The following is a 57190-nucleotide window of genomic DNA, read 5'->3' on the forward strand; positions in this document are numbered from 1 at the left end:
GAGCCGTGCGAAGGCCTCCTGCTCCGCCTTGTTCCGCTCATCCCTTGCATGCGTTGGATTGATCGCCGGATTGGCCGTTGCCGAGGCGATATCGCTGGGATTGACGACATACAGCAGCCGCACGGTGGCTTGAGGATGATAGTCCCGGGTCACCGCAAGCGCCCGCGCCGAGGCCGTGGTGAAATTAACGGGGACAAGAATTCGCTGGAGCATCTGACCTCAGCCTGAAAGGAAATGGGGCGTCATGTTAGCCGAATTTCAGGATGTCGGATAATGATGCCTGAGCTCGGATGACAAGACGCCCATCGACCCGCGCCAGGTTGCCGCGATGCAGCAAAGCAAGTAATTTGTGCAAGCTTCGCGTGGAGCATCAGGGATCCTGTTGCAGCACAGACGCCGAATGCAGCCTCCCGGCTTGAGCCCGACTGAATAATCCGCGCCAGCGGACAGGCAGGAAATGCAACCCGATACATTGAAGCGCTACGGTGCCGCGCTACACCGTTCCTGGTTTTTCAACTGGCGCGGTGACCTGATCGCCGGCATGGTGGTCGCCTTGGCGCTCATTCCCGAGGCCATCGCATTTTCCGTGATTGCCGGTGTGGATCCCGCCCTAGGGCTCTACGCCTCATTCTGCATGGCGGTGGTCATCGCGTTCACCGGCGGCCGTCCCGGCATGATCTCCGCCGCCACGGGCGCGATGGCCCTGGTGATGATCACGCTGGTTGCGGAACACGGGGTGGAGTATCTCTTCGCCGCCACCATCCTGACCGGCGTGCTGCAGATCGTATTCGGGTGGCTCCGGCTCGCGCGCTACATGATGTTCATCCCGCGCACCGTGATGCAGGGATTCGTCAACGCCCTGGCGATCCTCATCTTCCTCGCACAGATCCCCCACTTCGTCGGACACGGGATCCCCACCTACCTGATGGTGGCCGCCGGGCTCGCGATCCTTTATCTGTTCCCTTACATCAATCGCTCGATCCCCCCGGCGCTCGTCGCCATTGTGGCACTGACGGCCGCGGCCTATTTCCTTGGCAACCCCTTCAACTCAGTCGGTGACATGGGTGATCTGCCATCGGGCATGCCGATGTTCGGTCTGCCGACGGTGCCGTTCACGCTGGAGACCCTCCAGATCATCCTGCCGACGGCACTGGCCCTGACCATCGTCGGCCTGCTGGAATCGCTGCTCACCGCTTCCATCGTCGATGATCTGACCGACACGCCAAGCAAGAAAAACCGCGAGTGCAATGGCCAGGGGGTCGGTAATATCGTCTGCGGGCTGTTCGGCGGCATGGCCTCATGCGCCATGATCGGGCAGTCGATCATTAACGTGAAATCGGGTGGCCGGGGGCGGCTCTCCAGCCTCGCGGCAGGCATCTACCTGCTGTTTTTCATTCTGGTCCTCGGCGACCTGGTCTCCATGATCCCGATGCCCGCGCTGGTCTCGGTGATGATCATGGTGTCCATCGGCACGTTCGACTGGAGCACCTTCTCAATGCTGCGGAAAATGCCGCGCAGTGATGCCTTCGTCCTGATCGTGACGGTCGTCACCGTGGTGGTCACCCACGATCTTTCCAAGGGCGTATTCGCCGGTGTCCTGCTGAGCGCGGTCTTTTTCGTCCGCAAACTCGCCCGCCAGATCGAGGTCACCGCCCGGGACAGCGATGACGGAGGACATCGGACATACGACGTCCGCGGTGTGCTCTTTTTCGTGGCGGTCGATAATTTCCTCGCCGGCTTTGACTATGGCGCGGGCGTTCCCCGGGTCACCATCGACCTGACCCACGCCACGCTCTGGGACAGCTCGGCCGTCGGCGCCGTCGACCGTGTCGTCGGCAAGCTGCGTCGCAACGGCGTCGAAGTCGCGGTGCGGCATCCCGAAGGACAGGGCGCCCACCTGATGGACGAGTTATCCGCCTACGATGATCCCGGCGCGAGTTCGGTGGGACACTGACGCGGCCGGATAGACCCGGGGATCACATATGGCAATCGAAGTCTCGCTGCTCACGGTTTTTATTGCGGCCCTGATCACGGCCATCACCACGGGCCTGGGGGCATTCCCGCTGATGTTCGCCGATCGCGTCAGCACGCGCTGGCTGGCGGTTGGTGCGGCAATGGCCGGCGGGCTCATGTTTGCCGCCAGTTTCAGCCTGATCACCGAGGGCAACAGCATCAATGGATGGCGTACCCTGATCGGCATCGCCAGCGGGCTTGTCCTCGTGGTGCTCTCTGACCGCCTGATGGATCATCTCGATACGCCCGACATCGGTGAGTTGCGGGGCGCGAACGCCCGCAAGGCCATCATGATCGTCGGGGTGATGACCATCCATTCTTTCGCCGAGGGGGTCGGAGTCGGAGTCGCTTATGGCGGCGGGGAGCAGCTCGGTGTCTTCATTACGGCAGCGATCGCGATCCACAATATCCCGGAAGGCCTCGCGATCGCCCTGGTACTCGTCCCTCGTGGCGTTCCGGTCTGGCAGGCGGCCGGATGGTCGATTTTCTCCAGTCTCCCCCAGCCCCTCATGGCCATTCCCGCCTATCTCGCCGTGTCCGCCTTCGAACCGTTCCTGCCCATTGGTCTCGGCCTGGCTGCCGGCGCCATGATCTGGATGGTATTCGCCGAGATGATGCCCGATGCGAACAGGGACCTGTCAGCCTCGGCGGTGGGTATCGTCGTTGTCCTCGCCTTCATGGGCATGTCCGCCCTACAGATCATGCTGCCGCATTGATGGCGTTGCCGCTATCCCGTTAATTGGCCGGCACGGATGCCTTATAGCGCCTCGCTGCCGGCCTCCATCGCCTCGAAGGTGACGATTTGCTCGCGGCCCGATGCCTTGGCGCGGTAGACCGCCTGATCCGCATGCCGCAGGAGCTGATCACCCTGCAGCGGCATGTCGGCATCGAAGTGCGCGACGCCGATACTGCCGGACACATTGACGATGGCACCGACCCCACGCAGCGGGATCGGTTCGCTGATCGCAGCCAGAATACGGTCGAAGATCGCGCCATCATCCGCGCTCTCACGGATGACCAGGACGAATTCGTCCCCGCCGAGGCGGGCGATCGTATCCTCGGCGCGGAGGTGATTGCTGAGCCGTCGCGCGATAACGCAGAGCACCTCGTCACCGGCCTCATGCCCGTAGCGGTCGTTCACCGGCTTGAACCAGTCCAGATCGAGCATGCCCACCGAGAAATGCTCGCCAGTGCGGGTCGCGTGGGCAATCGCCTGATGTAGACGATCGGCAAGCAGCCGGCGATTGGGCAGTCCCGTCAGCGTGTCGTAACTCGCCAGACGTCTGAGTTCATCCTCGTAGCGCAGCCGCTCGCTGATGTCGTGGACGACGGCGATATGGCGCACCGTGCCGCGTTCCTGATTACGCACGGTGGAGACGAACGCCTCAGCGGCGTCACATCCATGCACCGCGCGCAGTCGATCCGAGACGAACGGAAAAGAGAAATTGCCCTCCGCATCCGATCGGAACTGATACAGAACGCCCGGGACGCTGTTGGCATGCATCCGGAACTGGCCGTACCAGGCGCGCTCCGCTTCCGTCAGTCGATGCCTGGCGGTGTCGTCCACATGCGTGCCGCGCACCCAGTGCGGCTTGCCATCCGAGGTGCGACTGATCACGCGCCCGCGGTCGTAAACCCAGACCCAGTGGCCGTCACGGTGGCGCATCCTCACCACCGCGGCGTAGTAGTCGCTTTCGCCCCGGAAATGACGTTCCAGCCGGCGCTGCCGGGAGTAAAGGAAGCCAAGCAGCGCGAAGAGGGAAAGCCCGACGAGACCCGCTACGGCAACATTCACAATCGGCAGGCGGTAGGCCGGGACACCGAGGCTGAGCGACTGGCCCCCGGGGCCCGCCGCGGTCGCCGTAGTCGAGCCGATGGCGAACAGCGTTAACAGCGAGACGATGTAGCGGCGGAGGCGCGCCTCCATGCCGGTCGAAACCAACTGGCGCATCAGAGTCAGAAAAACGTCATGCTTGGAAACCCGCCGGATAATAGCGCTTCAGCCGCCTGGCAGGGCGCGAATTATCCCCGAATCTCAGGCATTTCGAGCCAGCGGTCAGTTTCGATATAGGCGTCTCACTGCCCGGGTATGCGGTAGGTTGAGGAGCAGTGCATCGACGCACGAGCCATCCAGCCGACCGACCTCCACCAGGCGCTGCAGCTCCTGGATCGCCTCGTCCTCGCTCCAGGCGGGCTTGTAGATCCGTTCGGAAATGAGGGCGTCGAATACATCCGCGACGGCGGTAATGCGCCCTTCCATCGAGATCTCATCGCCGGAGAGCCCGAGGGGATAGCCACTTCCGTCAAGCCGTTCGTGATGCTCGCCGACAATACGTGACAGGCACTCGAAGCGTTGCGGGGAAAACGCACATAGCGCATTGAGGTCGTCGACCAAGGAGAGCCCGACCTCCACATGCTTTTGCATCACGCGGCGCTCATCCTCATTCAAGACATCAGGTTTCAGAAGAACCGCATCAGGAATGGCGATTTTGCCGATGTCATGCAGGGGCGCGAGCAGATAGATATCCTGCACGCGCTCATCCTCGAGGCGCCTCTTCCGCCCCAGCTCGGACGCGATGAGGCGGCAGTAAGCCCCCATGCGCGAGAGGTGGTCGGCCGTCTCAGAGTCCCGCAGGCGGGTGATCCGCTCCAGAATCCTGACAGGTAGCTCACTGCTGACGATCGCATCGGCAATGAGCGCGGCATAGGCTTCCAGATCCTCGCGCACTGAGGCCGGAAACGCCTCCGGCAGGAAACTGTTGTAGAAAGTGAAACCGAGGAATTGCCCACGCTTGTACATGGGCACGGTGACGGAGGCCTGGTAGTTCTCGTCCAGCAGCCAGCGGGAGTGCCGACGGTCCCGGTCCAGGGACTCCTGTAGAAACGGCAGATATCGCGTCTGCCCCGTCTGCGCAATACGGGAGAGAGAAGCACTATCGGATAAATGGAATTGGTAGCCTTTCAGCGGCCTCCCCTGCAAAGTGCTGTCCACATAGGTCGTGAGCTCGTCACTTTCCGCATCGTAAAGCGCACAGGCGATCCGATTGACTTCCGGAATGGCCGCAATGACCCGCGAATGAATGCGCGCGAGCTGCTCGCTGATGCTGGAGAGCTGGTCCAAGGATCCCCCATTTCACCCGGTTGTCCGGGTCCTGCTGGTCCGACCCGCCGATAGCTGATTATATTACCAGCTCATTATTTCGCTGCATTCGGTGGACCTTTCACCCAAACGGCGCATTGTCGCTCTCTCCCTCTGCTCCTACCGTCTCGTTGCACTCACCGCAACAAGCCCACGGAGCGACCCGAACCCATGCATTTCAGCAGCGAGCGGCCAGGATCGAATCTCGTCGTCATCGGCGATGATCAACTCGATGGACTGATCATCACGGGACTGACGGGAGAGGCCTTGCTGGAGGCCGCGCGCGCCCAGCGTGGCGATCCCCGCCATGCCTATTATCCGTTGTTTGCGCTGCCGTCGGGCCCACCGCCGGACGGTACGCATGGCGCCGAGCTGGCGATGCTTCTGGACGGTATCGTCAATGACGAGGCCGAAGCCGCCTCCATGGCCGCCGAACACTGGCGCGAGGTCGATGGCCAGCATGCACTGCCGGCATCAACGCCGGAGGCACGGCTGATCAGCTACCTCGCGCTGCGGCCGTCCCGCCCTCTGGCACCATTGCGTGACTGGCGCAGCCCCACCGTCTACCGCTTCCCCCTCCTGGCCGCGCTGGGCGCCGGTGAAAGCGGCGAGAGCCTGTCGGTACTGGCCGCCCGAGGACTGCTGGTCCGACGCGAGCTCGTCGAGCGGCTGCGTCTTTGCCCGGGTTGCGGCGGCGCCCATCTGCTGTTCGTCGATACCTGCCCGAACTGCGCACGGATCGATATCGCCGCCGATGAATCCATCCATTGCTTCCGTTGCGGTCATGTCGAGAGCCAGGGGCGGTTCATGTCGGATGGCAGTCTGCAATGCCCCAACTGCCGAGCGCGTCTGCGCCATATCGGCACAGACTATGACCGGCCGCTTGAGCACTACCTGTGCCGCCGCTGCGGAGACCGCTTCACGGAGCCGGATGTCGTGGCCCGATGCAGCATCTGCAGCCATGAATGCCATCCGGAAATGCTGACGACGCGCGAGGCCGGCACGTACCAGCTCACCGAATACGGACGGATGAGCGCCCTGGACGGCAGCGCCGGTCGGGTGTTCGAGCGCTTCGATGCCGATCGCTATCTCAACCCCGAGCGCTTTGAGCATCTACTCGACTGGCAGATGGGAATCACCCGGGCGCACTCCGACTGCCGGTTTGCCCTGGTACTCATCCAACTGCGTTGGCCGGCACCGGCGCAGTCGGCGCAAGGCCGGGCGCAGGCCCGTGTCCTGGTCCGGGAGTTCGCGGAACGACTGCCGGAGTTCCTGCGCGAGGCCGATATCTGCGCGCGAACCCGGGAGCCCGATTTCTGGATCCTGATGCCGCAGGCGGATTCACGGGAGGCGAAAGTCATCCTCGATCGGCTGCAGAGTGCGATCCGCGACGAGGGAACACCACGCGAGGCCGGACTGAGCCTCTCAGCGCGTGTGCTGCGCTCGTCCGATCTGCGCGGCCTCGGTAAGGATGCGCGGTCCGTCATGGACCAGGTGCTTCGAGCATCCGAAGGCACAGCGAATGCTTGAAGCCTCTGTTCAAGCCGCCTTGATGATGGCGTCCCAGCAACCGGTCTTTCCCATGGTGCTGATCCTGGAGCTGCCGCTCTACGCACTGATCATCGCCGGCATCATTCGCTATCGTCTGATCCATCGGCGGGCCCATCGACAGCCGCGGCTGCATGCGCCGCCGGTGAGCTGCGTGATCACCTGCTACAGCGAGGGCCCGGCGGTCCAGAACACCATCCGCAGCCTCGCCAGCCAGATCTACCCCGGGTCCATCGAGATTCTCGCCGTTGTCGATGGAGCTTCGGCCAACCGCGAGACGTGGCAGGCGCTGCAGGCCATGAAGTCGGAGCTGGCCCGGTCGCCAAAACGTACGCTGAAGATCCTGCCCAAATGGCACCGCGGCGGACGAGTCTCTTCGATGAATGCCGGCCTGCAGCTCAGTCGCGGTGAGATCGTCATGGCGCTGGATGGTGATACCAGCTTCGACAATGACATGGTCGCCGAGGCGGTGTCGCGTATGGCCGACCCGGCCATGCTGGCGCTCACTGGCACGCTGCGGGTCCGCAATCGCAGAGCCAGTCTATGGACCCGATTCCAGGCGCTGGAGTATCTGGTGGGGCTGATCGCCACCCGAACCGGGCTCGGCTCATTCAATCTCCTCAACAACGTCTCGGGCGCATTCGGCGTCTTCCGCCGGGATGTCCTCACCCGCATGGGGGGCTGGGAGTGCGGCACCGCCGAGGATCTCGACATGACGATGCGCCTGAAACGCTATGGTCACCGCCGTCGCGATCGGCGTATCGGCTTTGAGCCCTACGCCATCGGTCATACCGATGCACCGTCCGGCTTCCGCGAGCTCCTCAAGCAACGCCTGCGCTGGGACGGTGATCTGTTCTATATCTACGCCCGCAAGCACCGTGGCGCCTTCGCACCCGGCATCATGGGCTGGCCGAATCTCATCGCCACCCTCTGGTATGGGCTGCTCCACCAGATCGTCCTGCCCTTTGTCATCGTGATCTATCTGATCTGGATTGTCATGACACGGCCTGCCGAGCAGGTAATGGCAGGGCTGATCCTCATCTATGGCCTGTATCTGCTGATTTCGCTGGTCATGACCGTTATCGCCATTGCCATGCTCTCGGAGCGGCGTGGCGAGGACCTGCCACTGCTCCTCCTGCTGCCACTGTTCCCGCTCTACCGAGGGGGAATGCGGTTGTGGTCAACCGTGGCCATCCTCGCCGAGATCGTCCTCGAGACCCACAAGGACTCCAGCATGGCGCCCTGGTGGATCCTGAAAAGGAGCCGATACTGATGCGTTTCGTCCTCTCTCTCACCCTCTCTCTAACCGTCGTGGCCCCGTCGCTCTCCAGCGTCTTCGCAATGGATGGAGAGCCGCCGCTCGAGCGCACGGCACTCGCCGCCTCCGTGCACACCTCGCCCCGGGTACAGGCCGCGCGCGCCGAAGCGGATGTCATCGAGCAGCAGCGCCGGCAACTAGCAGCCGAGGGCGGCTGGCGTGCCTTTGGCGCCCTGTCGGGCGCCGCCGTCAATGAGATCGAAGGCAATAACGGCAACCGACGATACGACCGTCTGCAGGGGAACATCGGCGTCAGTCGCCCCCTGCTCGGCAGCAGGACGGCGCAGCGGAAAGCCCTGCTCACGCTTGAAAGACAGCGTTTACGCGCGGAGGGAATAAGCGGTGAGGTCGCCGAGGACGTAGGTAACGAATTGCGCGAATCCTATGCGAAATACTGGATCAATGATCGCCGCTACCGGCTGGCATCAGCCTGGCAGCAGACACTGTCGGAGCGCCTTGAAGGGCTTCGATCCCAGGTTGGTACCACCCTTCGCGCCTCGGAGTTTGCCGAGGCGCGTTCGGCTCTGCGCATCGCGCGGGAAAACCGGCAACGGGCGCGCAATGATCGGCAAATGCAGCTGAATACACTGCAGGCCCTGCTGGGCGAGAGCGTCAGCGCCTTCGACCCTCGCTGGCCGGTGGAGAATGGGATCTGCCGGCGTGAGGGAGTACTCCTCGAGGCAGCGCTGGCCGCCGACCCGATCAGCGACAGCGCCCGCCAGGAACTGGCATTACTGCTGGAACGCGGCGCTAGCGGGCTCACCGATGAGGTCCAGTCGGACCTGGTGCTGACCCATACCCAGACTGTTGAGGACTGGGACGAAAACGGCGATGAGACGAGCGTAGGGCTCACGGCGGAAATCCCGCTCAGCCTGGGTCAGGCACGTGATGCGCGGCGAAATCTGCGCAACGCGGAAGTCCTTCAGGTCCAGCGTCGGATTGAGGCCAACCGGCAGGCACTGCGCGGGCGTATCGGGATGGCCATGGCGGCGCTGCGCAACACCACTCAGGCCCGGCAGGCCGCCGATGAGCGTCTGGACCAGGCCCGCGACGACTGGAATGAAGAGCGACGTCGACTGCAGTCCGGTCTGACACGCAGCCCGATGCCAGCTCTGCGCGCTGCGATCCGCTGGTATCAGATCGCCGAGGAGCGGCTCGATCGCGAGGCCGAATGGCTGCTCGCCCGCGCACCGCTGGAGCGATTCGAAACACCCGGCTGCCGCACACCGCGGCCGGGCGCAATGGACATGCCGCGCGAGGAGATCCCGACGTCATGAGAGTTCAGTTCACCGGCCAGGGCACGCGTCGAATCGGGAGCGGTATTCCCGTCCAGTACGGCGCTGCCCGGCGTCCGACACCGCGGGTGCGTTGGCTGCTCGTCATACTCGTCGTCTCGAGCCCACTGATTTATCTGGCATGGATGATCCTGCGGGGCGGCCTCATGGTGGACGCGAGCGGCGTGCTCTCCTACGAAACGACCCGCGCCGGCGCCATGGTGAGCGGCGTTGTCCGGGAGGTGCTTGTCGAAGAGAACGACAGCGTCAGGGCCGGACAGCCTCTGATCCGCATGGAGAATCCGGAAATCCAGGGGCGGATCCGCCATCTACGCCAGGAACTCGAGCGGATCCGGGCAGACAAGGCCCGGACGCGTAATCAGGCACAACGCAGCCTCACGATCGCACGCGACGAAATCGCCGCCCTGGAGACCTTGCTGGATGATCAGACGGAATGGTTGCAGCAGGTCAGGACCCTGTCCCGCGGGGGCGCCATCACGGGACGCGAACAGTACGAGGTGGCGGCCCGACTGCAGGAGACGCGTCGTCGTCTGATGGAGGCAAGGGAACGCGCGCTCGAGGCGGAGCGGGCCTTGCAGCAGGGGGACGCCAGCCTGCGCGAGCGGGAGCGGCAGCTGCGCCTGTCACTGGATATCGCACGGACTAATCAAACCTTTCTCGATATCCGTGCCGATGTGGACGGCGATGTTGTCGAAGTCGAGGTCAGACCCGGCGACACGGTGGGCCCTGGGACAACCCTGCTGACCATGACCCGACCCTCCGTTCCCGAGCTGACCGCCTACCTGCGCCCCGCCGATGGCGCCTTTGTGCAAGCCGGCGGCATCGTCCAGGTTCGCCTCCCGGACGGAAGCCGCCTACTGGGCGAGGTGATCGGCCGGCCGCGACTGACCGGCCGGGTGCCAGCGACCATGCGACAGCTCATCCAGGACGCGGAAGCCGCGCTGATGGTGCGCATCGGCCTGAACGAGACGGTGCCGGAGCCCATGGCGGTGCATGGCCTGCCGGTTTCCGTCGAGTTCGCAAGCGGCCTTGATGTGGCGCTCACGCGCCTCGATCTGATGCCGGCCATGGAGGGTGCGGTGACCGCCATCGCCCAGAGCCGCGAGACGCAATAATCCCGCTCAGGCGGTATCCCGATCCGGTTCACCCAGCGCATGGCGCTGCAGACGCTTGATCTCGTCTCGCAGCTTGCCGGCCTCCTCGAACTCAAGGTTGCGGGCGTGCTGGTGCATCTGCTGCTCGAGCGCCTTGATCCGCTTGACCGCCTGAGCAGTGGTAAGGTCGGCATAGGCGCGCGCGGCTTCCGCCACCTCGGCATAGTGCTCGGCGGTGTCGGGTGCGCTGGCACCGCCCCGCTCCATGACATCGGCGATCGCCTTGCGGATACCCTGCGGCGTGATGCCGTGGGCCTCGTTGTGGGCCATCTGTTTCTCCCGCCGGCGCTCGGTCTCGTCGATCGCCCGGCGCATGGAGTCGGTGATCTGATCAGCGTAGAGGATGGCCCGGCCGTTGACGTTGCGCGCTGCCCGGCCGATGGTCTGGATCAGTGAACGCTCGGCACGCAGGAAGCCCTCCTTGTCCGCGTCCAGAATAGCGACCAAAGAAACCTCTGGAATATCAAGCCCTTCTCGCAACAGATTAATGCCAACCAGCACATCGAACTCGCCCAACCGCAGGTCACGGATGATCTCGGTGCGCTCCACGGTATCGATATCGGAGTGCAGATAGCGCACCCGCACACCGTTTTCTGACAGATACTCGGTGAGGTCTTCCGCCATACGCTTGGTCAGCGTAGTGACCAGCACGCGCTCGCCTGCCTGACTGCGTTCGGTGATCTCGCCCAGCACGTCATCCACCTGCGTTCCGGCCGGGCGGACCTCCACAGCCGGATCCACCAGACCGGTGGGTCGCACGACCTGCTCCGCCACCGTGGCGGCGTGTTTCTGCTCGTACGGACCCGGCGTGGCCGAGACGTAAATGCGCTGCGGGGCGATTTCGTCGAATTCTTCGAATTTCAACGGCCGATTGTCCAGCGCCGAGGGCAGTCGGAAACCGTACTCCACCAGGGTCTCCTTACGCGCGCGGTCGCCGCGGTACATGCCGCCAACCTGCGAAACCGTCACATGCGACTCGTCGATGAACAGAATGGCGTCGTCCGGCACGTAATCGAAGAGACATGGTGGCGGCTCCCCCGGGCCACGCCCGGAGAGATAGCGCGAGTAGTTCTCGATCCCATTGCAGTAGCCCAGTTCCTGCATCATCTCCAGGTCAAAGCGGGTGCGCTGCTCCAGCCGCTGCGCCTCGAGCAACCGGCCGGCGCCCTGCAGCTGCTCGAGCCGTTCCTTGAGCTCGACCTTGATCTTTTCCACGGCGCTCAGCACCGTTTCACGCGGCGTAACGTAATGCGATTTCGGATAGACCGTCAGGCGTGGAACCCGACGCAGTACCTCCCCGGTGAGCGGGTCGAACCAGGCAAGGCTCTCGATCTCGTCATCGAAGAGCTCGACCCGCACCGCCTCATCCTCGGACTCCGCGGGGAAGATATCGATGACATCCCCGCGGGCACGGTAGGTCCCCCGGGAGAAATCATAGTCGTTGCGGGCGTACTGCAGCTGGGCGAGCCGGCGAAGGATGCGACGCTGATCGACCTGTTCGCCCTGCTGGAGATGCAGCACCATTTCCAGATAGGCGGTCGGATCGCCAAGGCCATAGATGGACGAGACCGAGGCGACGATGATCGTATCGCGCCGCTCGATGATGGCCTTGGTCGCCGACAGCCGCATCTGCTCGATATGCTCGTTGACCGAGGCATCCTTCTCGATGAAGGTGTCGGAGGATGGCACGTAGGCCTCGGGCTGATAGTAATCGTAGTAGGAGACGAAGTACTCCACGGCGTTGTTCGGGAAGAACGCCTTCATTTCCCCGTATAGCTGTGCCGCCAGCGTCTTGTTCGGCGCAAGAATCACCGCGGGCCGCTGCTCCCGGGCGATCAGGCTCGCCATGGTGAAGGTCTTGCCGGACCCGGTCACGCCGAGCAGGGTCTGGTGCGGGTGGCCCGCCTGCAGACTGGCCGCCAGCGACTCGATCGCGGCGGGCTGATCGCCCGCGGGCTCGAATTCGCTTTCGATCTGAAAACGCAGTGTCTGATCCGTCATGGCAATGCAGGTCCGATGGTGTTTCGCGTATCATTCACGCCAAACAACAGAAGTGGAGGCGATCCTTGGATATTCAACTTTCCGAGCGCGTGGAACGCGTCAAGCCCTCGCCCACGATGGCCGTCACCGCCCGCGCCGCGGAGATGCGCGCCGCCGGGCATGACATCATCGGCCTCGGGGCCGGCGAGCCCGATTTCGATACGCCCGAGCATATCAGCGAAGCGGCCATCCAGGCGATCCGCAACGGCCAGACCCGTTATACCCCGGTGGACGGCACCCCGGCGCTCAAGCAGGCCATTCAGGCCAAATTCGAGCGCGATAACGGCCTTGCCTACGAGGCCAACCAGATCCTGGTTTCCTCAGGCGCCAAGCAGAGCCTCTACAACCTGTTCACCGCCGTGCTGAATGCCGGTGACGAGGTGGTGATTCCCGCCCCCTACTGGGTGTCATATCCGGATATGGCCCTGCTGGCCGACGGCGTGCCCCGCATCGTCGAGGCGGACCAGTCGCAGCGTTTCAAGATCACGCCGGCGCAACTCGACGCGGCCATTACCGAGCGCACCCGCATCGTGGTGCTCAACAGCCCCTCCAACCCCACCGGCAGCGCCTATAGCCGGGCGGAATTCGAGGCTCTGGGCGAGGTCCTTCGCCGGCATCCGCAGGTGCTGATCGCAAGCGACGATATCTACGAGCATATCCTCTGGACCGACGAGCCGTTCAGCAACATCGCCATGGTCTGTCCGGATCTCGTCGACCGCACGGTGGTGGTCAACGGGGTTTCCAAGGCGTACGCCATGACCGGCTGGCGGATCGGCTATGCCGCGGGCCCCGCCCGCGTCATCGGCGCCATGAAGAAAATCCAGTCGCAGAGCACCTCCAACGCCAGCTCCATCTCGCAGGCCGCCTCGGTGGCGGCACTGGACGGCGATCAGGGCGTCATTGCGCCGATGGTCAAGGCCTTCCGCGAGCGCCATGACTATGTCGTCGAGCGCCTGAACGCCATGCGGGGTGTCTGCTGCATTGCCGGTGACGGGACCTTCTACGCCTATCCGGATGTCAGTGAGGCAATCGACAGCATCGAAGGCGTCAGCACGGATACAGAGCTCGCGGAGTACCTGATCGGCGAGGCCAACGTGGCACTCGTCCCCGGCACGGCCTTCGGCCTCCCCGGCCATGCCCGCATTTCCTATGCCACCAGCATGGACAACCTGCAGAAGGCCATGGACCGGCTCGAGGGCGTGTTCAGGCGCGACTGAACGGCCCTGCCATCACGCCGTGCCGGTTGACGGCACGGCGTGAGGCGCTAAACTACGCGCTTCGACAAAAAGGCGATTCCCCGGTAGCTCAGCGGTAGAGCGAGTGACTGTTAATCACTGGGTCGGCGGTTCGAATCCGTCCCGGGGAGCCACTCATCCGTCGATCCCCCACCTCAGCCCTACGGCACCACCCACCGACCGGCCCAACCATCCGATCGCTCGAATCTGGCGCGGCGATGATCGCGGCCCAGATGAAGAATGTCCATCTCTTGGAGCCTGATCTCAAGGACAGCAAATGCGTCCGGCTCAGGCCATTTCCGGTAGGCAAGCGCGTCATCAAGGACATTACCCGGCGCCGGATCGCGGCCATAGCAATCCCGGGCATGATCCGGGAGGCGCCCCCAGACCGCCCGGACAGACTCGCCCGAGAGGACCGATACATCCCCCTGTAGCCGAATCTGCAGATGGGCTGCGGAATCCCAGAAATGCACGCCGGCGACCGGGTTCGCCTGCACTTCCTTTACCTTGTCCGAGTGCCGGTCCGTGTAGATCCTCAGACAGGCGTCCGTGCGGTCCGCGGCGCGCAGCACGACGGTACGCGCCTGCGGCCTGCCGCTCGCGTCCACCGTAACGAGCGTGGGATGACGCCCCGCAGCGCGACGATCCGCCACCCCGCGCCCGAGGCGCTTCCAGGCCTGATCATGCAGCCCCGGCAGCGACGTCGCCCAGTTGTGCGATTCGGGGTTCACCGCTACCGCGACTCCACCTCACGCCAGACCTGCTGCAGGAACTGCAGGTCGTCTCCCTTCAGGCTCGGTATGAAGGTGAGCGATTCCATCTCGGCATCGGTCGGAGTGATCGGCGGCTGCTGCAGGACCTCGTCGAGCATGGGCAGAGCGGACGCGTTGGGGCTCGAGTAGTAGTTCCAGTTCGACAGCTGAGCACCTACCTCCGCACGCAGGATATAGTCGATGAATGCGTGCGCCAGGGCCGGATTGGGGGCCTCGGCGGGGATCATCATATTGTCCACCCAGACCTCGGCGCCCTCTTCCGGGATGACGTATTCGATGTTCTCGAACCCCTCGGGATCCTCCGACTTGAAGAACAGGTAATCACCGTTGAAGGTCATCCCCGCGGCCACGGAGCCCCGGACGAGCTGCTGGAGTACCGGTGTCCCCTGGATGAAACCGGCGAAGTTGTCCCGCTGTTTGGTCTCGAGCACCAGGCGTGCCGCCTCCTCCAGTGCGTCCCGACCGGTGCAGTCGTAGCCATGGCCCAGCCAGGCACAGGCCGCACCGAGGGTGACCTGGGCGTCCTCGGGCAGCGCAAACGGCGCATCCGGGTTGACTTCGGGGTCAAACAGGACCGACCAGCTGGCCGGCACATCGCCGAGCGCATCACGGTCATATACCAGCCCGGTCGTGCCCCACTGGTACGCCACGGAATACTGGTTGCCCGGATCGAAATCCGGATCGATGAACGTCCCCATGAGGTTATCGAGATTGTCGAGGCGCTCATGATCCAGCGGCTGGACCAGGCCGCTCTCCACGAGACGGGGCACATAGTAATTCGACGGCACGACGATGTCGTACTGGCTGACGCCACCGGCCTGCAGCTTGGCAAACATCTCGCCGTTGGAATTGAAGTAGTTCTCCACCACCTCAACGCCGTATTCGTCCTCGAAACCCTCGATGATCGCCGGGTCCATGTACTGCGACCAGTTGAAAAGCGACAGGGTCTCCCCCTCGAACTGGGCTGCGGCCTGCCCGGCCCCGACAGCGAGTGCGAGCGCGATTGCCGGTACCCCGATCCTGCGATGCGTCATGCCTTTGTTCCCCCTTTGGATTGTTTTCCCCCGGATGCCCCGTGCTGGGCCAGCAGGCTGAAAAGTGCCACCACGAAAACGCTGCCGATCATCAGCGTGGCGATGGCGTTCACCTCGGGGGTGACGCCCTTCTTGATGGCACTCCAGATATAGATGGGCAGTGTGGTGCTCTGCGGGCCCGCGGTAAAGAAGCTGATGACGAAATCATCGATGGACAGCGTCAGCGCCAGCAGAAAACTCGACAGGATCGCCGGACGCAGCACCGGCAGCAGAAAGAACCGGGCCCGCTGCCACGGCCCTGCGTAGAGATCGTGACAGGCCTCGAACAGCTGCGGATCCAGCGACAGCAGACGCGCATTGACCAGCAAAGCCACAAACGGCACCTGGAAAGTGACATGGGCGATCACCATGGTGCCCAGACCCGGCGAGAGAATGCCGAGTCGTTCATTGATGGCGACGAAAAAGGTCATCTCGGCAATGCCGAAGACGATATCCGGCATGATCACCGGCAGGTAGATGAGCCAGATCAGCCAGCTCAACCGACCGAGCCGGTAGCGATAGAATCCATATCCGAGCAGACCGCCAATCAGCACGGCGATGAGCGTCGAGACCAGCGCCAGCACCACCGTGTTCGTCAATGCCGAGACGATGGCCTCGTTGCGGAAAAGCCGCTCGTACCACTGCAGCGAGAAGCCGGCAAAGCGCGCCGACGAATTGATGCTGTTGAACGAGAAGAAGACCACCACCGCGAGCGGCGCATACAGGAACACCAGCAGCACGATCCAGAAGGCCCGCAGGGCATACTCGAGGCCACCCCGCCTCACAGCACGACCTCTCGATCACCGCCCAGGCGCCGGCCGAGATCCCGCAGGACCTTCAGGCCGATGAGCGTCACCGCGATCATGATGATGGCGCCGGCAGCCCCCAGCGGCCAGTTGCTCGCCTGGGCGAACTGCCGGGCCACGAGGTTGCCGATCATGGTTGCCTTGCCGCCACCGAGGAGTTCGGTGACGACATACATCCCGAATGCCGGGATCGCCACCAGCACGGTGCCGGCCATCAACCCGGGCAGCGTCTGCGGGAAGACCGCATGGCGAAACACCGCCACCGGGCTGGCGAACAGGTCCTTTGCCGCCTCCACCTGCTCGGTGTCCAGGCGCTCGAAGGCGGCATAGAGCGGCAGCACCATGAACGGGAGAAAATTGTAGACGAGCCCGACGATGACGGCGAACTGCGAGGGGAAGAGGCCCATCTGCGGCGCCGTGAGACCGAGCAGCGCGGCGAAATCGGACACCGGTGTTCCGGGTGCGAAGATATTCATCCAGCCCACCGAACGGATCACCTGATTGGTCCAGGACGGCACCACGATGACCAGCAACATCAACGGCCGCCAGCGGGCCGGTCGGGTGCTGATGTAGTAGGCCGCGGGATAGGCCAGGAGAATGACCAGTGCGGTGGCGAGCAGCGTCTGCCAGACGGACCGGATCAGCGTATAGAGATTACCCGGGCTCCAGCCCAGAAAACCGAATCCGGCAAGCTCGCGGAACGATTGCAGGCTGAGCGGCAGTGTCGGCAATCCATAGGGACCATTGGTGAGAAACGCCATGCCCACCAGATAGGCACTGGGCAGTACCAGAAACACCAGAATGCAAAGGGCGCCCGGGGCAATGGTGATGAGCATATGAGCGGTTTCGCGGCGCAAAGCGGACAATCTGACCAGCCTCAGCCCGCGAGGGTTGCCGTGCCGCGATCGGAGACGCCGACCTCGACCGTATCACCGACTTCATGGGCACGCTGGCCCCGATTTGCGCAGCTGGCCATGAGCTGGACCTCGCCACAGTCGAGTCGGTAATCCGTTGTCCCCCCTCGATAGAGCCGCTCACGGACCCGGGCGGTGAACCGATTCGGCGATTGTGCCGCCTCGCTATCCAGGCGGATGGCTTCCGGTCGCAGCAGCAGGTGGCTGCCCGCGCCAAAATCACCATCCAGGCGCCCGATGGCCGTATCGACGCCCGCGGCGTCGCGCTGACGGATGGGGACAAAGTTCTCATGGCCCATGAACCGGGCGACGAACAGATCCGCCGGCGCCTCGTAGACGCCCTGTGGCGTGTCCACCTGCGCGATGCGCCCGGCGTTGAGCACGGCAATGCGATCGCTCATGACCATGGCCTCCTCCTGGTCATGGGTCACAAAAACGAACGTCATGCCCAGTCGCCGTTGCAGGCGCTTGAGCTCGAGCTGCAGATGGGCACGGAGGCCTGCATCGAGGGCTGACAGCGGCTCATCGAGCAGCAGCACATCGGGTTCGTTGACGAGGGCCCGCGCAAGAGCGACGCGCTGACGCTGACCACCCGAGAGCTGGGCGACATCGCGCTCCAGGAGCGCCCCGATCCCCGTCAGCTCGGCGATCGCCTGCGAACGCTCGGCGATCTCTGCGCCGGGCACGCCCTGCATCTCCAGTCCGAACCCGATGTTCTGGCGCACATTCCGATGGGGAAACAGCGCGTACGACTGAAAAACGGTGTTGACGCTTCGACGATGGGGTGGGACGCCGGCCATCGACCAGCCACCAATCTCGATTCGACCGGTGTCCGGCTGCTCCAGGCCGGCGAGCACCCGCAACAGCGTCGTCTTCCCGCAGCCCGAGGGGCCGAGCAGCGTGAAGAACTCCCCCGCCTCGACGTCGAGGGTGACGGCATCCAGCGCCGGCACACCGCGCTCAAAGCTTTTGGTAACAGCCTCGATCCGAATGGAAGAGGCCGTCCGCGCCAATGCATGACCGGTCATGCGCATCGCCTCCCGGCGGTGGTGCATGTATTAGCCGGCCAGTATACCGAAAGACGGGAAGCATTGGCGTTCGCGGGACTTATCCGCCGAGATCCCCGCGAACCTCGGTCTGATAGCTCCACATATGCCGCATCAACCGCTGCATGAGCGCATCACGCTGCTCCAGATGCCGTAAGCGCTGGGCCTCGCTGAGGTTGGCAGCGGGCTCGGGCAGGTTATCCAGCCGGGTCATTGCCTGGTCAAGTTGCTGGCGATACCGATTGAGCAGGCGCTCCCGCTCGGCACTGTCCTCGGTCTGGTGCAGGCGGTCGCGCAGGCGATCCATGTCATGTAGACGATCCTGATCCATGAGTCGGTCGCGATCGCCCGTGCCGTCCGCCTGGTGCTCGCGCAGGCGGTCACGATCGGTATCTCCGGCTCCATCGCTACCGCTGCTACCGCCCTTCCCCTGCGCATTGGCTATGGCCGGGAGCCCGGCCTGACTGCCGAGCATGAGCATCGTAAGTCCGGCGAGGACCCGCCGGCGGCTTTGTCGCGTCGTCATGGGAACGCCCTCCTAAAGCGTGGAAAGAGGGCTTCAGCGTGCATCAGGCCAGGACAGCACTGGAATCGGAAGATAGCGCTTACGTCTGGGGGAGAAGGGACTGTTCATGCTGCAGCCGTTTGCGGGCACCGGAGCAGACGATATCGCAGAGCTCAAAGATAAAAGGCGCGGTGATGCCGAAATAGGCGCGATTACCCTCCTGCCGCCGCCCGACCAGGCCATTGGCGCGCAGGAGGCCGAGATGCTTGGAGACGTTGGAAGGGCTCGCACCCGTCAGTTCCGCGATTTCGCCGACGGTATGTTCGCCGGTCTGCAGGCAGTGCAGTATCCGCAGCCGCTGGGCATCGCTCAGCACACGGAAATACTGCGCGATGAGCTCCATCGATTCCGGTGTTTGATGCTCGCTGCCAGCCATGACCGCCCTCCTGCGCCTGCATAACGCTAACGTCAGGGTTGCAAGCATAAACGAAAAACGTACTGTTTACTATATGACTATATAGGAATATAGTGAAACGCTCACTTGGGTCAGGAGACGACATGGGTCGCCGTATCGCCAGTCTCGCCATGGATCACCCCCGGATCGTCTTCCTGGGGACATTGCTGCTCACCCTGCTGGGTACGGCCCTGATCCCCCTCATACAGATCGATACCGACCCGGAGAACATGCTGCCCGCGGATCAGGAAGACCGCGTGCGGCACAACGCCATCAAAGAGCAGTTCAATCTGCATGACATGATCGTCGTCGGTGTCGTCAACGAATCCGGGGACGAGGGTGTGTTCAACCCGCGCTCGCTTGGCGCGATTCATTCGCTGAGCAAGGAGATTGCCGAGATCGACGGCGTCATCCGGCGCGATCTGCTGTCCCTGGCGACGGTGGACAATATCGAACAGGCCGGCCCCGGCACCATCCGCTTTGAGTGGATGATGAACACGCCGCCGGAGACCGAGACCGAAGCCCGGGCGATCCGTGATGCCACCCTTGACCTACCCCTCTTCCGCGACACGCTGATCTCCGGAGATGGCGAAGCAACGGCGATCTACGTCCCCATTGAGGCGAAGGACCAGAGCCATCGCATCGCCGGCGAGATTGAAGATCTGATCGCCGGACTCGACACCAATGATGAATTCCATATCACCGGCTTGCCGGTGGCGGAAGACACCTTCGGCGTCGAGATGTTCATCCAGATGGCCATTTCCGCGCCCCTTGCGGCGCTGGTCATCTTTGCCCTGATGTGGTGGTTCTTCCGCTCGGTGACGCTGGTCGTGGCGCCCATGCTGATGGCCTTCGCGGTGGTGCTGACCACCATGGGAGCGCTCATCGGGATGGGCTTCACCGTCCATATCATGAGCTCAATGATCCCCATCTTTCTGATGCCCATCGCCGTGGTGGATTCGGTCCACATCATCTCGGAGTTCGCCGACCGCTACCGCCCGGAGCGTGGCGCGAGGGAGACCATGGCCGAGGTGATGGACCATCTGTTCACGCCCATGCTCTACACCTCGATCACCTCCGGCATCGGCTTCGCGTCGCTCGCCTTCACCCCGATTCCACCGGTACAGGTCTTCGGCCTGTTCGTCGGGGCCGGCATCGTGCTGGCGTTCATCCTCACGGTGATTTTCATCCCGGCCTACGCGGTGCGTCTCAAGCCAGAGCGGCTGGAGGCCCTGCGTGCCGCGGGCAGCCGCCGCCCCCCGGATGACACCCCCCTCGCCCGTGGGCTGACGCGCCTGGGAGGCTTTGCCGTCGGCCGGGCGAATCTGGTGGTCAGCATCTTCGCCATCGCACTGGTCATCGGCGGTTATGGCATCAGCCAGATCACGGTGAACGACAACCCCGTGCGCTGGTTCCAGTCGGACCATCGCATCCGGGTCGCCGATCGCGTGCTCAACGAGCATTTCGCCGGCACTTACAGCGCCTATCTCCGACTCGAATCGGCGCAGGCAGAGGACGCTCCGCAACGCTTTCGGACGCAGTCCCGGCAGATCATCGATCAGGCCCGCGCCGACGGCGCGCGGATAGGCGATACCTGGACGCAGCTGCGGGAACAGGCGGCACGCGATGCCGACGGCTTCCGTGCGCTGCTCGAGACGCTGAGCCTGGAGGTCGAGGATCAGCTGTTCACCGCGGACGATGCCGCCTATCCGTGGTGGGAGGAACTTCTCACGCTGATCGATGAGACCCGGGGCGAGCTCAACACCTTCCAGCGCCCCGAGATGCTGCGCTACATCGCCGATTTCCAGGCCGCCCTGGCGGAGAGCCCGGAAGTCGGCAAGGTCAATACCGTCTCGGACCTTGTCCGCACGGTCTATCGCGAGCTGCGCAGCGGCGACGCCGGGGACTATCGCATCCCGGATTCCCGGCAGGCGGTGGCGCAGACCATCCTCAGCTTCCAGGGCTCGCATCGCCCCCATGACCTCTGGCGAATGGTCACCCCGGATTATCAGGCGGCCAACCTCTGGCTTCAGCTCTCCAGCGGTGACAACCAGGACATGCAGGCAGTGATCGACCGAGCCAATACGTATGTCGAGCGTAACCCGCTGCCGGAGGGCGTGAGCATGAGCTGGGGCGGGCTCAACTACATCAACGTGGTCTGGCAGGACGCCATGGTCAAGGGCATGGCGCAGAGTCTGGCCATTGCCTGGGTGATGGTGGCGCTGATGATGCTGGTGCTGTTCCGCTCGGTCGTCTTCGGACTGCTGGCCATGGTGCCGCTCACCGTAAGCATCGCGCTGATCTACGGCGTGGTCGGCCTGATCGGCAAGTACTACGACATGCCCATCGCGGTGCTGTCCTCGCTCACCCTCGGCCTGTCCGTGGACTTTGCCATCCATTTCATCGAGCGCAGCCGCGAGAACTATCGGCGCACGGGGAACTTCGCCGAGAGCATGCGTCTGATGTTCAAGGAGCCGGCGCGGGCCATCAGCCGCAACGCCATCGTCATTGCGGTCGGCTTCCTGCCGCTGCTGGCCGCACCGCTGGTGCCCTACAACACGGTGGGGATTTTCCTGGCCAGCATCATGGCGGCGTCGGCCATCGCATCGGTGGTTCTGCTGCCCGCCATCATGAAACTCGGTCAACGCCGGATCATGCCCGACCGGACCACCGCATCCACGCAATCCACTGGAGAGGCGTCATGAAACATTTTCTGCCCCTGACCTGGCTGGTCGTCGCCGGCCTCGTGGCAGGCACGGCAAGTGCCCAGATGACTGACCCGGAACAGATCGTCGAGGAGGCGAACATCGCCTCCTACTACGCCGGCGACGATGGTCGTTCCGCCGCTCGCATGCTGATCGTCGATGGCAACGACAACCGGCAGCGCCGGCAATTCACCCTGCTCCGCAAGGACGTAGTCGAAGGCGGTGATCAACGCTATCTGGTGGTCTTCAGCCGACCGGCGGATATCCGAGGCACGGTCTTTCGGGTGGAGAAGCATGTTGGCGAGTCCGATGACCGCTGGCTCTACCTGCCGGCACTGGATCTGGTCAAGCGCATTGCCGCCGGCGACAAGCGGACGAGCTTCGTCGGCTCGCACTTCTTCTATGAGGATATCTCCGGCCGGGGTACCGAGGAGGATGAACACACCCTGATCGATACGACGGACGAGTATTACGTCATCGAGAGCACGCCGAAGGATCCGGATCAGGTGGAATTCGCCCGCTACCGGACCTGGATCGACCGGGAAACGATGCTGCCCATGCGCACGGAGTACCAGCGCGATGCCGGCGAGGTGTATCGCCGCATGGAGGTCACCGAGGTGGAAACCATCGACGGCTACCCGACCGGGACCGAGGTGCGCATGGAAGACCTGGATTCCGGCGGCTACACCGTCACCCAGTTCCGGTTCTCGGAATACGATGTCGGCCTGCCGGACCGCATCTTCAGCGAGCGCTCGCTGCGCAACCCGCCGCGGGACTGGCTGCGCCGGGACTGAGCCATGAAACCGCTCGATCGCATGACGAGGGACTGGAGCGGCGGGTGCTGGCGCAGCGTCCTGACGGCACTGCTCGTGATCGCCGTCCTCTCCCCGCTGAAGGCCCAGGAGAGCGCGGAGGCCGAGGATCCCTGGGGGGATGAAGCCTGGGGTGACGATCCATGGACCGGAGAGAAGGCAGGCTGGCAATGGTATGGCTTTATCGACGGCGCCACTGCCTCACGCATCCATGACGATCCCGCGGTGGGTGACGACTACACGCTGAACGAGACTCGACTGCAGCTGGAGGGTGAGCGTCCGATTGGTGATTACACAGCCACGGTCAAGGCGGATGTCTGGATCGACGGCGTCGAGGATGGTGTGCGTGGTGACCTGCGTGAGGCGGCTTTGGCGGGTCGGCTCACCGAACGGATGGATATCGACGTTGGCCGCCAGATTCTGACCTGGGGCACCGGAGACCTCGTATTCCTTAACGACCTCTTCCCCAAGGACTATGTCTCGTTTTTCAGCGGACGTGACGATGAATACCTGAAGGCGCCCGCGGACGCCCTCAGGCTCTCCTGGTTCGGCGACGTCAACGTGGACTTCGTCTGGATGCCGCGGGCCGCGCCCAATCGGTACATCACCGGTGAGCGGCTCTCCTACTTCAGCGTTGTGGAGGGCCGACGCGTCGCCGCGCCACCAGAAATCGACCCCCGCGAGCGCGACAGCCTCGGCCGGGACAGCGAAGTCGCACTGCGCGTTTACCAGACCATTGATAGCGTGGAGTATGCCGGATATGCCTATCACGGCTACGACAACCAGCCGAGTGCTGTCGACCCGTCGACGGGCGAGGCCTATTCCCCGCGTCTAACCTCGCTGGGCGCCAGTCTGCGCCGCCCCGTACTCGGTGGCATCGGCAACCTGGAGACGGCCTATTACTCTGGCGAGGACAGCAGCGGCGACGATCCCAATCTGCCCAACGACCAGTGGCGCTTCCTGGGTGGGTTCGAGAACGAGCCTTTTGCGGATTTCACCCTCGGCTGGCAGTACCTGCTGGAGTGGACCCGGGACCACGATGCACTGGTCGCCAATCTGCCGGCGGCTCAACGCCCCTATGCACCGGACGAGTACCGGCATCTGCTGACCAACCGGATCACCTGGCAGCTGCTGCGCCAGGATCTGACCCTGTCGCTGTTTACCTTCTATTCGCCGTCGGATGCCGACTACTACCTCCGTCCGAGAGCGATCTACCGCTTCAGCGACCAGCTGACCGGGACCGCGGGTGGAAACCTGTTCGGCGGGGCGGACGACTGGACGTTCCACACGCAGCTTGAAGACAACAGCAATCTTTATCTTCGACTTCGCTACAGCTTCTAGGAGGGCTGGTCATGACCGTGAACGAGGGACTTCGGGCAATGGCGGGATTCTTTGTGCTCCTCAGCCTCGCGCTGGGCACATGGGTCCATCCAGGATGGTATCTGTTCACCGCATTCGTGGGCTTCAACCTGCTGCAGTCGGCGTTCACGCGGTGGTGCCCTGCGATGGCCATTCTCAAGCGCATCGGGTTTCGCGAAGAGGCGCCTCGAGAGAAGGTCTCCGCCTGAGGCCCGACAGAGCACCTTCGCCGTCAGGGGTGGCCGCTTGGGCCCGCCCCTAGCCTGTGCGCTGGCGAAGGTACGCGGCGAAGGCCTCGCCGAAGTCCGGGTGCTTCACGCCGTATTCGACCGTGGCCTGGAGATAACCGAGCTTATCGCCGCAGTCGTAGCGCATGCCTTCGAACTCGTAGGCAAACACCGGTTCATCCCGCATCAGTGCGGCAATCGCATCCGTGAGCTGTATCTCACCACCCGCCCCTGGCCGGGTCTGGCGGAGCTTGTTGAAGATGCTGCCATTGAGGATGTAACGCCCGACGACGCCGAGGTTTGACGGAGCCTGCTCCGGCTTGGGTTTCTCGACAATGGCATTCAGCCGGCCAAGACGCTCACTCACCGGTTCCACGTCGACAACGCCGTAGCGATCAGTATGCGCCTCGGGTACGCGCTGCACGCCGAGGATGCTCGCCACCTGCTCGTCGTAGCGCCTGACCATCTGGGCGAGGCAGCCATCCCCGTCGCCGTCATCGATGAGATCGTCGGCGAGGATCACCGCGAAGGGTTCATCACCCACGGCCGGTTCGGCACAGAGCACCGCATGACCGAGTCCCAGTGCTTCCGACTGGCGGATGTAGATGCAGGCCACATGGGGCGGGATGATGTTGCGGACGGCCTCCAGCCGCTCAAGCTTGCCCGACTCCTCGAGTTCAGTCTCGAGCTCATAGGCCTTGTCAAAGTGATCCGGAATGCTTCGCTTGTTGCGTCCATTCACGAATATCAGCGTCTCGATCCCGGCCTTCACCGCCTCCTCGGCGGCATACTGTATCAGTGGCTTATCCACCACCGGCAACATTTCCTTTGGATTGGCTTTTGTTGCTGGCAGGAACCGAGTACCCAGTCCGGCGACCGGGAAGACGGCCTTGCGGATTCTTTTTGCCATCTGCCGTGATACTCCCTTAAGCGGTGCTCTCCTTGACGCTCAAGCGTAAAGCAAGGTGGGGGCCATGTCAGGCGCCCCACCCAAACCGCCTAGTCGAGCGTGACCTGCTCTCGCATGGCCTCGAGCGTCGCCTCACCGATGCCGTTGACGCGGGTCATCGTCTCGATGTTCTCGAACGGCCCATTGACCTCGCGATCCTCGACAATCGCCTGCGCCGTCGCCGGGCCGACACCCTTGATGCGTTGGAGCTGATCGATGTTCGCCTCGTTGACGTTCACGGTCTCTGCGCTTGCCATCGCCATGGTGGCGTAGAGACCCAGGCCGAGCAGCCCGCCAAAGGGGATGAGTGACTTCATGACATACTCCCTCATTGCTAGAAATGGCATGTGAGAGCGTAGTGCCGTGATCACTCCCCTGCTGTGACCCGCATCTCATCCAGAATCATCTCCACCGCACCGGCCGGATCCGCCGATCGGGTAATGGGCCGACCCACCACGAGATCCGTCGCGCCGGCGGCAATGGCGAAAGCCGGCGTCTTTATGCGTCGCTGGTCATCCAGCGCGGCACCGACGGGCCGAACCCCCGGCGTGATCCGACGGAATGATTCGCCGCAGTGGTCGCGGACGAGGGCGGCCTCCTGCGGCGAGCAGACCACACCGTCCAGGCCAGCACGCGTGGCCAGCGCCGCCAGCCGACCGACCGCCTCCGCCGGCGTGCCCTGCAGCCCGATCGCCTGCAGGGTTGTCTCATCATGGCTCGTCAGCACCGTCACCGCGGTCAGCAATGGCCTGCGTGCCGGTGTTTCATCGACGGCCGCGCGGGCTGCCGCCAGCATGGCCGGCCCTCCGAGTGCATGGACGTTAACCATCCAGACGCCAAGGTCCGCCGCTGCGCGGCAGGCCGACGCCACCGTGTTGGGGATGTCATGGAACTTGAGATCAAGAAAGACATCCCAGCCTGCATCCGCCCATTCCCGCACCAGCGAAGGCCCAGCACGGACGAATAGCTCCTTGCCCACCTTCAGTCGACAGCTCCCGGGCGCCAGACGGTTCACCAGCGATCGGGCCGAAACATCGCTATCGAAGTCCAGTGCCACGATCAGGCTCGGCGTTGCGTTCATTCCCCCTCCAGGCCGCGACGCGGCTTGATGCTGGCCCAAGCCCGACAGCCCGGACACTGCCAGTGGAGCTGCCGTGCCTCGAATCCACATTTAACACATCGATAAGGCAGCCGATCGCCGAGCAACGCCTGGAAAAGCTCCCGGAGCACCTTGAGATCCCGCTGGCGGCGGCGGTCCGGATCGTCGTCGCTGATATTGAGTTCGATGAGACGATCAAGCCCACGTATCGAGGGGCGCTCCCTGAGCTGCGCGGCGAGGAACTCGACCGCCGCCTTGCGCCCGTCACGCGACTCGATGCACTCACTGAGTTTCATGATCACGGACACCCCGGGGTAGCGGTTGAGCAGACGGTAGAGTTCCGCGGTGAACTGACTCCGATCTCCGACTGCCTGATAGCATGCTTCAAGCCGTGGCAGGACCTCGGGGATGTAATCGACGTCCTGGCTTTCGACTCGCTGACAGGCCTTGATGGCAGCCCGCCAGCGGTTCTCCTGCTGTTCCAGGTCGCATTTGAGCAGCGACGCGCGGACGCACCGCCGGTCATATCCCAGCGCACGCCGGAGGGTCTGCCGGATGTCACCGGAATCCGCATGATCCCGCGCCATTTGCTCGGCCTGCTCGCAGGCAAACTGTGCCATCTCCGGCCCATAGTCGCCGGCGCTGATGCGTTGCAGGCGCTGGGCGATCTCGATCGCTGACTCCCACTCACGCTCCTGTTGGTAAATATCCAGCAGCGACTGAAGGGCCGTCTTGCGGTATTCGCTGAACTCCAGCGCCTCCAGGAACAGGGTCTCGGCACGATCCAGCAGACCCGCGGCCAGATAGTCACGGGCGAGTTCCAGCAGCGCCGCCGCACGCTGCTCCTGCGCGAGAGAGGGTCGGGCGATGAGATTCTGATGGATGCGGACCGCACGATCCGCCTCCCCCCGGCGACGAAAAAGGTTGCCGAGGGTGAGATGGGTCTCGACGGTATCCTCGTCCAGCTCGACCATGCGCGTGAAGACCTCGATCGCGCGGTCGGGCTGCTCGTTAAGCAGGTAATTGAGTCCCTGGAAGTAGTCACGCGGGAGGGTTCGCTGACGGCGGGCGTTGCCCTTCGCCGAGCGATGTCCGACCCACCAGCCGGACAGGGCTGCTAACGGAAGCAGCAGCCAGAGGAGGTACCACATGGTCAGGGCGTGTTCCGAATCGGCAATTTGCGCAATTCGGAGAGTTCCTCGCGGGACGCTGCGACCTCACGCCGCAAACGTGTCAGCTGCCAGCGCTGGCGCATGAGGATGCCCGTAGCGGCCGCCAGCCCGATGATCACGCCGATGGTAAAGGCGATCACCAGCCACAGAGCGACCGGCAGTTTGAGCTGGCCAAGATAGAAGTCCAGCGCGACCGGGGTCGGGTTGAGCATGGCAAAGCTCAGCCCCGCCGCCACGACGATCAGTGCGAATATCAAGCCAATCAGCCGCTTCATGCGTCCTCCGCATTGCCGCGCCGACCCTCGTCCACGCGTTCACGCATCTGCTTGCCTGGCTTGAAGTGCGGCACATGCTTGCCCGGGAGCGAGACCGGTTCTCCCGTCTTGGGGTTACGGCCGATGCGCGGTGGCCGATGGTGCAGAGAGAAGCTGCCAAAACCGCGGATCTCGATCCGCTCGCCGCTGGCCAGGGACTCGCTCATCTGCTCAAGCAGCGTCTTCACGGCCAGCTCGACATCGCGCTGGGCGAGATGCTGCTGATTCGCCGAGATCAGTTCAATCAGTTCCGACTTCGTCATGGACGGCAATCCATCACCTCAAGATCGACCACGACCGGACGTCACCTGCCCGGCCGTGGTCTATTGCGGACGTCTCAGTCCCCGTCACCCCGATCGGCCATCTGCTCCTTGAGCAGATCGCCCAGGGTGGTGGTACCGGCCGTACCGGTGCTGCCGTAGCCCTCGACGGCCTCGCGCTCGTCCTGCTGATCCTTGGCACGGACCGACAGGCTGATCATGCGATTGCGGCGGTCGACGGCCATGAACTTGGCCTCGACTTCGTCACCCTCGCTGACCACGTTGCGCGCGTCCTCAACCCGCTCGCGGGCCAGGTCGGCGGACCGGACGTAGCCCTGGACCTCATCGCCAAGATCGACCACGACGCCCTTGGCATCCACCTCAGCGGCCGTCCCGGTGACAACCGTGCCCTTGGGATGATTGGCCACCCACTGGGAGACCGGATCCTGCGCGAGCTGCTTGACACCAAGGCTGATGCGCTCGCGCTCGGGGTCAACGGACAACACGACCGCCTCGACTTCCTCACCCTTGTGGAAGTCGCGGATGGCCTCTTCACCGGCATCACTCCAGGAGAGATCCGAAAGGTGAACGAGCCCATCAATGCCACCCTCGAGGCCGACGAAGATGCCAAAGTCGGTGATCGACTTGATGGCTCCGGTCACGCGGTCGCCCTTGTTGTGGGTGGCGGCGAACTCATCCCAGGGGTTGGGCTGGCACTGCTTCATGCCCAGGGAGATCCGACGGCGCTCCTCATCGATATCGAGGATCATCACCTCGACCTCGTCGCCGATGGATACCATCTTGGCCGGATTGACGTTCTTGTTCGTCCAGTCCATTTCGGAGACGTGGACAAGGCCTTCAACGCCTTCCTCGATCTCCACGAAGGAGCCGTAGTCGGTGATGTTGGTGACCTTGCCAACCACGCGGCTACCTTCGGGGTAGCGTGCGGCAATGGCCTCCCACGGATCCTCTCCGAGCTGCTTGAGCCCCAGGGAGACGCGGTTGCGCTCACGATCGAACTTGAGCACCTTGACGTCGATTTCCTGGCCGACATCCACCACCTCGGACGGATGCTTGACACGCCGCCACGCCATATCGGTGATATGCAGCAGGCCATCGATGCCGCCGAGATCGACGAATGCGCCATAGTCGGTGAGGTTCTTGACGATGCCCTTGAGCGTCTGACCCTCCTGGAGCTTCTCCAGCAGCGCCTCGCGCTCGGCACTGTATTCCTCTTCCACCACCGCGCGGCGTGACACCACGACATTATTGCGACGGGCGTCGAGCTTGATCACCTTGAACTCGAGGTCCTTGCCTTCTAGGTATGTGGTGTCGCGCACGGGGCGGATATCCACGAGCGAGCCAGGCAGGAAGGCACGGATGTGACCGAGGTCCACCGTGAATCCACCCTTGACCTTGCCGCTGATCTGACCGGTGACCGTCTCGCTGCCCTCGTAGGCGGCCTCAAGCACGCGCCAGGCTCGCGCCCGCTTGGCCTTCTCGCGGGACAAGCGGGTCTCACCGCTGCCGTCCTCGACCGCATCCAGGGCCACTTCCACATCGTCGCCGATGTTCACCTCGACGGTCCCTTCCTCGTCGGTGAACTGGCGCAACGGGATGACCGCCTCGGATTTCAGTCCGGCATTGACGATGACGTCCTCACCATCAATCGCCACGACCTGGGCGGTGACAATGGAGCCCGGCCGCATGTCGGTCTGCGCAAGGCTCTCTTCAAAAAGTTCTGCAAAGCTTTCGCTCATGGGATGATTTGATCCGGGATCAGGAAAACGATCCAGTTGGTTGCTTGAACACAAGATGCCGCCACCGGCAGCACCCCCCTTTTTCAGAGCCGGGCCTCGACCCGCTCCATGACCGCGTTGACCACCGCCTCAACAGACAGCTCCGTGGTGTCGATGGTCACTGCGTCCTCTGCCGGCCTGAGCGGCGCCACACTGCGCTGGGTATCGCGCTCGTCCCGCGCCCTCAGCTCCTGCAAAAGATCCGCCAGATTAGCAGCAACACCCTGCTCCATCAACTGCTTATGGCGCCGCCGGGCGCGTTCTCCGGCGCTCGCCGTCAGAAATATCTTCACTGGTGCATCCGGGAAAACGACCGTTCCCATATCGCGGCCGTCGGCCACCAGGCCGGGAGGCTGGCGGAATTCCCGCTGGCGATCGAGCAGCGCCTGGCGGACAGCCGGGACGGCGGCCAGAACAGACGCCCGCTCGCCGCAGGCTTCCGCACGGATTGCGTCACTTACGACCTCGCCATCGAGTACGACTTCACCGGCGTCGCCACCCTCGGTGGGGAAGCGAATATCCAGTGCCTCCGCGAGCGCCACCAAGCGGTCGATGTCGCTGGACCCGACATCAGCCCGCAGAGAAGCGAGCGCCAGAAGCCGATAGATGGCGCCGCTGTCGAGCAGATGCCAGCCCAACCGCTCCGCCAATGCCCGCGCGATGGTGCCCTTCCCGGCGCCGCCCGGGCCGTCGATTGTGACCACGCCGGCCGGCGCACTCATGCGGCTCTCTCCTCGGCGCGAATGGCCAGACCGGCGCGATGCGCCAGCTCAACGAAGCCGGGGAACGAGGTGTCCACCTCGGCGCAGTCATCAATGGTAACGGGACCGTCCGCGGCCAGCGCCGCCATGGCGAAGGACATGGCAATGCGATGATCACCATAGGCCTTGACATGCCCTCCTCGCAGTTGTCCTCCCACGATGCGGATCCCATCGGGCTGCGGATAGACCTCGATGCCCAGTTTGGCGAGCCCCTCCGCCATAACAGCGATCCGGTCGCTCTCCTTGACGCGCAACTCCTCGGCACCGCGCAGCACCGTCTCACCATGCGCACAGGCAGCCGCCACAAAGATGGCCGGGAATTCGTCGATGGCGAGCGGCACCAACTCCGGCGGGATGTCGATTCCCTGCAGCGGCGCAGGCTCCACGGTGAGTTTCCCGACCGGCTCACCCGCATCGGTATGCCGGGCATCGATATCAATCGATGCCCCCATGCGCTGGAGGATCTCGATTACCCCGGTGCGGGTGGGATTAAGCCCGACATTGGTGAATGTCACCGAGGCCTGCGAGGCGATCGAGGCACCCACCAGGAAAAACGCCGCTGACGAGATATCACCGGGGACGGCGACTTCGCCACCCGTCAGGGAGGCGCCGCCGGTAATCCGCACCCGCGGGCCTTTCACATCAACGGGCACGCCGAAGGCGGTGAGCATGCGCTCGGTGTGATCTCGGGTCACGGCCGGCTCAATCACGCAGGTCTCGCCCTCGGCGTAGAGGCCAGCGAGCAACAACGCCGATTTGACCTGGGCACTGGCCATGGGCATCTCGTAGTCAATGCCCCGCAGACCCGGCACAGGCTCGATCCGCAGGGGTGCGGTGCCGTTCGATGCGGTGCCGATTCGTGCACCCATACGTGTGAGCGGATCGGTGACCCGGCGCATCGGCCGCCGCATCAGCGAGGCATCGCCCACCAGCTCGCTCACGAAGGGTTGTCCGGCCAGAAGGCCGCTGAAAAGGCGCATGGAGGTCCCCGAGTTACCCAGATCAAGCGGTGAATCCGCGGCCTGCAGCCCGTGCAGCCCCACCCCCTGGATCCTCAAACGGCCATCCTCAGGCCCCTCGATCCGCACGCCGAGCGCCCGCATGGCGGCCAGCGTGGCCATGGCGTCGTCCCCCTCGAGAAACCCCTCGACCCGGGTCTCGCCCTCGGCAATGGAGCCCAGCATCACCGAGCGGTGGGAAATGGACTTGTCCCCAGGCACCTGCACGTCGCCGTGCAGCGCCCCGCCCGGCTCCACGATGAACCGTCGGCCAACCTTCAAAGGCATCACATCGTCTCCGTTGTGCTTAGCGCTCGAACCAGTGCAGATGAGCATCGCGGGTCTGCTTTGCGCTTCGGAAGATCGCCTCGAGCCCCTCGGCATCGGCAGCCTCGACCAGTTCGGCGAGTGTCTCCAGATCGCGCCGGTAACCGCCGAGCGCATCCAGTACCGCCTCGCGATTGCCAAGGCAGATGTCCCGCCACATGACCGGATCGCTGGAGGCAATGCGCGTGAAGTCGCGGAACCCACCAGCAGCGTAGCGAAGGATTTCTTCGTGATCCGGGGCTCGGGAGAGCATGTCCACCAGGCCGAAGGCGAGCAGATGCGGAAGATGCGAAGTGATCGCCAGCATGCGGTCATGGTGCTCGACGGACATGGTGATCACCTCCGCCCCGGCGCGCTCCCACATCCATTGCACGGAGGCCGTGGCATCGTCGCTGGTGTCGGCCGTGGGCGTGAGGATCACGCGACGTCCTTCGAACAGCGTGGCAAAAGCTGCCTCCACACCGCTGTGCTCGGTACCGGCAATGGGATGGCCGGGGACGAACGTCGTCGGGAAGCGCCCGAGCGCCGCTTCTACGTCATCAACGACACAACCCTTAGCGCTGCCGACGTCGGTGAGCACGGTGTCGGCGTCAAGACATGGTCGAAGCTGCTCCATGACACCGCGAACGGAACCGAGTGGCACGCCCAGCACGACCAGGTCACAGCCGGCCAATGCCTCGGATGGGTCAAGGCTGTAGCGGTCAATCGCGCCCAGTTCCCGGGCCCGTGCCAGCTGCTCGGCACGACGTCCCAACCCAACGACTTCGCCGACAGCGTCAGCGCGCTTCAGCGCAAGCCCGAGGGAACCCGCGATGAGGCCGACACCGACCAGGCAGACACGCCTTGGCTGAACAGCCACCCGCTTGCCCTATGCCACCGAGCGCGGGTAGGAACCCAGGATCTTGAGCAGGCTCGCCAGTTGCTGCATCTCCCCCAGCGCACGTTTTAGATCCGGATCCTCGGCGTGGCCGACCAGGTCGATGAAAAAGACGTACTCCCACATGCCCTCGGGCGAAGGCCGCGACTCAAGTCGCGTCATGTTCAGCCCGTAGCGCGCCAGTGGCGCAAGCAGACCGGCCAGTCCGCCCGGCCGGTTCTCGCGCGCGATCACCAGCGAGGTCTTGTCCTCTCCGGTGGGCTCGGGGCTCTCCTTGCCGAGCACCAGGAACCGGGTACTGTTCGCAGCGCCATCCTGAATCGAGGGTTGTGGCACGGGCAGTCCATACCGCTCGGCCGCCGCATCCGAGGCAATCGCCGCCGCCGTCGGATCGTCGCCTGCCAGGCGGGCCGCCTCGGCCGTACTGGATACCGCGATACGCTCGGCCGCCGGTAGATGCGTCTCCAGCCATGAGCGACACTGCGCGAGACCCTGCCGATGGGAATAGACCCGGCGGATATCGCCGAGCGAAGTGGCGTGGCTGGCAAGGTTCTGCACGATCGGCATCTCAACCTCGCCGACGATCTGCAGGGGTGAGGACAGTAGCCGATCCAGCGTATGCGTCACCATTCCCTCGGTGGAGTTCTCCACTGGCACGACGCCGTACTCGGCGCCGCCAGCCTCGACCTCCCGGAAGACCGCATCGATACCGTCCAGGGGCAGACTACGGATCGAATGCCCGAAGTGTTTGAGCGCGGCTTCCTGCGTGAAGGTCCCCTCCGGACCCAGAAAGGCAACGCGTAATGGACGCTGGAGCGCGAGGCAGGCGGACATGATCTCGCGGAACAGCCGCGTCACGTCCTCGTCGGCAAGTGGCCCCTGGTTGGCATCCCGCACCCGCCGGAGCACTTCCGCCTCGCGGGCGGGGCGATAATAGTCACCGGAATCCCCCGCTGCCTGCTTGGCCGCGGCCACCTCCGCCGCCGCCTGCGCCCGCTCGTTGACCAGTCTCAAGAGCTCGTCATCGATCCCGTCGATACGGGCCCGAATGGATTCCAGCGACTCACCCGTCACGCCTGCCCCCGTTGTGTCACTCAATCACGCGCACGGCAAGAACGCCCTCAGTCTCCCGGAGGCGATCGGCCACATCCGCCGTCAGCTTGCCATCAATATCGACGACACTGTAAGCGAGATCACCCCGCGATTTGTTGTACATATCGGCGATGTTCAAGCCGGCCTCCGCGACCGCCGAGGAAATCTGCCCCAGCATGTTGGGCACGTTGGCGTTGACCACCGTCAGCCGATCACCGCTGCCGTTACGTGGCAGGATCAACTCCGGGAAATTCACCGAGTTGCTGATATTGCCGGTCTCAAGGAAGTCCCTGACCTCGTCGGCGGCCATGATGGCGCAGTTCTCCTGCGCCTCGTTGGTGGACGCGCCGATATGCGGCAGCGCCACGACGCCATCCTGACCCTTCAGCGTCGCCGAGGGGAAATCGCAGACATAGGTGCGAAGCCGCCCCTGATCAAGCGAGCGGACAATCGCCTCATCGTCGACGATGCCGGCGCGGGCGAAATTGAGCAGCACCTGCCCCTCCCGCGCGCCGGCCAGACGGGCGCCGTTGATCATCCCGCGCGTCTCGTCGGTCTCCGGCACATGCAGGGTGACGATGTCGGCGGCGGCCATCACTTCGTCCACGCTGTGGGCGCGTCGCACGCCGGCCTCTAGGTTCCAGGCGCTGCGCACGGTGATCTTGGGGTCATAGCCGATGACCTTCATGCCCAGCGAGGACGCGGCATTGGCCACGTTGACACCAATGGCGCCCAGGCCGATGACACCCAGGGTCCGGCCCGGCAGCTCGAAGCCGGTAAAGCGCTTTTTCTCCGCCTCCGCGGTCTGGTTCATCTCGGCATCGCTACCGGTCAGCGACTCGGCAAAGGCCCAGGCGGGGCAGATGTTGCGTGCCGCCAGGAACATGCCGGCGATAACCAGCTCCTTGACCGCGTTGGCGTTGGCGCCGGGGGCATTGAACACCGGGATGCCCCGCTGACTCATGGCGTCGACAGGGATGTTATTCACACCAGCACCGGCACGACCCACGGCCTTGAGCGTCTCGGGGATCGACCAGTCATGCAGTTTGGCGGATCGCAGCAGGACCGCGTCCGGCTGCTGTATTTCCGAGGACACCTCGAACCGCTCGCGCGGCAGGCGATCCAGCCCACGGGCCGATATATTGTTGAAAGTCAGTACTTTGTACATTGTTCCTCAGTTAACCGTGACGTCGCTCAAAATCGGCCATAAAGTCGATCAGGGCATCCACCCCGGACTCTGGCATGGCGTTGTAGATGCTCGCCCGCATGCCGCCCACGGAGCGATGCCCCTTCAGCGTATGCAGCCCGGCCTCCGCAGCCTCGCTAAGGAAAGTGCCGTCGAGCTGATCATCGGCCAGCACAAAGGGCACGTTCATCCACGAGCGCGCCAACGGATCCACCGGATTGCGGTAGAAAGAGGAGCCGTCAATGGCCGCGTAAAGCTTGTCCGCCTTGCGCTTGTTGCGCTCGGCCATCGCCTCGAGCCCACCCTCGCGCTTGAGCCACTGGAAGACCAGCCCCGCTATGTACCAGCTGTAGGTGGCCGGGGTATTGAGCATGGAATCCGCTCCGGCCTGTCGCTGGTAATCCCAGATCGCGGGAACCTGAGCACTGGCGCGATCAAGTAGATCATCGCGGACGATCACCACCGTCAGACCGGCCGGGCCGAAGTTCTTCTGCGCCCCGGCATAGATCACGCCGAAACGCGAGACATCCAGGGGCCGGGAGAGGAAGGTGGATGACATGTCGCTGACCAATGGCACGTCACCACTTTCCGGAATCTCCGGAAACTCGACGCCCGTGATGGTCTCATTGGCGCAGTAATGCAGGTAGGCGGCATCGGGATCCCGCTGCCATTCGGACTGCGGCGGAATGGCCATCGGATCACCGCTACCGCCATCGGCCACGACGTTGACCGATGCGTACTTGCGCGCCTCGGCAATGGCCTTCTTCGACCAGCTACCCGTGTTGACGTAGTCAGCGCTCCCGGCGCTACCCAGCAGGTTGAGCGGAACGGCGGAGAACTGCGCGGTCGCCCCGCCCTGCAGGAACAGCACGCGGTAGTTATCAGGCACTTTCAGAAGCTCGCGGAGGTCGACCTCGGCCTGCTCGGCGATGGACACAAAGGCCTTGCCACGATGGCTCATCTCCATAACGGACGTGCCGGTCCCGCGCCAGTCCAGCATTTCCTCGGCCGCCTGCTGCAGAACCGGTTCCGGCAACGTCGCCGGACCCGCGCTGAAGTTGTAAACACGCGACATTGTGCGCTCCAGAGTTTTCAGTTGATTGCTAGAGAGGGTTCAGTCTGTATCGGGCTCGGGCTGCGCCGAGTCCTCGTCTTCCTCTCCTAGGGCCTCGACCCGCGCCATCCCGACCAGAGATTCCGCTTCGGAGAGGGTGATCAGCTTTACGCCCTGAGTGTTGCGACCCAGCACGGATATCTCCGACGCCCGGGTGCGGACCAGCGTTCCGCCATTGGTGATGAGCATGAGCTCGTCTTCAGCGGTGACCTGGACAGCCCCCACGACCGCCCCGTTACGCTTCGATGTCTGGATGCCGATCACGCCCATGCCGCCGCGGCCCCGCAGCGGATAGTCATCCACCGGGGTCAGCTTACCGTAGCCGTTTTCGGTGATCGTCAGGACATCACCGTCATCGAGGATCAGGCACTGGATCACCGTCTGACCGGGGGCGAGGCGGACGCCGCGAACACCGGCAGCGGTCCTGCCCATGGGCCGCACATCGTCCTCCCTGAAACGGATGGCCTTGCCGGCGTCGGTGAGCAGCATGATATCGCGATCGCCGTCGGTGACGCCGACGTTGACCAGCGTGTCGTCCTCACCCAGGTTCACCGCAATAATGCCCGTCGAACGTGGCCGCGAGAAATGGGACAAGGGTGTTTTCTTGACCGTCCCCTGGCGCGTCGCCATGAACACGAAGTGATCGCCATCGAACTCGCTCACCGGCAGCACGGCATTGATTCGCTCGTCCGGCTCCAGCGGCAGCAGATTGACGATGGGTTTGCCGCGAGCGCCCCGGCTGCCATGCGGCAACTCATAGACCTTGAGCCAGTAGCATTTGCCCCGACTGGAGAAGCACAGCAGCGTGTCGTGGGTGTTCGCCACCCAGAGCTTGTCGACGAAATCCTCGTCACGCATCCGCGTCGCCGCCTTGCCCTTGCCGCCCCGGCGCTGCGCCTGATAGGCATCCACCGGCTGGGATTTGGCGTAGCCGCTATGGGAGAGGGTGACCACCACATCCTGCGGCGGAATCAGGTCTTCGATGGACAGATCGAGTCGCGTCTCAAGGATCTCGGTCCGCCGGTCATCGCCGTAGCGTTCGCGGATCTCCTCGAGCTCCTCGCGGATGACCTGCATAAGGCGATCGCTGCTGCCGAGGATATCGAGCAGATCGGCGATGGTGTCCAGGATCTGCCGATATTCATCGACGATCTTGTCCTGTTCCAGCCCGGTCAGGCGGTGAAGGCGCAGATCGAGAATGGCCTGGGCCTGCGCCTCGGTGAGGCGATAGGCGTTGCCGATCAGACCGACATCACGGCCGAGCGACTCGGGTCGGGATGCTTCCGCGCCCGCACGCGAGAGCATCTCACTGACAACGCCTGGCGCCCAGTCACGCGCCACCAGCGCCGTCTTGGCATCCGCGGACGTCGGTGACGCCTTGATCAGGGCGATCACCTCGTCGATGTTGGCGAGTGCGACGGCCAACCCCTCGAGCACATGTGCCCGATCGCGTGCCTTGCGCAGTTCATAGACCGTGCGCCGCGTGACGACCTCGCGGCGGTGACGGATGAAAGCGTCGAGCACGTCCTTGAGGTTGTGCTGTCGCGGCTGCCCCTCGTGCAGCGCCACCATGTTGATGCCGAAGACCGTCTCCAGCTGAGTGTGCTGGTAGAGGTTGTTGAGCACCACCTCGGGGACCTCCCCGCGGCGCAGCTCAATGACCATGCGAATGCCATCCTTGTCGGACTCGTCGCGCAGCTCGGTGATGCCCTCGATGCGCTTTTCCTTGACCAGCTCGGCGATCTTCTCAAGCAGCCGGGCCTTGTTAACCTGGTAGGGCAGTTCCTCGACGATAATACTCGCCTTGCCGCTGGCATCATCATGCTCAAAACGGCAGCGTGCCCGCATGACCATCCGCCCGCGGCCAGTGCGATAGGCCTCGCGGATGCCCTCAACGCCATTAATGATCCCGCGGGTGGGCAGATCCGGCCCCGGCACATAGGCCATCAGCGCCTCGACATCGAGACTATCATCGTCGATCAGCGCGATACAGGCATCCACTACCTCACGGAGGTTATGGGGCGGAACATTGGTGGCCATGCCCACGGCGATACCCGAGCCACCATTGACAAGGAAGTTGGGCACCCGGGTCGGCAACACCTGCGGCTCCTGCTCGGAGCCATCGTAGTTGTCCGCGAAGTCGACGGTTTCCTTGTCGATATCGGCGAGGAGCTCGTGCGCCATGCGCGCCATGCGCACCTCGGTATAACGCATCGCCGCGGCGTTGTCGCCGTCGATGGAGCCGAAGTTGCCCTGGCCATCGACCAGCAGGTAGCGCATGGAAAAGTCCTGCGCCATCCGCACGATGGTATCGTATACGGCCGTGTCACCATGTGGGTGATACTTACCAATGACGTCTCCGACCACCCGGGCCGATTTCTTGTACGGGCGGTTCCAGTCATTCCCCAGCTCCCGCATGGCGTAGAGAACGCGCCGGTGTACGGGCTTGAGCCCATCCCGGACATCGGGCAGGGCACGGCCGACAATGACGCTCATGGCGTAGTCCAGGTAGGACTGCCGCATCTCGTCTTCTAGGTTGACCGGGAGAATTTCCTTGGCGACGCTGGACATCTAGCGGATCTCGACTGTAGGGAGCCAATCGGACGGTAAACGGCCATCATAACATGCGCCCGGATGGCCAGGCACCGGCCGCGCCGGGGCGCTACTCGCCGTCGACGCGCCGCGCCTGTTCCACCACCACCAGTTCGACCGGCACATCCGCCATGCCATTACGACGACCGGTCTCGCCCGCCGCGATGCGATCGATGACGCCCATGCCGTCGATCACCCGGGCGAATACGGCATAGCCGAAGTCACGCTCGCCATGATCCAGAAAGGCATTATCGGCGAGGTTGACGAAAAACTGCGATGTCGCGCTGTCACGAACCTGAGTACGGGCCATGGACAACGTGCCGCGCCCGTTCTTCAGGCCGTTATCGGCCTCATTCACGATCGGGTCCCGTGTCGGCTGGCGCGTCAGCTCCGCGTCAAAGCCACCGCCCTGGATCACGAAGCCGGGAATGACCCGATGAAAGACGGTTCCGTCATAGAATCCGTCATCGACGTAAGTCAGGAAATTCTCCACCGTCACCGGCGCATCCTCGGCGAACAGCTCGATGCGGAAATCACCGGCGGTGGTCTCGAACACCACCTGCGGGTTCTGGGCGCTGGCGGCGCCCGCGCCCACGGCGGCGGCGAGGGCGAATGCGATCGGCAACTGTTTCATGATCTTTCCTCCGTCTTGAGATGACCCTGGATTCTCGCACACCCCGGCGGGGCGGGCGTGTTAGAATTCAGTCAATGGACGGCGATAACGCGGATCAGGGAGAAATCGGCAAGTTCGACCAGGATGCTAGTGCCTGGTGGGATGCTAAAGGCCCATTCGCACCGCTCCACGCCATCACCCCCCTACGGCTTGACTACATCGAGACTCGAATCGGTTCCTTATCGGGGCTGCGGGTCGCTGATGTCGGCTGTGGCGGAGGCCTGCTCAGCGAGCCAATGGCCGCCCGCGGGGCACGGGTGACCGGCATCGATCTCGCACCCGAGACACTCGAGACGGCCCGGTTGCATGCCCGTGCTTCCGGCCTGTCCATCGACTACCGGGAAATCGCCGCCGAGGCACTGGCGGCCGAAGCGCCGGGGCGGTTCGATGTCGTGACCTGCATGGAGCTGCTTGAGCATGTGCCTGACCCGGCGGCCGTGGTCGAGGCCTGCGGCATGCTGGTACGCCCCGGCGGCGCGGTCTTTTTCTCCACCATCAACCGCAACATGCGCGCATGGCTTTTCGCCATCGTCGGCGCCGAGCACCTGCTGCGGCTGCTGCCCGCCGGAACGCATGACGCCAGGGCCTTCATCCGCCCCGCCGAACTGGCCCGTTGGGCACGTGGCAGCGGTCTCGAGATGAATCACCTCACCGGCCTGCATTACAATCCGCTGACACGGCAGTATTTCATGGCGGAAGACACTCGCGTGAACTATCTCGTGCACTGCACACGGACAAAATCCTGATGGGCCTGTCGGATCGAGCCCGGGGCGTTCTGCTCGACCTGGACGGCACGCTTTTCGATACGGCACCGGATCTCATCGGCAGCCTGAACAGGCTGCGCGGTGAACATGGACTCCCGCCACTACCGGCCGCGGACCTGGCCAACTCCGTGGGTCATGGCAGCGTTCCGATGATCGCGCGCGGATTCAATCTCGACCCCGCCGACCGGCATTTCGAGCCGCTGCGCCAGCGCTTCCTCGAGCTTTACCATGAGCGCCTGAGCGAGGAAACCCGCCCCTATGAAGGCATGGAAGAAGCGTTGTCGACACTGGAGGCGACCGGGATCCCGTGGGGTATCGTGACCAACAAGCCCGGCTGGCTGACACGGCCGCTGATCAGCGCGCTCGGCTACGACAATCGCCCCGTCTGCCTGGTCACGGGTGACGACATCGCCCGGCGCAAGCCTCACCCCCACCAGGTACTCGAAGGTGCCCGCCGACTCGGCCTACCTCCCTCCGCCTGCCTGGTCGTGGGCGACGCCGAGCGGGATATCCGCGCCGGCCGGCGAGCCGGTACGCTGACCCTGGCAGCGCTTTACGGCTATCTCAGCGGCGACGATCGGGCTGAACGCTGGGGTGCCGACGGACTCATCGGCCATCCCCTCGAGCTGCTCCGCTGGGTGGCGCCCTCATCGGTACCTGCCGCCGAGCCACTTGCGGTCTGAACGATGGATCCGCTCGACTACTGCCGGAGCAAGGTCGCACCGGAGGGCTCCAGCCTTTATTACGCCCTGCTCTTCGCTCCGCCTGCGGCACGCGATGGCCTGACGGCACTGGCCGCCTATCGCGCGGAGGTACTGGAAGTCCCGCGGGAAGTAAGCGATGCCGGCGTCGGTGCAGTGAAGCTATCCTGGTGGCAGGAAGAACTCCAGCGCCTTACCGCCGGTGAGCCCCGTCATCCGATCACCCAGGCCTTGTTGCCGGTCGTACGCCGCGACGAGCTCGACACCAGCGGTCTCGCCGAGGTCATCGAGGCCAGCCGCATGGACCTGGAATACGGCCGCTATCCCACGCTGCGTGAGCTGACCCTGTACTGTCATCGAGCCGGCGGTGCGGTCGCCGACCTCGCCTGGCGCATCACCGGTGGCGAGGCGACCGATGCAGCGCCCTTCGCCCATGACCTGTCGATGGGCCTGGAACTCACTCGCATGCTGCGCCATCTGCGACGGGATCTAAGCGCCGGCAGGATCTACATCCCGGAGGATGAGCTCACGATGAGCGGACTCAAGCCCGACGCGCTCTTGCGGGACGAACAATCGCAGGCGGCCACGGATCTCCTCTCCCGCCAGGGGGACCGGGCCAGGCGCTTCCTCGACAGCGCCATCAGCCGCTTGCCGGCTCATGCCCGGAAATCCCAGACCTACGGGCTCATTCTGGCGGTCGTCTACCGGCAGCTACTGGAAAGCATTGCCGGTGACGGCCACGCGGTGACCGACCGCCAGGTCCACCTGACGCCGCTTCGCAAGCTCTGGCTCGCCTGGCGCACCGCCAGACGACCGCATAATGTCCGCCCCCGACCTGAGGAGTCCGTGCAATGACCATCGAGATCAGCGCCGGCGCACAAGGCCCGGCCAACCCCGAACGGCTTGACGGCCAGCGTGTGCTGATTACCGGCGCCGCCGGCGGACTCGGTAGTGCGCTCTCGGAACGGGCGGCAGCGGAAGGGGCGGAGCTGGTTCTCCTGGACAAGGACCTCAAAGCCCTGGAATCACTGCATGACCGCATTGAGGGGGCTGGCCACCGGCAGCCGGCGCTCTATCCCCTCGACATGATGGGCGCATCACCGGATGATTATGCCGAGCTGGCCAACCGAATCGAACAGGAGCTCGGCGGTCTTGATGCGCTCGTCCATGCGGCCGCAGACTTCGGCGAACCCGCGCCATTGACGCTCTACGATCCGCAGGCCTGGCTCAAGTGCCTGCATGTCAACATCAATGCTAGCTTCCTGCTGACCCAGGCGCTGCTGGTATTGCTCAAGGCGAGCGGTGGACGGGTCATCTTCGTCAGTGATGAGGCCGGGCGCGAGGGCCGGGCGGCCATGGGCGCCTACGCCGTCAGCAAATGGGGCGTCGAGGGCATCATGGCGACGCTTGCCGCCGAGCACTCGCCGGTTCATCCGGTGATCAGCTGCAGCGTTGATCCGGGAGCGATGCAGACGCGCCTGCGGCGTCAACTCTTTACCGGCGAGGCGGCTGACGAAGTCCCCTCGGCCACCGGCGCCGCCGCCGCCGTCAACCGGCTACTCGATCCGGCCAGCGCACCGGTCAACGGCGGCATGTACCGGGTGGTGGCCTGACAGATATGGCATGCTTGTGACAAGGCCAGTGGAAGTGCAAGCATGCGCAACAATTGAAACGGGAGTGGAGAACACGCCATGGGATTCGCCTTATCGGCCCTGCAGGTTCGAAGTAACGCCTTCGGACCCCATCAGCCTATTCCGGTCCGCCATACCGGTGAGGGTGAGGACATCGCACCCCCCATCCACTGGACCGGCGCACCCGAGGGCACCCAGGGCTTCGCCGTGATCTGCCATGACCCTGATGCGCCACTGGTCAGCCCCGGTAGCTACGGTTTCGTCCACTGGGTTTACTACAATATCCCTGGCGACGTCACGGCGCTGGACGAGGGCAGCGAGGCCTACACGCACGGCGTCACGGATTTCGGCAAGCAGACCTTTGGTGGCCCCATGCCCCCGGAAGGCCATGGCATCCATCACTACTACTTCTGGGTGCTCGCCCTGGATCAGTCACTGCATCTGGAGCCGGGCCTGACACTCTGGCAGTTTCTCGATCAGGTTGAACCCCACGTTATCGGCATGAACCGGCTGATCGGCACCTACGAGCGCTGATCCCGGGCCAGTCCATGGGCACAGTCGTCGCGCAGCGGACAGGCCTCGCACCGCGGGATGCGCGGCCTGCAGTACCATTTGCCAATGGTGACGATCAGGGCGTGAAACTCGTTGAACTGCCCGACATCCGGCGCGAGCGCCTTGTGAAATAGCGCCTGCAGATCATCGTATCCGATACGCGGCGAGACCAGGCCGATACGCGAGAATATCCGCCGGGTGTAGGCGTCAACCACAAAAACCGGGCGATGGAAGCCGTATAGCAGAACATCGTCCACACTCTCCGGCCCCAGGCCTTTGACCTCCAGCAGGCGCGCGCGCGCAGACGCGGTCTCCATGCTCCGTATCCCCGCCTCGCCACCGAGCGCGAGCCAGGTCTCGCAGGCGGCGCGTAGCCGCTGCGACTTGACGTTGTAGTACCCGCTGGGACGCAGACACTCGGCCAGCGCCTTCGGCGGCGCTGCCAGAATCGCCTCCGGCGTCATCCAGTCAAGGGCCCGCAGACCGTCGATGACCTGCTCGACGTTACGCCATGCCGCATTCTGGGTAAGCACCGCACCCACCAGCACTTCAAACGCGCTCTCCGCCGGCCACCAGCTCTGGGGCCCCAGTGCGCCGTGCAGCCTGTGGAACAGTCGAGGGACCGCTGCACTGTCGGCGACCGGCAATGTCTGGCTACCGGCGTCTTTTGTGGTCATGTGCTGACCGCCCTCCCGCGGTCCGGGGCGATGAGCGCCGATGGCCCGGATGAGCCCTCTCTCCACTGCGATCGCCCTCTAGGTTGACGAGGTCGGCAAGGTGCCGAATCTCCCCGGCGGTGAGGGCGTGGACCTGGCCTTCGCGCAACCCGGCCGGCATCTCGATCGGCCCGTACTGGACCCGCATGAGGCGGCTCACCTGCACACCCTGCGACTCCCAGAGCCGTCGCACCAGCCGGTTCTTTCCCTCGCGGAGTCTGACCCGATACCAACGGTTCGCCGCTTCGCCAGCATCCAGCGGCTGAATGGACTCAAAGGCGGCCTGGCCATCATCCAGCGTCACCCCCTCGGTGAGTCGTCGCAGCGTCGCCTCATCGAGTTGGCCGAAAATGCGCACGGCGTAATCACGGACGAGACGATAGGAGGGATGCGCGAGGCGGTTGGCAAGCTCGCCGTCCGTGGTCAGCAGCAGCAGGCCCGATGTGTTGATATCGAGACGCCCGACCGCCAGCCAGCGCCCACCTTTGAGTGGCGGCAGGCGCCGGAAGACCGTGCGTCGGCCCTCCGGATCGCTGCGGGTGACAAGCTCGCCCGTTGGCTTGTGGTAGACGATCACGCGACGGTCGCCCGGCGCCAGTGCCGCCGCACTCACCGGCCGGCCATCCAGATGGATGCGTGCCCCGGGCTCGACCCGATCACCCAGACTGGCCTGACGGCCATTCACCTGCACCCGGCCGGCCTCAATGCGCCGCTCCATTTCCCGGCGCGAGCCCAGTCCGGCACGTGCCAGCACCTTCTGCAGTTTCTCTGAGCTCATGCGGGCCCCTGGTCGGGGATCGGCAGATCGAGCTCCGGGTGATCCGGGCCCGGCTCGCCAATCTCTATCAGTGTCGGCAGCTCACTGAGGCTGCTCAGATTGAAGTAATCGAGGAAATCACGGGTCGTGGCAAAAACCGCCGGCCGACCCGGTGCATCCCGATGGCCGGCGACACGCACCCAGCCACGTTCCTGCAGCGTACGCATGATATTGCTGCTGAGCGTCACGCCACGGATTTCCTCGATCTCCGCCCGTGTGATCGGCTGGCGATAGGCAATGATCGCCAGCGTCTCGAGCACCGCCCTCGAATAGCGGGCGGGTTTCTCGTCCCACAACCGGGATATCCACTCGGCGTATCGCTCCGGCACCTGGAGACGGTAACCACTCGCCACATGCTGCAGCTCAATCCCCCGACCGGCAAGCTGTCCGGAGAGCCGCTCCAGCGCCTGTTCCACGGTTTTTCGCGGTGGCGGGTCATCGCCGAAGACCACCTGCAGCTGGTCAATGGATAGCGGTTCACCCGCCGCGAGCAAGGCCGCCTCCAGAATGTTCTCCATGGCCGGCTCACTCATTGCGGCCCTGCCTGCGGCATCACATCGCCGCTGCGCAGGTAGAGCGGCGCGAAGGGTTCCGCCTGGACGAGCTCCACCAGCGCTGCCTTGAGCAGCTCGAGGATGGCGAGGAAAGTCACCACCACACCCGCTCGCCCCTCCTCGGGACGCAGCAGCGCGTTGAGTGCCATGAAGCGCTCGCCCTCCAGTCGCTCCAGTGTCTCGCTCATCCGCTCGCGCACCGAGAGCGCCTCACGCTGGATCTGATGATGACTGTACATGGCGGCGCGCTCCAGCACCTCGGAGAAGGCCGACAGCAGTTCGCCGAGATCCACCGAGGGCAGCCGCCTGGCTGGTCTCAACGCGGGGCAGGCCGCCGTGCCGGGGAAAATGTCCCGCGCCACCCGCGGCAGCTCGTCAAGCCCTTGTCCGGCAGCCTTGAACTGTTCGTACTCACGCAGTCGCCGGACCAGCTCTGCGCGCGGGTCAGGGTCTTCGTCCGACGCCGCGGCAGGCGGCCGGGGCAAGAGCATCCGTGACTTGATCTCGGCCAGCATGGCGGCCATGACGAGGTATTCGGCGGCGAGCTCCAGGCGCAGATCCTTCATGAGGTCCACGTACTGCATGTACTGCCGGGTGATCTCGGCGATGGGAATATCCAGGATATCCAGGTTCTGGCGCCGTATGAGGTAAAGGAGCAGGTCCAGGGGCCCCTCGAAGGCCTCCAGAAAGACCTCGAGCGCATCCGGCGGGATGTAAAGATCCCGCGGCAGGTCGGAGAACGGCTCGCCCTGGACGGTGGCGACCACCGACGGATCGAGCAGTCCCTCCGGGCCGGCCTCACTCATCGCTGCCGATAATCCAGTCCGATGGCCGAGCGGACCTCCTGCATGGTCTGGCGCGCCACGCCCCGAGCCCGGTCACAGCCTTCGCTGACGACCTGCTGGACATGCTCCGGGTCGGATGCCAGTTCGGCCGCCCGCTCACGGATCGGCGCCACCTCGGCCTGCACGCCGCCGATGAGCGGCTTCTTGCAGTCAAGACAGCCGATGCCTGCCGAGCGACAACCACTCTGCACCCACGCCCGGGTGTCCGCATCGGAATAGACCTTGTGCAGATCAAAGACCGGGCATTTCTCCGGCTCGCCCGGATCGGTGCGTCGGACACGGGCCGGATCCGTTGGCATGGTGCGGATCTTCTGGTCGATATCGGCATCTGACTCGCGCAACGACAGGGTGTTGCCATAGGATTTCGACATCTTGCGCCCGTCCAGCCCCGGCATTCTTGGCGCATGGGTGAGCAATGCCTCCGGTTCGGCCAGTACGCTGCGGCCACCTCCGTCGAGATAGCCGGCGAGGCGGGCCCGATCGGCAATGGTGAGATTCTGTTGTGTCTCGAGCAGTGCCTGCGCCTCGCCAAGGGCCTCAGTATCCCCTGACTCCTGGTAACGACGGCGCAGCTCGCGGTACAGCCGCGCCTGCTTCTTGCCCATTTTGCCCACCGCGGCCTCGGCCTTGTCTTCGAAGCCGGGCTCGCGGCCGAACAGGTAGTTGAACCGCCGCGCCAGCTCGCGCGTGAGCTCCACATGCGAGACCTGATCCTCGCCCACTGGCACACCGCTGGCACCGTAAATGAGGATATCGGCACTCTGCAGCACCGGATAACCGAGAAAGCCGTAGGTGGCGAGATCCCTTTCCCGCAGCTCCGCGATCTGATCCTTGTAGGTCGGCACACGTTCAAGCCAGCCCAGCGGCGCGATCATCGACAGCAACAGATGCAGCTCGGCATGTTCGATGACCCGCGACTGAATGAACAGCGTCGACAGGTTGGGGTTGACCCCGCAGGCGAGCCAGTCCACCACCATGTCCCAGACGCTCTCGGATATCACCTCACGCTTTTCGTAGGCGGTGGTCAACGCATGCCAGTCGGCCACGAAGAAAAAGCACTCATTGGTCTCCTGCAACGCGATCCAGTTACGGAGCACGCCGTGATAGTGCCCGAGGTGCAGGCGACCGGTGGGTCGCATACCCGAGAGGATGCGATCGCCGCTGGCTAGGGTCTGACTCAAGTTGGCCTCCGCTTTTTGCCGGACAGACTACCGGTCATGATAGCGGATTACGCCTCGAAAACGTGTGCGTCACCGGCACCGCGACGGATCACCGCCGGCGCATCGCCGCTGAGATCGATGACGGTACTGGGCTCCAGCCCGCCGGGGCCGGCATCGATCACCGCGTCCACCTGGTTGCCCAACCGCTCGCGCATGTCCACCGGATCCGTCATCGGCTCGGTCTCCCCCGGCAACAGGAGCGTGCTGGTGGTCAGCGGCTCGCCCAGCGCCTCCAGCAGCGCAATGGCCACTGGATGATCGGGCACCCGGATGCCGATGGTCTTACGGCGTGCATGCTGGATGCGCCGCGGCACCTCGGCGGTGGCCCGCAGCACAAACGTATAGGGCCCCGGCGTGTGTGCCTTCAACAGCCGGAATGCCGTGTTGTCCAGGCGGGTATAGCTGCCGATATCGGAGAGATCACGGCAGGCCAGCGTGAAATGGTGACGTTCCTCCAGCCCGCGAAGGCGCCGGATCCGGTCGACCGCCGTCTTCTCGCCCATGGCACAGCCCAATGCATAGGTCGTTCCGCTGGGATAGACGATGACGCCTCCATCGCGGACGATTTCAATGGCCCGGCGGATGAGCCGCGGCTGCGGAGTCTGGGGATGGATCTCGAAGTACTGGCTCATGCCCTCGCCTCTCCTCGGTGTTCACCATGGTCAGTTATGGTAGCGTCTGACAGCCTTACAGGACGATAGACATGTACTACGCAATCATCAGTGAAGACATCGAAGATAGTCTCGAGCGCCGTATCGGGGCGAGACCCGATCACCTCGCCCGCGTGGAGGCACTGCGTGACGAGGGACGGCTGCTCGTGGCAGGCCCGCATCCTGCCATCGATAGCGATGACCCGGGACCAGCGGGATTCAGTGGCAGTCTCATCATCGCCGAATTCGAATCGCTGGCGGCGGCAAGGGAGTGGGCCGATGCCGACCCCTACGTCGCCGCCGGTGTCTATCGCCAGGTCACGGTCAAACCCTTCCGGAAGGTTCTGCCATGAGCGACATCTCCAGGAGCGAGCGACCCGCAATGATTCGGGAGAGGCTCTGCCACGCGCTGGATGTGCGGCATATCGATGTGCGCGATGATAGCCACCTGCACGCCGGTCATGCCGGCGCGAAGGCCGGCGGCGGGCATTACCACGTCCAGGTGATCAGCGATGACTTCACCGGACAGGCTCGCCTCCAGCGTCATCGCCTGGTCTATGACGCCATGGGTGATGCCATCCGCGACGATTGCATCCACGCACTCAGTATCGAGGCCCTGACGCCCGCTGAGGCCGAGCCACCCAAACCAACCGCCAGTGAGTAAGCCAATGCATTCCAACCCTGTATTCACCCTGCGACGCCTGTTGCCCGCCCTTCTGCTGGCGGCCGGCCTGAGCACTGCCCAGGCCCAGGAGGCTGTGGTCCTCGCCGAGATCAATGGCGAGCCCATCACCGAGCGCGAACTCGATCTGCTCGTGGAGCAGCAGACCCAGGGCAGGTCGGACATCCCGCCCGCCCAGCGGCGGCAGTTCCTGCAGGAGACCATCAACCTGATGCTGCTCGCCCAGGCCGGAGAGGCCGATGGGCTCGAGGAGAATCCTGATCTGCAGGCCCAGCTCAACAACAACCGCCGGACCTCCCTCGCCCAGGCGTTTGTCCGCCAGCTGACCACCGAGGAGCCGGTGGCCGAGTCGGTGCTGCGCGAACGCTACGAGGCGGAATACGGCGGCGACACCCCGCTTGAGTACAAGGCACGTCATATCCTGGTCTCGGAGCGTGATCAGGCCGAGGGCATCATCAGTCGGCTCGAAAACGGCGAGGACTTCACCGATCTGGCCCGCCAGTATTCCCAGGACGGCAGTTCCGAGCGCGGCGGCGACCTCGGCTGGTTCGCCGCCGGCGACATGGTGGCGCCGTTCTCCGAGGCGGTGGCGGGCCTGAAGGCCGGCGAGCTGACAGCGGAGCCGGTGGAGACCCGGTTCGGCTGGCATGTCATCCGCCTCGACGAGACCCGTGAGACGGCGGCGCCGGCGTTTGGCGACGTCGCCGGTCAGCTGCGCATGCGCATCATCAACGAGCGGATCCAGGAGCGCCTGGCGACGCTGCGCGATAATGCGAACATCGATTACGAAGCCTCGTGGGCCACACCCGATAACGGGTAGCCGCGCCGAACGGACCCGGGCCGCCCGCGAGGGCGGCCTAGTCCGTCAACGCCTCGAACCCGGCCTCATCAAGTAGCGTCACGCCCAGGCGCTCGGCGCGATCCCGCTTCGAGCCCGGATCCTCACCCACGACGACATAGTCCGTATTACCGGAGACAGTAGACGTCACCTTACCGCCCAGCGCCTCGATCCGTGCTCGGGCCTCGTCCCGAGTGTAGCCGGACAGCGCACCGGTGAGCACGAAGGTTCTGCCCTCGAGCGGGCGCTCGCCGCCGCCCTCGTCCGGACCCTGCGGCCGGGGCCAGGTCACGCCCGCGTTGATGAGGCCATCGATGACCTCGCGATTATGTGACTGGCCAAAGAAGCGTCGGACGGCTTCCGCCACCACCGGCCCCACGTCGGCAACGCCGGTAAGCGACTCCTCGTCGGCACTCATCACCGCCTCGAGGCTGCGGAAATGCTCGGCGAGACTGCGCGCCGTGACCTCGCCGACCTGATCAATGCCCAGAGCGTAGAGAAAACGCGGCAGCGTCGTCCTGCGGGAGGCATCGATGGCCTTGAGCAGGTTGTCCGAGGATTTCTCGCCCATGCGCTCGAGGCCGAGCAGGTCGCTGCGGGTCAGCTGGTAGAGATCCGCCGCCGTATGCACCCGCTCGCGCTCGACCAGTTGCGCGATGAGCTTCTCGCCCAGCCCGTCGATGTCCATGGCCCGGCGCGATACGAAGTGCTCGAGCGCGCCCATACGCTGGGCAGGACAGTAGAGACCGCCCATACAGCGGTGCGCCGCCTCGTCGTCGATACGCGCCACCTCCGAGCCGCAGACCGGGCAATGGGCCGGCATCGACCAGGGCGTGGCATCGTCAGGGCGCCGTGACTCGACCACGTTTGTCACCTCGGGGATGACGTCGCCGGCGCGGCGCACCATGACCGTGTCACCCTCCCGGACATCCTTGCGGCGGACCTCGTCGAGGTTATGCAGCGTGGCCCGGCTCACCGTGACACCGCCGATCTCCACCGGATCCAGATCGGCCACCGGGGTAATCACGCCGGTACGCCCCACCGAGGGGATGATCGACTGGACCCGCGTGGTCGCCTCCCGCGCCGGGAGCTTGTGTGCCAGCGCCCACCGCGGCGCCCGGGCGGTGGTTCCGAGGGAGCGCCACGCGCCGCGGTCATTGACCTTGTAGACCACCCCATCAATTTCGTAATCGAGCGAGTCACGATCTTCCACCAGCCGGTCGTGGTAATCCATGCAGCCGGTCACACCGGTCACCTTCTCGACGCGCTCATTGACCCGAAATCCCCACTGCTGGAGGACCTCCAGCACACCGGCGTGCGTCCCGGCGAGTCTCTCGCTGCACTCGCCGATGCCGAATACGAACAGCGTCAGCGGTCGTCTCGCCGTTACCCGCGAGTCGAGCTGGCGCAGGCTGCCTGCCGCCGCGTTACGGGGGTTGGCGAAAGGCTTCTCCCCTCGATTCAGGCGCTGGTCGTTGAGCCGATCGAAGTCACTGCGCCGGATCACCACCTCACCGCGGACCTCGACGCGCTCGGGCGGCTCGTCCGTCAGTAGCATCAGCGGAATGCTGCGAATGGTGCGGGCATTGGCGGTAATGTCCTCCCCGACACGGCCGTCACCCCGTGTCGCCGCGCCGGCAAGCCGCCCCTGCTCGTAGGTGAGGTTGATCGAAAGGCCATCCAGTTTCGGTTCACCGACGTACTCGACACGCTCGACGTCGAGGGCCTCGCGCAGACGCCGGTCAAAGTCCTCCAGCTCTTCCTCGCTGAAGGCATTGGCAAGGGAGAGCATGGGCTCGCCATGCGCCCGTTCGGTGAACTCCGCCAGGGGCTCGGAACCGACTCGCTGGGTCGGTGAATAGGGGGTCTGAAGATCCGGATACTCGGCCTCGATGGCCTCCAGCTCCGACATGAGCCGATCGTACTCGACATCCGAGATCTCCGGGTCGTCGAGCACATAATAGCGGTGATTGTGGTACTCGATCTGTTCGCGAAGCGTCTCGGCGCGACGTGCCGCGCTGTCCTGATCCCCGGCCACGTCGCTCAGCTCCGACGCCGGCTGCGACTGGCGAGATGGGCCCGGCGACGGTACTCCAGCAACTCCTCCCGGATATGCTCGATGGCCTGCGTGGTGAGATCGCAGCGACGCCCATCGAGCAATTGACCGCCCAGTGTGTCGGCAATCCGGCGCGCGGCGGTGAGCATCTGTTCAAAGGTCGCCAGCCCGTCGAAGGGGCCCGGCAGCTGCATGATGAGCACCACCCCGGGTGTCGACACCGAACCGGGATCCTCCGCATCGAAAGTGCCCGGTTCGATGATATTGGCCGCCGTGAAAAGCGCGACCGTACCTTCGCCGGTATCCAGCCCGCGACGGAAAATCCCCTGAGGGGTCAGGCGCAGGCCGGCGGACTCCAGCACCGCGGCAAGATCCGCGCCGTTGTACTGACGCCCGGTCGGCGCCATCACCGACAGGGCAACGACCTTCTCTTCACCCTCGGCATCCGCCGAGGGCGGATCGACGGGCGATGCCGGGGCTTTCGCGGCAGGCTTCCGCTCCGGCTCCGGCTCCGGCTCCGGCTCCGGCGGGAAACCCAGATCGAGCTCCGGCTCCTCGACCGGAGCGACCGGGGCGACTGGCGGCTCCGGCGCCGGGTCTCGCGATGATTCCCGCGCCCGCAGGAATGCCGGAATGGGAGTGTCAGTGGGGGATGACTCCGGTTCCTGCTCATGACGATTTTCTCCGCTGATCGCCACATCCGTCGCGGGTTCCTCTGGCGCCGTGGGTTCGGGACCCACCACCCGAGCCGGACCAACCACCCCGTCATCGGCTAATCCATCGTCGGCCGTCGGCTCGAGCGGATCCACGGTCAGCGGATCGTCAGCATCGATATCCGGTTCGTCATAGCCGGCGAAGGGTTCCCGCTGCGCCGATGCGCGACGTCGCCAGGGCGGTCCTTCCCGACGCCAGTCCTGCAGTCGGGCATAGCCATAGACCCCGACGATGATGACCACCCCGAGGCCCAATAAAATCCAGCGCAATTCATCCATGCCAGTGTCCGCTCCCATAACCGGCGTCAGGTTGCAACGCCGCTTGTCTTAACTCAAGCATCCGCCCCGGCCATCTCCACGGCGGATTCCACATCAACGGCCACCAGACGAGAGACACCGGCCTCCGCCATGGTCACGCCGGCGAGATGACTGGCAGCCTCCATGGTGGTCTTGTTGTGGGTGATGACGATGAACTGAACACGGGATGACATCTCACGAAGCAGGTCACAGAAGCGCCCCACGTTCGCCTCATCCAGCGGCGCATCCACTTCGTCCAGCATGCAGAACGGCGCGGGGTTGAGCTCGAAGATCGCGAACACCAGCGATACCGCGGCGAGCGCCTTCTCGCCCCCCGATAACAGGTGGATGTTGGTAATCCGTTTGCCCGGCGGGCGCGCCATGATCGTCACACCCGTCTCCAGCAGATCATCCTCGGTCATTTCCAGGAACGCCTCGCCGCCGCCAAACAGCCGGGGGAAAAGCCGCTGCAGCCCGCTGTTGACCTTCTCGAAGGTCTCCCGGAAGCGGGCGCGGGTCTCCCGATCAATTCGCTGGATGGCACCCTGCAACGTCTCCAGCGCCTCGGCCAGATCCGACTGCTGCTCATCCAGATAACCCTTGCGCTCCGCCAGCGCCCGATGCTCATCAATCGCCGCCAGGTTGATCGGACCAAGACGGCGGATGCGGCTGTCGAGCCGCTCCAGCTCAGTCTCCCATTCCGCCTCCGTCGCCTGCGCCGGTAATGCCTCCGCCGCTTGCAGCTGATCCACTTCGATGGCGTCGAGCTGCTCCTGTTGCGTGCCCAGCCGCGCCCCGATTTCGGTATCCCGGTGCCGGGCCGACTCGGCCGCCTCGCGCAGTTCCGCCACGGCCCGCTCGGCCGCCATACGCTGCTGATCGAGTGTGCGCAGCGACGCCTCGGTTTCCTCGAGGCCGCGTCGCGCTTCAGTCAACTCGCCTTCCACGTCCACGCGCCGGGCGAGGAGCGCCTGTCGCTCATCCTCGAGTTCCCCTTGCGGATCATCGACGGCGTCAAGCGCCGCCTGCAGTTCGTCGCGACGTTGCGCATACCGTTCGCGCTGCTGCTCGAGTCGCGCGATCGCCTCGTCCATGGACTGACGGGCGGTTTGTGCACTCTCCAGCCGGACGGCCAGATCCTGACGGCGGTCCCGGGCCGACGCGGCATTGTCACGGGCCTCGTCGAGCGCCGCCTGCGCCGATTCACGGTCGGCCTCCAGCGGCCGCTGGCGCTGCTGCGCCGCCTCGGCTTCATCAAGCGCCGCCTCAAGCCGTTCCCGCGCCTCGCGGATCGACGTGTCGGCGCTCGCCATGGCCTGCTGCAGCTCGGCGTGTTCGCTCTGCAGTGCCGCGGCGCGTTGCCGGCGGGCGTCCATCTGGGCCTGCTCGGACTCCAGGCGCGCGTGCTGCGCCGCCAGATCCCGGTCAATCGCATTGCGCCGGTCGATTTCGGCCTCGAGCCGGGCATCCAGGTCATCCAGCACGGCATTCTCCCTGGCCAGTGCCGATTCGGCATCGGCCGCTTCCTGCTGAAGCCGGGTGATGGCCTTCTGCGCCGCATCGATCTCGCGGCGCCTGGCGACCACGCCGGCCTCTGGATTGTCCTCCACCGCCATCAGGCGCAGCCAGTGGTGGCCGTGCCAGTGTCCATCGCGCGTGACCACGGAGTGGCCCTGGGGCAAAGTCGCCAGCAGCGCTCGAGCGCCGCCGTCATCCTCGGTGGCGTGGACGCCCGCCAGCAACTCCGCCAGCGCGTCCGTGCCGCGCACATACCGGCTAAGCGGCCGCCCGCCAGCATTGGCGTCATGGGAAGCGCTCGTTCGGGATTCCTGAAACAGCATGACCCGACCACTGGCCGGTGCAGCAAGCGAACCGGCAAAGAGTTGATCATCCACCGCTTCAACCGCCTGTAGCGCCTCGCCAAGGACCATCTCGACGGCGAGTTCCCAGCCCGGCTCAACATCCAGGCGATCGGCAAGCCGGCGACTGGGGTCCAGATCGAGTTGGGCAAGCCAATCGGCAACGCCCTCTCTGGCACCCAGGGCGGCTTCCTGCAGGGTCTCCAGCGAAGCCAGCCGGGCTTGTTGCTCGGCGAGCGCCGTGCGCCGGGAAGACAGCCGCTCGCTTGCGTCATCACGCTCGATACAGCGGTCACTGATGTCGCTCTGCCAGCCTTCGATGCGCTCATGCCGATCGGCTCGATCCGCCGCGAGTTCATCGATGGCCGACCGAAGCGCATCCAGCGGTGCGGCATCCGCCTCAGCCAGCGTGGCGAGTTCGCTATCCAGACGCTCGCGGCGACGCTGCTGATCCACCTGTCGCCCCTCGAGCTGCTCGATGCGGGTGCGCTCCACCTGGGCGCGACGCTCGGCATCGGCACGCTCGTCGGCCAGCACATCCCGCGCCTCCCGGGCCGTCTCCAGCTGGAGGCGCGCTTCCGCCACACGGGCATCAGCCTCGCCGAGGCTCGCATCGGCTTCGTCAAGCTCCGGCTGCAGAGTCGCGAGCCTGTCGTCGAGAACACGCTGCTTCTCGCGATCCTGCTCAAGCGACTGCGTATTCTCGCCGATGGACTCACTGATCCGGGTCAGCTCGCGTTGACTGTCCTCACGGATCTGCCGGTTATGGCTGATGCGCTGCTCCAGGCGGGCGATATCGGAGCCGAGCTGGTAGTACCGTCCCTGGATGGCGTTGAGCCGATCACTCGCCTCCGACTGGCTGGCACGCAGCGAGGTCATTTCACGCTCGCAGCGGCGCTGCTCGGAGAGCCGCGCCTCGAGGGCCGTGTTGCGCTCTGCGAGCTCGGACTGGATGCGGGCACGCTCGGCCTCCAGCCCGCGAATGCGCAGCATCAAGAGCTGGGCACGGCGCTGGCGCTCCTCGGCCTTGAGTTCGCGATAGCGCTCGGCGGTTTCCGCCTGTCTCGAGAGCTTGTCCAGCTGCCGGCTCACCTCGTCCCGGACGTCTTCCAGGCGGTCGAGATTCTCACGGGTGTCGCGCATGCGCCGTTCGGTCTCCCGCCGACGCTCTTTGTAAAGACTGATGCCCGCCGCTTCCTCGAGATAGGCGCGCAGCTCCTCGGGCTTGGCCTCGATCAGCCGGGAGATGGTGCCCTGCTCGATAATCGAGTAGCTCCTGGGGCCGAGCCCGGTGCCGAGGAATACATCGGTAATGTCACGACGCCGGCAGCGGCTGCCATTGAGGTAGTAAACCGACTGGCCATCGCGGTTGACCTGACGGCGGACGGCGATTTCAGCGAAGGCCGCGTACTGGCCGCCGAGGCTGCCGTCGGCGTTATCGAAGACCAGCTCGATACTCGCCTGGCCGACGGGCTTGCGGCTCCCCGAACCGGTAAAGATGACGTCGGCCATGGAGCCGCCGCGCAGATGCTTCGCCGAGCTCTCTCCCATGACCCAGCGCACGGCATCGATAATATTGGACTTGCCACAGCCATTGGGGCCGACGATGGCCGTTATGCCGCCGGGAAGCGGCACCGGTGTCGAGTCGACAAACGATTTAAAGCCGTTGAGGCGGATTCTGCTGAGCCGCATTGACGCTTGAGGCCATCCCGCGCTGAAGCGTCAAAAATACCCATTTTGGCCGTGACTGGGAAATCTCGCGGTGTTGCGGCCCCTCGCTAGCCGTCCCCGCCGCGGCCGAGGCGGCGGTAGAGGGTGCTCCGACTGATGCCAAGCGCACGGGCCGCCGCGCTGTAATTGCCATCGTGGGCTGCCACCGCCGCCTCCATGCAACGCCGCTCGGCGGCTCGCAGGTCCCCGGACGCGTCCGCGATCGCCAACGAGGCCGGCGCCGCATCCGCCATCAGGGTCTCTGGCAAATCGCCGACGCTGACGGGCTGGCCCGGCTCGCGCAGTGCGATGGCCGTGCGAAGCACGTTGTGAAGCTCCCGCAGGTTGCCTGGCCAGTGGTGGTCCAGCAACCTCTCCCGGGCATCCGCCGACAGCTTCGCCCGTGAATCCTCGTTTGCAATGAACCGGTCGATCAGCGCCGCCAGATCCGCCCGTGAGCGCAGCGGCGGGAGCTGAATTCTCAGACCGCAGAGACGGTAATAGAGATCGGCGCGAAAGCGCCCCTCGGCGACCATCGCGGCCAGGTCGCAATGCGTGGCGCTGATCAGCGAGAAATCCACTTCGCGCGGCGCGCCCCCGCCCACCGGCAAGACGCTGCGCTCCTGGATGACCCGCAGCAGCCGGGTCTGCAGGGCCAGCGGCATATCACCGATCTCGTCGAGAAACAGCGTACCGCCATTCGCCTCCATGACACGGCCGTCAGCCCCGCTGGCACTGGCGCCGGTAAAGGCACCCGGAACGTAACCGAACAACTCCGCCTCCGCGAGCCCCTCGGGTATCGCGGCGCAGTTCACCGTCACCAGTGGCCCGTCGGATCGCGGACCGCGCTGATGCAGCGCCCGTGCGACCCACTCCTTACCGGTCCCGGTCTCCCCCTCGATCAATAGAGGGATCCCGCGGGCGAATACGCGATGCGCACGCTGCAGCGTCTCCGC

Annotated in this window: 55 protein-coding genes and 1 tRNA gene (2 of these 56 only partly in view); 20 read left to right on the forward strand and 36 right to left on the reverse strand. The window is 64.6% G+C overall.

All coding sequences use genetic code 11. The features are described from left to right. Positions 1–213: the 5' end (the start) of a universal stress protein gene (locus V6X30_RS04845; RefSeq protein WP_367983514.1), read on the reverse strand. It extends 261 nt beyond the left edge of the window; 213 of the gene's 474 nt are visible here — the first part of the coding sequence; it begins with the start codon at positions 211–213; the stop codon falls past the left edge of the window. A 244-nt stretch (positions 214–457) separates the two neighbouring features. On the opposite strand from V6X30_RS04845, the gene V6X30_RS04850 reads away from it, so the two are divergent. Beyond that, on the forward strand, positions 458–1954 hold the full coding sequence (locus tag V6X30_RS04850) for a SulP family inorganic anion transporter (RefSeq protein WP_367983515.1): 1497 nt from the start codon (positions 458–460) through the stop codon (positions 1952–1954). A gap of 28 nt (positions 1955–1982) precedes the next feature. Beyond that, positions 1983–2729, forward strand: coding sequence for a ZIP family metal transporter (locus V6X30_RS04855; protein WP_367983516.1), 747 nt, complete (start codon positions 1983–1985; stop codon positions 2727–2729). A gap of 41 nt (positions 2730–2770) precedes the next feature. Here the strand turns inward: V6X30_RS04855 and V6X30_RS04860 are convergent, their stop codons facing one another. Beyond that, a complete protein-coding gene (locus V6X30_RS04860; RefSeq protein WP_367983517.1) occupies positions 2771–3964 on the reverse strand; it encodes a diguanylate cyclase domain-containing protein in 1194 nt (397 codons plus the stop codon). 105 nt (positions 3965–4069) lie between these two features. Continuing rightward, entirely contained in the window at positions 4070–5134 is a 1065-nt protein-coding gene (locus V6X30_RS04865; RefSeq protein WP_367983518.1) for an HD-GYP domain-containing protein, read from the reverse strand. A 189-nt stretch (positions 5135–5323) separates the two neighbouring features. On the opposite strand from V6X30_RS04865, the gene V6X30_RS04870 reads away from it, so the two are divergent. The 4 genes from V6X30_RS04870 to V6X30_RS04885 are packed head-to-tail and all read left to right on the forward strand — an operon-like array spanning position 5324 to position 10428. After that, positions 5324–6682 (forward strand): TackOD1 domain-containing metal-binding protein, encoded by a 1359-nt coding sequence (locus V6X30_RS04870; protein ID WP_367983519.1) that lies wholly within the window; start codon positions 5324–5326, stop codon positions 6680–6682. After that, positions 6675–7973, forward strand: coding sequence for a glycosyltransferase family 2 protein (locus V6X30_RS04875; RefSeq protein WP_367983520.1), 1299 nt, complete (start codon positions 6675–6677; stop codon positions 7971–7973). The genes V6X30_RS04870 and V6X30_RS04875 overlap by 8 nt, the downstream gene beginning before the upstream one ends. Further along, complete coding sequence (locus V6X30_RS04880) at positions 7973–9295, forward strand: TolC family protein (protein WP_367983521.1); 1323 nt, start codon at positions 7973–7975, stop codon at positions 9293–9295. The genes V6X30_RS04875 and V6X30_RS04880 overlap by 1 nt, the downstream gene beginning before the upstream one ends. Then, positions 9292–10428 (forward strand): HlyD family secretion protein, encoded by a 1137-nt coding sequence (locus tag V6X30_RS04885; RefSeq protein WP_367983522.1) that lies wholly within the window; start codon positions 9292–9294, stop codon positions 10426–10428. The genes V6X30_RS04880 and V6X30_RS04885 overlap by 4 nt, the downstream gene beginning before the upstream one ends. A gap of 6 nt (positions 10429–10434) precedes the next feature. On the opposite strand, the gene uvrB is transcribed toward V6X30_RS04885, so the two are convergent. After that, positions 10435–12468, reverse strand: a complete 2034-nt coding sequence (gene uvrB, locus V6X30_RS04890; RefSeq protein WP_367983523.1) for an excinuclease ABC subunit UvrB — start codon at positions 12466–12468, stop codon at positions 10435–10437. A gap of 65 nt (positions 12469–12533) precedes the next feature. Here uvrB and V6X30_RS04895 point away from each other — a divergent pair, with 65 nt between their 5' ends. Both V6X30_RS04895 and V6X30_RS04900 read left to right on the forward strand, forming a co-directional pair. After that, a complete protein-coding gene (locus tag V6X30_RS04895; RefSeq protein ID WP_367983524.1) occupies positions 12534–13724 on the forward strand; it encodes a pyridoxal phosphate-dependent aminotransferase in 1191 nt (396 codons plus the stop codon). A 77-nt stretch (positions 13725–13801) separates the two neighbouring features. Then, positions 13802–13876, forward strand: a tRNA-Asn gene (locus V6X30_RS04900). A 27-nt stretch (positions 13877–13903) separates the two neighbouring features. Here the strand turns inward: V6X30_RS04900 and V6X30_RS04905 are convergent. The 7 genes from V6X30_RS04905 to V6X30_RS04935 all read right to left on the reverse strand — a co-directional run bounded on the left by V6X30_RS04905 (position 13904) and on the right by V6X30_RS04935 (position 19295). Continuing rightward, positions 13904–14473: a pyridoxamine 5'-phosphate oxidase family protein gene (locus tag V6X30_RS04905; RefSeq protein ID WP_367983525.1), complete on the reverse strand. Its 570-nt coding sequence runs from the start codon at positions 14471–14473 to the stop codon at positions 13904–13906. Between the two features lie 2 nt (positions 14474–14475). Beyond that, entirely contained in the window at positions 14476–15549 is a 1074-nt protein-coding gene (locus tag V6X30_RS04910) for a polyamine ABC transporter substrate-binding protein (RefSeq protein ID WP_367983526.1), read from the reverse strand. Continuing rightward, positions 15546–16373, reverse strand: coding sequence for an ABC transporter permease (locus V6X30_RS04915; protein ID WP_367983527.1), 828 nt, complete (start codon positions 16371–16373; stop codon positions 15546–15548). The genes V6X30_RS04910 and V6X30_RS04915 overlap by 4 nt, the downstream gene beginning before the upstream one ends. Continuing rightward, positions 16370–17230, reverse strand: a complete 861-nt coding sequence (locus V6X30_RS04920; RefSeq protein ID WP_367983528.1) for an ABC transporter permease — start codon at positions 17228–17230, stop codon at positions 16370–16372. The genes V6X30_RS04915 and V6X30_RS04920 overlap by 4 nt, the downstream gene beginning before the upstream one ends. 41 nt (positions 17231–17271) lie before the next feature. After that, a complete protein-coding gene (locus V6X30_RS04925; RefSeq protein ID WP_367983529.1) occupies positions 17272–18363 on the reverse strand; it encodes an ABC transporter ATP-binding protein in 1092 nt (363 codons plus the stop codon). Positions 18364–18415: 52 nt separating this feature from the next. Next, on the reverse strand, positions 18416–18880 hold the full coding sequence (locus tag V6X30_RS04930; RefSeq protein ID WP_367983530.1) for a hypothetical protein: 465 nt from the start codon (positions 18878–18880) through the stop codon (positions 18416–18418). 79 nt (positions 18881–18959) lie between these two features. Next, positions 18960–19295, reverse strand: a complete 336-nt coding sequence (locus V6X30_RS04935; RefSeq protein WP_367983531.1) for an ArsR/SmtB family transcription factor — start codon at positions 19293–19295, stop codon at positions 18960–18962. Positions 19296–19417: 122 nt separating this feature from the next. On the opposite strand from V6X30_RS04935, the gene V6X30_RS04940 reads away from it, so the two are divergent. Genes V6X30_RS04940 through V6X30_RS04955 form a run of 4 tightly spaced genes read left to right on the forward strand, consistent with a single transcriptional unit; the run spans position 19418 to position 24398 of the window. Further along, on the forward strand, positions 19418–22018 hold the full coding sequence (locus V6X30_RS04940) for an efflux RND transporter permease subunit (protein ID WP_367983532.1): 2601 nt from the start codon (positions 19418–19420) through the stop codon (positions 22016–22018). Beyond that, complete coding sequence (locus V6X30_RS04945) at positions 22015–22812, forward strand: outer membrane lipoprotein-sorting protein (RefSeq protein ID WP_367983533.1); 798 nt, start codon at positions 22015–22017, stop codon at positions 22810–22812. The genes V6X30_RS04940 and V6X30_RS04945 overlap by 4 nt, the downstream gene beginning before the upstream one ends. A 3-nt stretch (positions 22813–22815) precedes the next feature. Further along, the gene (locus tag V6X30_RS04950) at positions 22816–24171 is read left to right on the forward strand and encodes a hypothetical protein (RefSeq protein ID WP_367983534.1); all 1356 of its coding nucleotides are present in this window, start codon (positions 22816–22818) and stop codon (positions 24169–24171) included. 11 nt (positions 24172–24182) lie between these two features. Then, entirely contained in the window at positions 24183–24398 is a 216-nt protein-coding gene (locus tag V6X30_RS04955) for a YgaP family membrane protein (RefSeq protein ID WP_367983535.1), read from the forward strand. Between the two features lie 49 nt (positions 24399–24447). On the opposite strand, the gene galU is transcribed toward V6X30_RS04955, so the two are convergent. The 15 genes from galU to V6X30_RS05030 all read right to left on the reverse strand — a co-directional run bounded on the left by galU (position 24448) and on the right by V6X30_RS05030 (position 39590). Continuing rightward, the gene (gene galU / locus V6X30_RS04960) at positions 24448–25326 is read right to left on the reverse strand and encodes a UTP--glucose-1-phosphate uridylyltransferase GalU (RefSeq protein ID WP_367983536.1); all 879 of its coding nucleotides are present in this window, start codon (positions 25324–25326) and stop codon (positions 24448–24450) included. Positions 25327–25415: 89 nt separating this feature from the next. Beyond that, on the reverse strand, positions 25416–25682 hold the full coding sequence (locus tag V6X30_RS04965; protein WP_367983537.1) for a ComEA family DNA-binding protein: 267 nt from the start codon (positions 25680–25682) through the stop codon (positions 25416–25418). A gap of 50 nt (positions 25683–25732) precedes the next feature. Then, positions 25733–26446, reverse strand: a complete 714-nt coding sequence (gene pyrF / locus V6X30_RS04970; RefSeq protein WP_367983538.1) for an orotidine-5'-phosphate decarboxylase — start codon at positions 26444–26446, stop codon at positions 25733–25735. Further along, positions 26443–27615 (reverse strand): lipopolysaccharide assembly protein LapB, encoded by a 1173-nt coding sequence (gene lapB / locus V6X30_RS04975; protein ID WP_367983539.1) that lies wholly within the window; start codon positions 27613–27615, stop codon positions 26443–26445. The genes pyrF and lapB overlap by 4 nt, the downstream gene beginning before the upstream one ends. Positions 27616–27617: 2 nt before the next feature. After that, positions 27618–27911: a LapA family protein gene (locus V6X30_RS04980; protein WP_367983540.1), complete on the reverse strand. Its 294-nt coding sequence runs from the start codon at positions 27909–27911 to the stop codon at positions 27618–27620. Next, on the reverse strand, positions 27908–28213 hold the full coding sequence (locus V6X30_RS04985) for an integration host factor subunit beta (protein ID WP_367983541.1): 306 nt from the start codon (positions 28211–28213) through the stop codon (positions 27908–27910). The genes V6X30_RS04980 and V6X30_RS04985 overlap by 4 nt, the downstream gene beginning before the upstream one ends. Before the next feature lie 74 nt (positions 28214–28287). After that, positions 28288–29970, reverse strand: a complete 1683-nt coding sequence (gene rpsA / locus V6X30_RS04990; RefSeq protein WP_367983542.1) for a 30S ribosomal protein S1 — start codon at positions 29968–29970, stop codon at positions 28288–28290. Between the two features lie 83 nt (positions 29971–30053). Continuing rightward, positions 30054–30731: a (d)CMP kinase gene (cmk, locus tag V6X30_RS04995; RefSeq protein WP_367983543.1), complete on the reverse strand. Its 678-nt coding sequence runs from the start codon at positions 30729–30731 to the stop codon at positions 30054–30056. Then, on the reverse strand, positions 30728–32056 hold the full coding sequence (gene aroA / locus V6X30_RS05000; RefSeq protein WP_367983544.1) for a 3-phosphoshikimate 1-carboxyvinyltransferase: 1329 nt from the start codon (positions 32054–32056) through the stop codon (positions 30728–30730). The genes cmk and aroA overlap by 4 nt, the downstream gene beginning before the upstream one ends. Before the next feature lie 19 nt (positions 32057–32075). Next, positions 32076–32954, reverse strand: coding sequence for a prephenate dehydrogenase (locus tag V6X30_RS05005; RefSeq protein ID WP_367983545.1), 879 nt, complete (start codon positions 32952–32954; stop codon positions 32076–32078). A gap of 9 nt (positions 32955–32963) precedes the next feature. After that, on the reverse strand, positions 32964–34070 hold the full coding sequence (gene pheA / locus V6X30_RS05010) for a prephenate dehydratase (protein ID WP_367983546.1): 1107 nt from the start codon (positions 34068–34070) through the stop codon (positions 32964–32966). Beyond that, positions 34063–35232 (reverse strand): phosphoglycerate dehydrogenase, encoded by a 1170-nt coding sequence (locus V6X30_RS05015; protein ID WP_367983547.1) that lies wholly within the window; start codon positions 35230–35232, stop codon positions 34063–34065. The genes pheA and V6X30_RS05015 overlap by 8 nt, the downstream gene beginning before the upstream one ends. Positions 35233–35242: 10 nt before the next feature. Then, on the reverse strand, positions 35243–36325 hold the full coding sequence (gene serC / locus V6X30_RS05020) for a 3-phosphoserine/phosphohydroxythreonine transaminase (RefSeq protein WP_367983548.1): 1083 nt from the start codon (positions 36323–36325) through the stop codon (positions 35243–35245). Between the two features lie 39 nt (positions 36326–36364). Next, a complete protein-coding gene (gyrA, locus tag V6X30_RS05025) occupies positions 36365–38935 on the reverse strand; it encodes a DNA gyrase subunit A (protein ID WP_367983549.1) in 2571 nt (856 codons plus the stop codon). Between the two features lie 91 nt (positions 38936–39026). Continuing rightward, positions 39027–39590: a peptidylprolyl isomerase gene (locus V6X30_RS05030; protein ID WP_367983550.1), complete on the reverse strand. Its 564-nt coding sequence runs from the start codon at positions 39588–39590 to the stop codon at positions 39027–39029. 74 nt (positions 39591–39664) lie between these two features. Between V6X30_RS05030 and ubiG the strand changes: the two genes are divergently transcribed. The 5 genes from ubiG to V6X30_RS05055 all read left to right on the forward strand — a co-directional run bounded on the left by ubiG (position 39665) and on the right by V6X30_RS05055 (position 43259). Beyond that, on the forward strand, positions 39665–40375 hold the full coding sequence (ubiG, locus tag V6X30_RS05035) for a bifunctional 2-polyprenyl-6-hydroxyphenol methylase/3-demethylubiquinol 3-O-methyltransferase UbiG (RefSeq protein ID WP_367983551.1): 711 nt from the start codon (positions 39665–39667) through the stop codon (positions 40373–40375). After that, the gene (locus V6X30_RS05040; protein ID WP_367983552.1) at positions 40375–41076 is read left to right on the forward strand and encodes an HAD family hydrolase; all 702 of its coding nucleotides are present in this window, start codon (positions 40375–40377) and stop codon (positions 41074–41076) included. The genes ubiG and V6X30_RS05040 overlap by 1 nt, the downstream gene beginning before the upstream one ends. Before the next feature lie 3 nt (positions 41077–41079). Beyond that, positions 41080–41949 (forward strand): squalene/phytoene synthase family protein, encoded by an 870-nt coding sequence (locus tag V6X30_RS05045; RefSeq protein WP_367983553.1) that lies wholly within the window; start codon positions 41080–41082, stop codon positions 41947–41949. Next, positions 41946–42707 carry an SDR family NAD(P)-dependent oxidoreductase gene (locus tag V6X30_RS05050; protein ID WP_367983554.1) on the forward strand — a complete coding sequence of 254 codons (762 nt, stop codon included), beginning with the start codon at positions 41946–41948 and terminating at the stop codon, positions 42705–42707. The genes V6X30_RS05045 and V6X30_RS05050 overlap by 4 nt, the downstream gene beginning before the upstream one ends. 78 nt (positions 42708–42785) lie before the next feature. Continuing rightward, positions 42786–43259 (forward strand): YbhB/YbcL family Raf kinase inhibitor-like protein, encoded by a 474-nt coding sequence (locus V6X30_RS05055; protein ID WP_367983555.1) that lies wholly within the window; start codon positions 42786–42788, stop codon positions 43257–43259. On the opposite strand, the gene V6X30_RS05060 is transcribed toward V6X30_RS05055, so the two are convergent. Genes V6X30_RS05060 through V6X30_RS05085 form a run of 6 tightly spaced genes read right to left on the reverse strand, consistent with a single transcriptional unit; the run spans position 43247 to position 48061 of the window. Then, positions 43247–43954, reverse strand: coding sequence for an endonuclease III domain-containing protein (locus V6X30_RS05060; protein ID WP_367983556.1), 708 nt, complete (start codon positions 43952–43954; stop codon positions 43247–43249). The genes V6X30_RS05055 and V6X30_RS05060 overlap by 13 nt on opposite strands. Next, positions 43932–44771 (reverse strand): 23S rRNA pseudouridine(2605) synthase RluB, encoded by an 840-nt coding sequence (gene rluB / locus V6X30_RS05065; RefSeq protein ID WP_367983557.1) that lies wholly within the window; start codon positions 44769–44771, stop codon positions 43932–43934. Before rluB ends, V6X30_RS05060 begins: the two co-directional genes overlap by 23 nt. Continuing rightward, positions 44768–45343 carry an SMC-Scp complex subunit ScpB gene (scpB, locus tag V6X30_RS05070; protein ID WP_367983558.1) on the reverse strand — a complete coding sequence of 192 codons (576 nt, stop codon included), beginning with the start codon at positions 45341–45343 and terminating at the stop codon, positions 44768–44770. Before scpB ends, rluB begins: the two co-directional genes overlap by 4 nt. Continuing rightward, positions 45340–46170, reverse strand: coding sequence for a segregation and condensation protein A (locus tag V6X30_RS05075; RefSeq protein WP_367983559.1), 831 nt, complete (start codon positions 46168–46170; stop codon positions 45340–45342). Before V6X30_RS05075 ends, scpB begins: the two co-directional genes overlap by 4 nt. After that, complete coding sequence (locus V6X30_RS05080) at positions 46167–47390, reverse strand: tryptophan--tRNA ligase (protein WP_367983560.1); 1224 nt, start codon at positions 47388–47390, stop codon at positions 46167–46169. The genes V6X30_RS05075 and V6X30_RS05080 overlap by 4 nt, the downstream gene beginning before the upstream one ends. Positions 47391–47437: 47 nt before the next feature. Then, the gene (locus V6X30_RS05085; RefSeq protein WP_367983561.1) at positions 47438–48061 is read right to left on the reverse strand and encodes an L-threonylcarbamoyladenylate synthase; all 624 of its coding nucleotides are present in this window, start codon (positions 48059–48061) and stop codon (positions 47438–47440) included. 71 nt (positions 48062–48132) lie between these two features. Here V6X30_RS05085 and V6X30_RS05090 point away from each other — a divergent pair, with 71 nt between their 5' ends. The 3 genes from V6X30_RS05090 to V6X30_RS05100 are packed head-to-tail and all read left to right on the forward strand — an operon-like array spanning position 48133 to position 49581. Further along, positions 48133–48432: a YciI family protein gene (locus V6X30_RS05090; protein WP_367983562.1), complete on the forward strand. Its 300-nt coding sequence runs from the start codon at positions 48133–48135 to the stop codon at positions 48430–48432. Continuing rightward, complete coding sequence (locus tag V6X30_RS05095) at positions 48429–48743, forward strand: BolA family protein (RefSeq protein WP_367983563.1); 315 nt, start codon at positions 48429–48431, stop codon at positions 48741–48743. The genes V6X30_RS05090 and V6X30_RS05095 overlap by 4 nt, the downstream gene beginning before the upstream one ends. Before the next feature lie 4 nt (positions 48744–48747). After that, positions 48748–49581, forward strand: coding sequence for a peptidylprolyl isomerase (locus V6X30_RS05100; RefSeq protein ID WP_367983564.1), 834 nt, complete (start codon positions 48748–48750; stop codon positions 49579–49581). Positions 49582–49618: 37 nt separating this feature from the next. On the opposite strand, the gene ligA is transcribed toward V6X30_RS05100, so the two are convergent. From ligA to V6X30_RS05120, 4 genes are all read right to left on the reverse strand, one after another. Further along, complete coding sequence (ligA, locus tag V6X30_RS05105; RefSeq protein WP_367983565.1) at positions 49619–51637, reverse strand: NAD-dependent DNA ligase LigA; 2019 nt, start codon at positions 51635–51637, stop codon at positions 49619–49621. A gap of 5 nt (positions 51638–51642) precedes the next feature. After that, positions 51643–52647 (reverse strand): cell division protein ZipA, encoded by a 1005-nt coding sequence (gene zipA, locus V6X30_RS05110; protein ID WP_367983566.1) that lies wholly within the window; start codon positions 52645–52647, stop codon positions 51643–51645. Between the two features lie 53 nt (positions 52648–52700). Next, on the reverse strand, positions 52701–56216 hold the full coding sequence (gene smc / locus V6X30_RS05115) for a chromosome segregation protein SMC (RefSeq protein ID WP_367983567.1): 3516 nt from the start codon (positions 56214–56216) through the stop codon (positions 52701–52703). A gap of 86 nt (positions 56217–56302) precedes the next feature. Further along, positions 56303–57190 carry the 3' end of a sigma-54-dependent Fis family transcriptional regulator gene (locus tag V6X30_RS05120; protein ID WP_367983568.1) on the reverse strand. It continues 996 nt past the right edge of the window, so the window shows 888 of its 1884 coding nt (coding positions 997–1884); the start codon falls outside the window, past its right edge; the stop codon is at positions 56303–56305.

Origin of the sequence: Spiribacter sp. 1M189 (assembly GCF_040838345.1) — a bacterium.
GTDB lineage: Bacteria > Pseudomonadota > Gammaproteobacteria > Nitrococcales > Nitrococcaceae > Spiribacter > Spiribacter insolitus.

Bases quoted from the DNA above. Each gene is read 5' to 3' on its own strand.
- V6X30_RS04920 (WP_367983528.1), bottom strand. From the start codon at position 17,230: ATGCTCATCACCATTGCCCCGGGCGCCCTTTGCATTCTGGTGTTTCTG.
- V6X30_RS05095 (WP_367983563.1), top strand. From the start codon at position 48,429: ATGAGCGACATCTCCAGGAGCGAGCGACCCGCAATGATTCGGGAGAGG.
- V6X30_RS05055 (WP_367983555.1), top strand. From the start codon at position 42,786: ATGGGATTCGCCTTATCGGCCCTGCAGGTTCGAAGTAACGCCTTCGGA.
- V6X30_RS05050 (WP_367983554.1), top strand. From the start codon at position 41,946: ATGACCATCGAGATCAGCGCCGGCGCACAAGGCCCGGCCAACCCCGAA.
- V6X30_RS05015 (WP_367983547.1), bottom strand. From the start codon at position 35,232: ATGTACAAAGTACTGACTTTCAACAATATATCGGCCCGTGGGCTGGAT.
- scpB (WP_367983558.1), bottom strand. From the start codon at position 45,343: ATGAGTGAGCCGGCCATGGAGAACATTCTGGAGGCGGCCTTGCTCGCG.
- rpsA (WP_367983542.1), bottom strand. From the start codon at position 29,970: ATGAGCGAAAGCTTTGCAGAACTTTTTGAAGAGAGCCTTGCGCAGACC.
- V6X30_RS04875 (WP_367983520.1), top strand. From the start codon at position 6,675: ATGCTTGAAGCCTCTGTTCAAGCCGCCTTGATGATGGCGTCCCAGCAA.
- V6X30_RS04850 (WP_367983515.1), top strand. From the start codon at position 458: ATGCAACCCGATACATTGAAGCGCTACGGTGCCGCGCTACACCGTTCC.
- serC (WP_367983548.1), bottom strand. From the start codon at position 36,325: ATGTCGCGTGTTTACAACTTCAGCGCGGGTCCGGCGACGTTGCCGGAA.
- V6X30_RS05075 (WP_367983559.1), bottom strand. From the start codon at position 46,170: ATGAGTGAGGCCGGCCCGGAGGGACTGCTCGATCCGTCGGTGGTCGCC.
- cmk (WP_367983543.1), bottom strand. From the start codon at position 30,731: ATGAGTGCGCCGGCCGGCGTGGTCACAATCGACGGCCCGGGCGGCGCC.
- V6X30_RS05045 (WP_367983553.1), top strand. From the start codon at position 41,080: ATGGATCCGCTCGACTACTGCCGGAGCAAGGTCGCACCGGAGGGCTCC.
- V6X30_RS05030 (WP_367983550.1), bottom strand. From the start codon at position 39,590: ATGAAACAGTTGCCGATCGCATTCGCCCTCGCCGCCGCCGTGGGCGCG.
- V6X30_RS04940 (WP_367983532.1), top strand. From the start codon at position 19,418: ATGGGTCGCCGTATCGCCAGTCTCGCCATGGATCACCCCCGGATCGTC.
- V6X30_RS05040 (WP_367983552.1), top strand. From the start codon at position 40,375: ATGGGCCTGTCGGATCGAGCCCGGGGCGTTCTGCTCGACCTGGACGGC.
- V6X30_RS04965 (WP_367983537.1), bottom strand. From the start codon at position 25,682: ATGAAGTCACTCATCCCCTTTGGCGGGCTGCTCGGCCTGGGTCTCTAC.
- V6X30_RS04985 (WP_367983541.1), bottom strand. From the start codon at position 28,213: ATGACGAAGTCGGAACTGATTGAACTGATCTCGGCGAATCAGCAGCAT.
- aroA (WP_367983544.1), bottom strand. From the start codon at position 32,056: ATGCCTTTGAAGGTTGGCCGACGGTTCATCGTGGAGCCGGGCGGGGCG.
- V6X30_RS04955 (WP_367983535.1), top strand. From the start codon at position 24,183: ATGACCGTGAACGAGGGACTTCGGGCAATGGCGGGATTCTTTGTGCTC.
- V6X30_RS05090 (WP_367983562.1), top strand. From the start codon at position 48,133: ATGTACTACGCAATCATCAGTGAAGACATCGAAGATAGTCTCGAGCGC.
- V6X30_RS04950 (WP_367983534.1), top strand. From the start codon at position 22,816: ATGAAACCGCTCGATCGCATGACGAGGGACTGGAGCGGCGGGTGCTGG.
- V6X30_RS04930 (WP_367983530.1), bottom strand. From the start codon at position 18,880: ATGACGACGCGACAAAGCCGCCGGCGGGTCCTCGCCGGACTTACGATG.
- pyrF (WP_367983538.1), bottom strand. From the start codon at position 26,446: ATGAACGCAACGCCGAGCCTGATCGTGGCACTGGACTTCGATAGCGAT.
- galU (WP_367983536.1), bottom strand. From the start codon at position 25,326: ATGGCAAAAAGAATCCGCAAGGCCGTCTTCCCGGTCGCCGGACTGGGT.
- V6X30_RS04880 (WP_367983521.1), top strand. From the start codon at position 7,973: ATGCGTTTCGTCCTCTCTCTCACCCTCTCTCTAACCGTCGTGGCCCCG.
- V6X30_RS04860 (WP_367983517.1), bottom strand. From the start codon at position 3,964: ATGCGCCAGTTGGTTTCGACCGGCATGGAGGCGCGCCTCCGCCGCTAC.
- V6X30_RS04945 (WP_367983533.1), top strand. From the start codon at position 22,015: ATGAAACATTTTCTGCCCCTGACCTGGCTGGTCGTCGCCGGCCTCGTG.
- V6X30_RS04885 (WP_367983522.1), top strand. From the start codon at position 9,292: ATGAGAGTTCAGTTCACCGGCCAGGGCACGCGTCGAATCGGGAGCGGT.
- ubiG (WP_367983551.1), top strand. From the start codon at position 39,665: ATGGACGGCGATAACGCGGATCAGGGAGAAATCGGCAAGTTCGACCAG.
- smc (WP_367983567.1), bottom strand. From the start codon at position 56,216: ATGCGGCTCAGCAGAATCCGCCTCAACGGCTTTAAATCGTTTGTCGAC.
- V6X30_RS05085 (WP_367983561.1), bottom strand. From the start codon at position 48,061: ATGAGCCAGTACTTCGAGATCCATCCCCAGACTCCGCAGCCGCGGCTC.
- V6X30_RS05060 (WP_367983556.1), bottom strand. From the start codon at position 43,954: ATGACCACAAAAGACGCCGGTAGCCAGACATTGCCGGTCGCCGACAGT.
- zipA (WP_367983566.1), bottom strand. From the start codon at position 52,647: ATGGATGAATTGCGCTGGATTTTATTGGGCCTCGGGGTGGTCATCATC.
- rluB (WP_367983557.1), bottom strand. From the start codon at position 44,771: ATGAGCTCAGAGAAACTGCAGAAGGTGCTGGCACGTGCCGGACTGGGC.
- V6X30_RS04925 (WP_367983529.1), bottom strand. From the start codon at position 18,363: ATGCACCACCGCCGGGAGGCGATGCGCATGACCGGTCATGCATTGGCG.
- V6X30_RS04910 (WP_367983526.1), bottom strand. From the start codon at position 15,549: ATGACGCATCGCAGGATCGGGGTACCGGCAATCGCGCTCGCACTCGCT.
- V6X30_RS05100 (WP_367983564.1), top strand. From the start codon at position 48,748: ATGCATTCCAACCCTGTATTCACCCTGCGACGCCTGTTGCCCGCCCTT.
- V6X30_RS04980 (WP_367983540.1), bottom strand. From the start codon at position 27,911: ATGAAGCGGCTGATTGGCTTGATATTCGCACTGATCGTCGTGGCGGCG.
- uvrB (WP_367983523.1), bottom strand. From the start codon at position 12,468: ATGACGGATCAGACACTGCGTTTTCAGATCGAAAGCGAATTCGAGCCC.
- gyrA (WP_367983549.1), bottom strand. From the start codon at position 38,935: ATGTCCAGCGTCGCCAAGGAAATTCTCCCGGTCAACCTAGAAGACGAG.
- lapB (WP_367983539.1), bottom strand. From the start codon at position 27,615: ATGTGGTACCTCCTCTGGCTGCTGCTTCCGTTAGCAGCCCTGTCCGGC.
- V6X30_RS04855 (WP_367983516.1), top strand. From the start codon at position 1,983: ATGGCAATCGAAGTCTCGCTGCTCACGGTTTTTATTGCGGCCCTGATC.
- V6X30_RS04935 (WP_367983531.1), bottom strand. From the start codon at position 19,295: ATGGCTGGCAGCGAGCATCAAACACCGGAATCGATGGAGCTCATCGCG.
- V6X30_RS04870 (WP_367983519.1), top strand. From the start codon at position 5,324: ATGCATTTCAGCAGCGAGCGGCCAGGATCGAATCTCGTCGTCATCGGC.